Raw genomic sequence first — 53,273 nt, 5'->3', positions numbered from 1 at the left:
GGCAAGAAAACACCTGTTCTTTAAACCCGATTTTGTCTAACATTTGCTTCAAAAATACCATTTCGCCCCAAGGCGTAATCTCTTTATTGGTAAAGGATAACTCAAACTTCATACCGGCTTTGTGTCTATCGCTACGCATTAGAAATTATAAAATGCAAAGATAAGATTTTTTCTATCGCGGAATCTGGGTTAATGACGAGCTGAAAAACATCTGTCAGATAGAATACACACGTCATCGAAGTTTTGACAACTTCATTACAAATAGGTTATCGGCTTTGGTGGCTTACTCTTTCTTTTGAGAAGAAACCATCCATAAACCTCTATCAAGAGCTTATGGATAACTCAAGATGGATGACCGCTTAGATCGAACTCACCTTAACCGACATAAAAAGATAGCCAGGGAACGGTTCACCTCTGAAGAGGGGCTGATGTACCGCCTCCTTAGTCCGATAGAACCCGAATCGCTCTTCGGACAAACCAAATCAAACACAAGCTACAGCTGTTTCCGACATTTTGATAAAGACAAACCTGAAAAGGTGACCATGGACTTTGCCATCTTTGCCCTTGCTTTTAAGATACTCAAACGATACCGCAAAGGCCATCGTATGGGGCAAAATCCGTCCGAATAAATGTCCGAGAAGACAGAGCGACAAACGAAGAGTAAGGGTGGAATCAGTCTCCGATAATTTTTACCAGCACGCGCTTACGACGTTTGCCGTCGAACTCACCGTAGAAAATCTGCTCCCACGGCCCGAAGTCGAGCTTTCCTCCGGTCACGGCTACGACCACCTCCCGACCCATCACCGAACGTTTCAGATGAGCGTCGGCATTATCCTCGTATCCGTTATGCCGATATTGGCTATACGGTTTTTCGGGTGCAAGTTTCTCAAGCCACAGCTCCATATCATGATGCAGTCCGCTCTCGTCATCATTGATAAACACACTGGCCGTGATATGCATCGCATTGCAGAGCAGCAGTCCTTCGCGTATGCCGCTTTCGGCCAGACATTGCTCAATCTCGGATGTGATATTCACGAATGCCCGGCGCGTCGGTGTCTCAAACCATAATTCTTTTCTGTACGATTTCATGTTCTTTTTATTGGTTTATTGGTGATATAAAAGCCGAAGTCAATAAGATACGGTGACTTCAATTCCCGTTTCTTTATGTATGCGGTCGGCAATCGCATCAAGCTCGACCTTCGGGATCTTTTCGAGGGTACGTACCGGGGTCTCCCTGTCGATCGTATAAATCATCACTTTGTACGGACGAATTTGTTTCAGCGCATCAATCCATGCCGCCACCTCCTTATCGCTCGTATTGTCGATCACCACGCCATCGCGATGGCCGCGCAGGAACATCGTCTGAATGACGAGTCGTCCGTCGAAACGGCATAATTGGCGGACAAGTTTTTCGCAGGTGAAGTCGTTCCGGTCGGGATCGTCGATCTGCCGCATCCGTTCATCGTTCACGGAGTCAAGCTTCATGATGTTCTCGTCGATCTTCAGCAATGCGCTCATCACTTCCTCTTTATGCAACATGGTCGAGTTCGAAAGCACTGCCACTTTAGCCAGAGGGCAGAGCGCATCGCGAATGGCAAGCGTATCGTCGATAATCCCCGCGAACTCCGGGTGCATCGTCGGCTCTCCGTTACCGGAGAACGTGATCACATCGGGTCGCACACCTTCTTTAGCCATCTCCTGCAGCTTGGCCGTGAGCGCATTCCGCACGTCTTCACGTTTGGGAGCCGGTCTTTTTGCCGGGAAGTCCTCGTTCAGCCCGCATTCGCAGTAGATACAGTTGAATGAGCAACGCTTTCCGTCGAGAGGTGATACATTGATGCCCAGCGACACGCCCAAGCGGCGGCTGTGTACCGGGCCATATACGATCTGTTGAAATAATATCGTCGACAAATTTCTTTCTTTTAGGAGTTGTACATTGTGCAAATTTCAGGAATAGGAGCCATATACGCAAGTTTTTTCATCAGAATTTCCAGCGGATCATGGCATGAACATCGGTGCGGTTTCGGCCGTCGATCGTTTCAAGTCCCGAGCCGATATGCTCACCTTCAAAATAATGGGCCCACCCGATTTTAGCGGCTATAACAAAGCGATATCCGACCGAATAACGCAAGACAGTCGACAGGCGCATCCCTTTCCCGTAAAACGAAGTGCTATTGAAAGCGTAAAGCAGATTCTTTTCGTACGAATAGATACGGCTCTGATAATCATCTGTACGGAAGCAAGCGATAAACAAATCCGTTTGGAGAGGAAACCTTTGAGGCTTCCACCCGACGGTATTCGAAACCATCCATCCGTGACTTGTCGCTTTTGCTTCGGGAGTAAGAAGCGAGGCATCGATGGCGGCCTTCCACGACCATTCGGGAGTCGGATGGTACAACATCTGGGCACGCAGGCGATGATGACGCGTCGGGAGGATTTTTGTTTCGGGACTCCCCTTTACCGTATGATTGGACTCGCGTCGCCGGTAGCGATAACGTACATAAAAGTCCAGATGCTCCAGCTTCGAATAATCGATCTGCAACAGACAGTCGGTACCCGACGAAGGTGCATCGATCCCGAACTTCATCCACGGGAAACGATAAAAATCCGCATAGCCGGTTATTTTCCAAAAGCCAACGGGTGGCGTAAGCTCCCAGCCGATATATACGCCCTCCTCATTCTGTATATCGTTGCTTTGCGAAAACGCATGAGCGAAATAGGCTTGATAATCGGCAGCGTAGCGACGGTAGAGAATGATTCCTTTGACGGAGGAGGAAGGTGTCCATTGCAGTGCGTTCAGGGTCGCCCAGGCGCCATTGCGCGACAAAGCCGTTTCTCCGTACCCTTTCAGTGTATTTATGCGGAACATGTAGTCGACACTCGCATTCACGTTTCGGTTCCCGTGAAAAAGATAACGATTGTAAGGCTTCGCCGGAGGCTCGACCGTATGAGGTCCGAAGTTGTACGTAATGGCCGTCAGTCCGATATGAGAGCCGGACGCGGCATAACGTATGTTCGTTCCGATGGTTTGCATTGTTACCGCATGCCGTTTGCTACGTTCGCTCTCCGTACGGTGCAGGCCATCGGTCTTGAACGAGGTGATGATGGTGCTGTCGGTCGAAGCATCTGCTTTACGGCGCGAATAAAACACGTTGGCTGTCCAGTTTTTCCACACGAAAGAAGCTGCCACGCCACGAAAAAAATCGTGCTCGTTCGTCGAGTAATGGCGTCGGAAGCCGTTGCTGCGATAGCCGGACGAAGACAATACGGTGGTGCGTATGGGAATGAAATCATGGCTTAGCACCAACCCCTGGCCGAAAGAAGCTTTATAGTCACCCACCGCAAACGTGCTGAGCCATTTCTTCAGATCGTTCAACAGCAGATGAGCCGAATAGTAATCATATCCTTTGTGACGGGCATTCCCAAACGGCTCGCCGGCATCTTTCTCCGCCACGAACCCGGCCTGAATACGTTCGTCGAACGTATAAGAGTAACGCAGTGAATGGTAAAACGGCTCGCCGAGGTACACCCGGTTAGGGTAACGCTGCAATATGCTGTCGGGCTGTGGATGGTAGCCTTGCTTCTGCTCCAGCGTGCGACGATATTGGGCAATCCATTGATGCGAACCGTATTTCCACAGGTTACGAACATGGATGGCGCGTTGCGGCCGTGCGACCTCGCCGACGTACACGAAAGGTTCCATCAATTCGATGGTCGGATAGTCTAACGCCGCGATATTTTTCAGTTCGTAGACGGTCAGCAGCGCACCGTATTTCTGACGATAAGAAAGGATCGCCTCCACCTGTGTATCGGAAAGGAAAGGTAACCGTCGCAAAGACTCGACCGTAGCCGTATTCAGATCGATCGGATGTTCGGAAAGATAAGAAAGTTCGGAGTACAGCGATTCAAACCGCTCGCTGTCTTCCTCGTCTTCGGCCAGTTGCCGGATATATTCTTTCCATCGCTCGTTCGATCGCTCATCCTGACCATTGGCACAGAAGCAGGGAATCAGAAAAAAGATCAGCCCAATAATAAACCCTCGTTGTCCCATAGCCTGTCATATTCAGAATGAGAAAGAAAGTCCGAAACCGGAACCCGCACCCAGTACGGGATGATACCAAAAGGCCACATCGGCTGTCAGACCGACGAGCGTATAACTCACACCGGCCGACGGAAGGAACGGATGAGTGCTTATTCCGCTGCGAATCCGAAAATCGGTGAATGCTTCATATTCCATTCCTGCGGAAAAAGAAAACGGCGTCTCTTCGCAAGTCTTCACCCCGACGGTCAGCAGAACCTTTTCCGCCACCCAATAATTCATACCCAACAATACGCTTCGCATCACGAAATCCTTGCTGTTTGTCTCACGGTCTTCGAGCGAGACAGACGGGAAATTCATGACCGACACGGCAATCAGCCAATCGTCGGACGGATGGAAGGCCACTCCTACATCGACGGCTATCCGGGCCATATCACGCTCTAATAACTCCGACTGCAAGAGGATATATTGCAGGCTGACACCGAGCGACCAGAGACGACTCAGCTGCCTCGCCACCGAAAAGCGGAACATGCTCTCGCGGTATTCGTCATAACCGAACGAAGCCAGATGAGCGCCGAAAGGCAACAAGGCATTCGGATAGCACAGTCCGCCGTTGAGCGTACCCAGCTCTTTGATGCCATAACGGTTGAAATAATCGGCACGTATTTCGCGCTTCGGCATCAAGGCCAGCAACGACGGGTTCAACAAAGCCGAGAGGGTAACGCCTTGTCCTCCCATACCTGCGGTACGGGTATCGGACGGACGAAGCCGGTCGGTCGCTTCCGCAAAGCAGCAAACAGACCCCAAAACAATGATCAGCACCCCCTTTTTCATGATAAAATCCGTTTGATAACAACTCTATACAGCCTTTTTATAAAAACAATCAAGAGACGTAAATAGTTTAATTATGCAGGTGTTTTTTAGCTGTCAGTATTCAGCCGTCAGCCCCCTGCATTCCCCTTTTGAAGGAATAACATCCCCCTTTGCTTCGTTCTTTCCCCTTTGAAGGGATAACATCCCCCCTTCGCTGCGCTCTTTCCCCCCTTTGAAGGGGGGGAGGGGGGATGTCCCTCTGCGTTCGGTCTATTGTCATTCAGAGCGTTAGCGATGAATCTTCTCTTCTCTGGATGGGATTCCTCACTGTGTTCGGAATGACAAACTCGTTCCTTTGTGCCATCTGTGTTCGGAACCCAGCTTTTGCCCCACTGGGAAACCACCTTTTCAGCCACGGGGAAAGCGCATTCTCATCTATTGGGAAAGCACCTTTCCCAAAAAGCAGTTATTTGCGTCCGGATATCGTCTTTTGTCATTCAGAGCGTCAAGCGATGAATCATTCCTTTTCTGTACGAGATTCCTCACTGTGTTCGGAATGACAAAGAGACATCTCAATCCATATTCGTTCAGGCTTTCAGCCCTCCGTTGAGGGGGGCTGTTTTCCCAACGCTTCGCTCCACATAGGGCTGAATTAATACGCCCTTTCAGGGCTGTTTTCCAATAGTTAGTTGTTAATGGTTATTTTCCAGGTGCATGATTCGGCGTGTATCACGCATAACCATTAACAATTGACCATTAACCATTATTACCGCCCGCACGGGGCACAAGAGCTGAAAGCCCGATATCTTTCAGTATCATTCCGCAAAGGCTTGGTATCCATGTCTATACTTTATTCAGAGGACTGAAAGCCTGACATCACTTTTTATTTAACCAATATTTTCTCTACCGTATCACCTGCACGTACAAGGTAGATTCCTTTGGCTAACGGTTCGATATGTTCGCCAGGCCCGAGCGTCAGTATTTTCACTGCCATACCGTTTACATTGTAGATTTGCACGGTTTGTGGTGCAGGCAGGGTAAGATACAGGATACCGTGGGCGACGTAGATACGCAGGCCATCGACCCTTTTCTGATTGGCCACCTCTGCAATATACGCAAACTCTTTCCATACGGGAGTCGACTTGTAAGCCTGTACCTTGCCGGCAGGAACCTTCAGCGTAAGGCTCGAGAGGGCAACCTTCTTAAAAAGATTCTCCTCGACGATAAGCGGAACAGTCCACTGTGCCGTTACTTCTTTCAGTCCTGTACAATCGGCAAAGGCGTGACTGCCTATTTTCGTAATACTTGCCGAAAACGTGACGCTTGACAGCGCTTTACAAGAAGAGAAAGCGTAGCCTCCGATGGTGCTGATGCTGTTCGGCAGATGGATGCTTTGCAGGACTGTGCAACCCTCAAAGGCCCGGCTTCCGATTGTCTTTGAACCGGTTGGGAGCGTGACGCTTTGCAACGTTGTACAATTGGAAAAACTGTAGCTCCCGATATCGTGAACACCGGCAGGGACGTTAAAGGTTGTCTCCATCTTCCCTGCAGGATAGTAGATCAGCTTGGTCTTGGCTTTGTCATAGAGCACACCGTCTGCGGAAGCAAAATGCATATTGCCGGCATCTACATCGAAGGCAGTCAGGGCCGTGCAGTTGACAAATGCTTGGCTCCTGATCGTTTTTATCCCGGAAGGGAGTGCAATGTTTTTCAGTGCCGTACACTTGGAGAAGGCTTGGTAACCCAACTCAGTAACAGAGGCTGGCAGGGTGATACTTGTCAGTTTCGAGCATTCGGAGAAGGCCCTTTTTCCAACCGTCTTAACACCGTCTGCAACAGTTATCTTTTCGATTTCGGCACGGAAAGCCTTCCAGGGCTGATCATCTTTAGAGGCATAGTCCGGCATGACTCCCGTTCCGGTGACGGCAAGGGTTTTGGTGTCAGCATGGTAGTTCCACTGAAGCGGCCCGGTGGTACCGCTTGTCTGTGCTTGTGCACCGAGGGGCACTAATAAAAACCCCATCATCCATAAGGTAAAAATATTCGTTTTCATAGTTTTGTGTTTTTTGAAATCAGTTATTTATTCGCATCCGGTATTCGGCGTGCAGTCATCGACAAATAAACATTCATATTCATATAAAGAACAATTCAATACCCAAAAGGTTCTGAGCAGCTCAACAAATCAATTACTAAACGTCCGCAGGGCTTCCCTGACGTTTTGTCGTTTTTTACTGCAAGTTTGTACTTTTTTCAGAGATGCTTCTCTGACTTTTTCTGGGTTGCTTTTTCAAGAACAAAAATGCACTGTTTTATCGGAATGATGACGTTCTTTTTCTTCAGCCGATTTTCGGAGAGATTACACGGCAAGTCGGGTTTTTACAAGCTGACCTGAAGGATATACCCTTTCTTTTTCAAAGAGATGATGGAAATACTGTGATCGTCTTCAAGTATTCTTCTCAGATAGGTGATTTGAACATTCAGAGCCAATGAGTTTGCATGACTGTCATCCCCCCAGACGGTTTTGAGAATATGTTCACGTTCAACCGTCGTTCCCATATTCTGGGCTAACAGGAGAAGGATGTCGGTCTGTCTGGCGGTTAATACGTGTGAGACGCCCTGATACGAAACAGAAGAAAGATTGCTGTCGAACGATGTTTTTCCGATGATGAACTGTTTTTGAGTTTCCACCGCTCTATGTTCAAAACGCTCTTTGATTTTTGCGATAAGTTCTTCGGGATAGAAGGGTTTGGGGATGTAATCGTTCCCTTTGAGACTGAATCCTTTCAGTCTGTCATTCTTCTCTGTGCGGTCTGTCAGGAAAAAAATCAGCACTTTCTGATTCACCTCCCGTATTTTGCGGGCAAGTTCAAAGCCATTCATTTCCGGCATATTGATATCCAGCAGGATTAAATCGGGACGAACGGTTTGCAACAGTTCCCAACCTACGGCTCCATTGTTGGCGTAGGTTACACGATACTCTTCAACTTCCAGAAACTTTTTCAGAAGCATGGAATTTTTGATGTCATCGTCGACCAATAAAATGTGTATAGCATCTGTCATTGCGGTAGTTTAATGGTGAAAACGGTGCCGGCTCCTTCTTCGCTTTCCACTTCGATCGAACCTTTATGAGCTGTCACTAATTGTTTGACATAGGCCAGCCCCAGTCCCATGCCCGGGATATTCCTGTCTGTGATGGACGGGCTGCGAAAGAACTTGTCGAAGATGTATTTGCGGTCTGATTTTGAAATGCCGAAGCCATTGTCTTGAACAGAGATTGCGATGGATTCGTGGTTATTCTCGCAGTAGCCGATTTTTATTTCCACTTTTTTCCCCGAATATTTGATCGCATTCTCCAATAGATTGCTGATGATATGGCTGAAGTGCATTTTATCGGCTGTTACCGTCAATTTTGTGTCAGAAAGGAGATGGATGGCGGCTGTTTTTCCGCTCGGGATGCTGAGTTTTTCGATACAGTCGGTTATGGTACTCCGCAAGTCGAAAGCCGACAACGTGAGCGGTATTTCCGTTACATCGTTGAAGGTGAGGTCTCGTAACTTCGAGAAATAGGACGACAGGTTATTCAGTTCATGACGGGAATCTGCAAGAACAGCCTCTTTACTTTCTTTATCTTCCATCAATTTGTCGTTACACATAAAAGAGATACACATCTTTAAGGTCGATATGGGGCGTTTCAGTTCGTGGATCATAGTATGAATGAAGTCCTGCCGCAATTCTTCCACTTTGCGCTGTTTTTGTATCGTTGCAATCTGCGCCACAAGGCAACTGATGAGAAAAACGGAAAGAACGATCGATAAGAGTAATAAATTCATCATTTGGGATAGTACCGGAGATAATTCGACCGGTAACGTAATGTTCACCATCTCCTTTTCAAATATATCGTATGGGTATGATATGGTGATGTGCGGGTTGAACGTTGAGGTATGATTAAATCTCAGAGGCAACCAAACCATCGAATCAGCCCGTTCTATGTGGATATCTTTTGCCGTAATCCCTCTTTGACGGAGCAGAGAATCTACTCGTGCGATTTCGAACGGACTGCGAAAATCGATGATAAAGCGTTCCAATGCGTCATATTCGTTAGGATCTTTAGGATGATTGGTTATGTTGAAACGATAATGCGTGATGCCTTCTGTTTGGGCCGTTCGATACATACGGATGATGTTTTTGATGTCTTTCTCGGTGATATCCTTCCGTTCGGTTTTCTTTAAGTCAACCGCATAAATGTCGAATACGGTGCTTAAGATGCCAGCTTTTCCCGGTTCGGTCGATGCGGTTATTTTCGTATTGGTCAGGATGTTTATATCCGGTCTTTTCTTAAATTTCCTTACCTCCCGTTCTTCTTGCATCACCTCGAGAACCGTTTCATATAATTCGTTCTCGTGGGTTTCCAGTGTATATGAATAACGATGATAAAGCCAGTAGCTCTGCATCGTGCAGAATGCAAGGATGGCTCCTATCGTTAGCCCATGCAGTATTTTAATCCTCTTCTCCATACTGCAAAAATAAACTATTTCTCGTTTGGGAGAATCGATGAACAGGCAAATAGCGACTTCGGTAATAATTTAGTAATAATTGTCAATGTTGCAGTAAGGATTATTTTTCTTTCGCGAGAGCATCGCCCGTAGTTTTGCGGAAAAGTTAAATCAATAACAAAATGTATAGCGTATGAAAAAAATGGTATGGATGATGACGCTTAGCCTGAGTGCTATCGTCGCAGGTTATGCACAGAAGGTGCAGGTGATTCGCGTGGAGGGGGGGCAAATGTCGGCAAACTCCGTCGCATGGGCGGAACAAAAAGAGATGGGCAAGACGGTTATGGAATTTATGTTCGATTACAGGTATTTGCGTGATACAACCCGGATGTCGCCGGCTGTAACAGACCGTATGATCTTGCAGGTGGGGCAGGGGTTATCCAAGTTTTCCAGTTATCGCACCATGCAGGTCGATTCATTGATTCGGATGTCTACTGCCGACCAGATACAAGCAGACCCCGGACGCTATATCGGAGGGCAGACGTATTCGATCTATAAGAACTATCCGGCAGGCAAGTTCACGACGACGGACAAGATCGCTACGGACTGGTTTCTTATTGAAGAACCGGTTCCCGTGCAAGCATGGACGATGACGGAGGAGACCAAAGAGGTGCTTGGCTACAAGTGTAAAAGTGCAAGATGCGCATTCAGGGGCAGAGACTACATCGCTTATTATACCGATGAGATACCGGTAGCCGACGGCCCATGGAAGTTCGGCGGGCTTCCCGGCTTTATCATGGAAGTGCGAGATGCCAAGAGCCATTATTCCTTTGTTTGCGTGGGAATAAATTCCAAGTCCGATCGTCGTATCACGATGCCGGATGTACCTTATAACAAGACTTCGCGTGTGAAGTTTTATCAGACGAAATATACGTATGACATCAATCCGCTGGGGTATCTTGAAACGGTCAGCGGCATCAAGGTGAATGTAACGAATAACGGAGAAACGAGAACCGATCTGGCTAAGCCCCGCGGATTAACTTACGATTATATCGAAACAGACTGGCGGAAGGATTAAAGAATAGGCTTATGAGAATCATAACAGCGATATTTGCAGCATTCTTTAGCCTGTCTGTCGTTTATGGTCAGACGAAGGAAGTTCGTGGTGTGGTGCTCGATAAGGACGATCAATCTCCTGTTGCCGGGGTTATCGTACAGGTTAAAGACTCATCAGATCATCCATATCCATACACCATAACGAATGACCAGGGTGAATTTGGCATAAAATATCCTACGTCTGTCCCTGACTTGTTTTTAAGGTTTCAATGTATGAGTTATGCTTCTCAAACCATCAGGATCGGCGTGTCATCTTCGCCTATGACCGTATATCTCGTACCCCGGCCCACGCAACTCAACGATGTAACCGTCACGGCGCCGGACATAGAACAGCGAAGCGATACGCTGACTTACTATATGAGTAAGTATGCCACACCGGCAGATAAGAACCTTTCGGATGTCCTTAAACGCCTGCCGGGAATAAAGGTGGAAGAGAACGGGCAAATCAAATACCATGGTGAGCCGATCAATAAATTCTATATTGACGGTTCCGATTTTATGGACGGTCGTTACGGATTGGCAACCGAAAATATATCCCCTTCGGATGTGGCAAGTGTCGACGTTCTGGAGAATCATCAACCCGTTCAGGTGCTGAAGGGGCTGGAATTTTCTCAACGGGCAGGACTGAATATAAAGCTGAAGGAAGAAGCGCGCCATAAATGGATCGCCATACTTCACGGAGGGGCAGGGATGTCACCGTTTTTATACGATGCTTCCGCATTTGCCATGCGTATCGCCGGCAAGTGGCAGAATATGGAAACGGTTCGTATCAACCGTACCGGATGGAATCCGGCCTCACAAAGCCGGCGACAGATCGAAAGCAGCCTTTCGGGTAACGGGTATGCCGATCAGCTTTGGGACGATCCTGTCACAGCAGGGCGGTTGTCTTCGCCGATCGACGAGCAGAGAACCCGTGATAACTTCTCCATGCTTGCCCATACCTCGAACTCGTGGCGTACAGGTGAAGGCAGAGATGCAAAATTCAACCTGACATACGAGGGGGACAAGTTGGATTATCTGACGGCGTATGAAACGAATTATTTTGATGAAAAGATCCCGTCGTTCACTGAACGAAAGGCGATGCGGACGCAGACGCACCGTCTGGGCGGTCATTGGGCGTTGCAGGTCAATCGTCCCGCACTGTTTCTGAAAGACAATCTGTATCTCGATGCCGATTGGGATAAGGCGACTTCGACGATAGGCGGTACGCGTTCTCTTCTGCAAAATGCCGAAACGCCGTCTTTCCGTGCTGCGAATGATGTGCAGGTAGTAAAACGGATAAACAACCGTCTGCTCACGTTTTCGTCACGAAACAGCTATGTTTATAAACCTCAATCCTTGCATATAACGGCAGACAATTCCGCCATACAGCAGGTGACGACGGGAGATTTTCGTTCCGTTACGGAGGCTCGCTACGGTTGGCTGTTCAACCGATGGAAGGTATCCGCCCGCGGAGGAATAGATTTCAATCATCATAACATCGACGCAGATTTGCACGGAATAGCGCTTTCTTATCCCACACGGAACGAGATGGATTTCTCCTTGTTGAGTCCCTACCTCTCTCCGGACGTTTCGTATCGATCAAGCAGATGGTTGTTTACCTTATCTGTTCCTGTGAGCTATCATTTGCATCACATCAGAAATAAGCTGACTGATGAGAGTGGTACGGAACATTTTGCTTCCGTGGCTCCGGCATTTTCTCTCCGCCATCAAATCAGTGCGAAGATGGATATGGCGGCACAGTTCAAGTATTCCCTGAGCCCGCCTAAGGCAGATATGCATCTTCGGAATGTCATGATGAATGATTTTAGAAATTTAACTGTTCCCGAAGATGTTTCCGAATACAAAGAAGAACGTACCGCAACCTTAAACGTCAGATATCGGAATCCCATTACTTCGTTGTTTTTTCATGGGATGGGAAGACTGGATTGGAATCGTTATCCATCAATGAGGAGTCAATTATTTATGGGGGATTATATCCTTCACTCGTTCGTTCCGATAAAGAATGAGAGCCGAAATTTAGCGGTAAATGGAAGCATAAGCAAAGGATTGATGTCGGGTAAACTGACTTTAGGACTTGATGCCGGCCATGTACAGATTTGGACTACTTCCATGAAGCAGCATGTAGAATCGCCGTGTGTATTGACAAAGACTTTTGTGCAACCGTATCTGAAAGGCTTTTTTACCAATGGGTTGTCGATGGATTATCGTTTACTGTATACAAGGAATACGATGGATATTGAATTTTCCGGAAAGAGCGCTCATGATGTATGGAAGCAATATCTCGCTTTTACGATTATGCCTGACAAAGCCTGGCAAATCGGTATAGGGGGTGAACATTACTATACTCGATTCAGTTCGGGAAACTCAACGAATCTCGTATTGCTCGATGCGTCGGTAAGGTGGACCGTGTCAAAGCGTGCCGATTTCAGTTTGACGGGTATGAATCTTCTGAATCGAAGAGCATACCACTATGCGAACTATGGGTTGTTGAGCGAAACGGGTTACACGTATAACATACGTGGGCGGAGCATCATGGCAAGCGTTCAGGTCAGGCTGTAATCACTCAAGACCGTTTTCTTTAAGGCGGTCAGTTCTTTCTCTTCGCCGGACATTCCTCACACTTTTACAGATCATTGGAGGATGTATCGGAACGAGAAGCTCCGGCACACCCTCCGAATCTATTGCTCTTATTTGTCCGTATCCAGCTCGTAGCCCCACGACTTGCCTTTTTCGGTGGCGGGGAGTCCTTTCGTCATCCATACCGGAGCGGGATCGCCTTTGAGGTAGTGATCGAAGAACTGTTGCAGACGGATGGAGAGGTCTTTGCAGTTACGGCGTTCGCGGAGGTTGTGCGCCTCGTTGTTGTACTGGAGCATCCATACGGGTTTGCCCATACGCCGCAGCGTCATGAAATATTCGATTCCCTGATACCAGGGTACCGCGCCGTCTTTGTCATTGTGCATAATCAGCAGTGGTGTGTGCACTTTGTCGGCAAAGAACACCGGCGAGTTGGCAATATACAGATTCAATGAGTCCTGCATCGTCGCACCGATACGCGACTGTGTCTGCTCGTACTGGAACTGGCGACTGCGTCCCGTCTCCCAGCGGATGCCTCCGTATGCACTCGTCATGTTCGACACGGGCGCGCCTGCACCGGCTGCCTTAAACATATCGGTGCGCGTCACTAAATAAGAGACCTGATAGCCGCCCCAGCTCTGTCCCTGAATGGCCATGTTTTCTTTGTCTATCCACGCGTTCCGTGCCAGCGCCTCGGCTCCCGCGACGATGGCGTTGTAGGCGTCTTCGCCCGGATGACCGACCGTATAGTGAATATCGGGGACAAAAACCACATACCCTCGACTGACGAAAAAAGGAATATTGATGATAGAGCGGCTCGGAGCGGGAGTATAATAGCGGTAAAGCTCGTCGGAATGTTTTTCGTAGAAGTAAATCATGACCGGATATTTTTTCTGCGGATCGAAACCTTCGGGTTTGTACACGATGCCTTGCAGGGGGATACCGGCGAAGGATGTCCACGCGAACAGTTCGGCCGTGCCCCATCTGTAATCGCGCATCTGAGGATTGATGTCGGTCAGCTTGTCGGACGTTTTCCAGAAGTTTTTCGTAACATGCAAATCGTTTGCCGTATGGAAGTTGCCTTTCAGAAAAGCAAACACATCGGCTTCTTTGGCTTTCACTACGAACGGGAACGTATACGTGTCGATAAGACGTTTCTGCAACAGGTTCTGCCGGCCTGTTTTCAGCGTATAAAATCCGTTTTCTTTGCTGCGTTTGTCGAAGGCCGAGAGCAATAGCAGGTCGTTCGGAGCGAAGAAACGTTTTTCCGGGTCGGTACGTACGTAGCGCAACACGAGGGAGTCGCTCCGTCCTTTTCCGAGCGTAAAGTTTTCCGGTTTTTTGATGCCTTTCGGATCGATTTTCCAGATATCGAACGCATCGTTGAGCAGTACGTATTCGTCGTTTTCGCCCCATCCTACGAGTCCGTAAGGGTTAGGAAGAGAAGGCGTATCATGCTCTTCGTTCCAGAAATTCACGTCAATGTCTTTGGTCAGGTTTACCGTGGTACGGGCCTGATTATCGAAGGCGAACCAGTGACGTTGGGCGGCGTCCCACCAGATTGTATAATTTCCTTGCGACGAGAGTGCCGGACGGCCTCCCATGGCGCGTGCCACAGGTTGCAGACGGCCGGTTTCAAAGTCGTACGTCCACGCGTCGAACCGGGGCGATATGTCCCACTGTGTTTCGAGCCGGTAGGGTTTATCGGACGAGAGGAGGGCAAAGCGGCCGTTGCTTTCGTCGGCTATGTTACAGAAAGGCATCTCCTCGGTTGCTACGGAAAGGAAAGCATTCGGTTTTTTCGGGTCGATGATTCCTGTGTAGGTACGGCTCTGTTCGTGTCTTAGCTCTACAAGTTGCTGCGGCTGGATGAGCGGGTCTTTCCAATGCCAGATATCGAGTTTTGCCATTTCAAAGTCGACGATCGTCGTGTCTTTGGATGCCTGCTTTGGGGCTGCCCCGATCACAATCTGTTCGCCATTCTTACTGAAACGCGGGGTTGAAAACTCGTTGAAGATCCATCCTGCGGGCAGTCCCGCAACGTTCTTTCCGGCGATCACTACCGCCGAGTCGGCTCCTTTTTTGAAATAACGCACCTCGAATGCTTTCTGTTCGATCTTTGACGTATCTTTCGTGGCGAGATAAACGAGTTGTTCTCCTTGCTCGTCGAACGCAAACGATTTGTATTCGGCCTTCTCTTTCGAAATAGTTTGGCGTACATGATTCTTCAGATCAAAGAAAAGTACCTCGGGTGTTCGGGTCGTATCTTTTTTGTCCGGCTCGGAGTTCACGGCAAAAGCGTTCCCGAATTTATTGAATAGATGATCTTTGGCGTCGCGAATCGTATCTTCGTGCTGCGTAATCAGGTTGTGGAGAATCAGCAGGTCTTTCTCTTTTTTGTCTTTCTTGGCCGTATCTTTCGGCGCTGTAACGGTATAAGCAATATGACCGCTCATCTCTTCGGGCGCCTTGAATGCTTTCACACCCGCAATCTTCCGTACGGCCAACGTCCGGTTGTCTACAATAACGAGTGAGTCTTTCGGCCGGTCTTCTTCCTTTTTCTTTTTAATCCGCGCCTCGCGCCGTTCGGCAAAGGGAGCTTTTACAAGTCCTACCGTAAACATTCCGTCGGGCGAAACGACATACGTTTTGACCCGCTTGATCGTGAGCGTTCGGTTCTTTGGTAAATTCCTAACCCATAGGGTTGTATCACCTTCCTGCGGCTGGATCAGCGCTGTCAGGATTTTACCGTCCTTGCTGATGCGGATGTTCGAAAGACTTTTCCAGTCGTCGTAGACCGAATGATCAAGGGGCTTCTTTTGAGCATACGAGGCAGTTGCCAGAAGTAAAAACAGAAATGTAGTAAAAATACGTTGTTTCATAGTATACGTTGTTTTTAATGTTTGATTTTTGAGTTACAAAAATAGGTTATTTTTCGGAATACCAAAAACACATGTTATCCTGCCGCGGACGCTTCAGCACAACATGTAATGGCAGAAATCCCGATCATGAAGCCCTCCGATCCCGATCGCTAAGCCTGCGGAACATATCTGTTTACTTGTCGTTCAATTGGAACACAGTTGTGGGGCAAGTTAAAGGTACGTACCCCAAGGCTTAAAGGTACGTACCGGAATGTGTAAAGGTAAGAACTAATCGACTAATCGGTCGGTGGGTATGGGGATTTATTTAAATACGATTCCTCCATACGAGACGGAAATATTGACGGAAGCGTTCGGGTTATTGCTTTTACCCGCCGTACCGACGATACATCCTTTCTTCTTCAACGATACGTTGTGGAACGTAAGGTTGCCGGTGTCAATATTTCCGTAGTTTGTATAAAGAGCGGCTTTGAAGGCATGCTCTTCGGTCAGTCCGAGTTTTACATTACTGTATGCCGCGTCGACCCGGATTTCCGAAAAATCTTTCGCTACTTCGGAGATTTTTAGCCCTCCGTATCTCAACCGATCGGCCGTCAGGCGTTTGTTCAACTTGCCGATTCGCACATCGGTGTAGCCGGTTTCGATTTCGAAGTCGCTCACTGATTCGATCCGGTAGTTATCGTATTTCGAATCGGCTACAACTTGCTCGGCTTCGTCGATTTTGATCCCGGAGTATTTGCTCTCGATGGAAAGATTTTTGCATTTGTTCATCGTCGCTTTACCGTAACCGATGTCGATCGTCGCTTTATTGAGGGCGTTTGCGAAAAGATCTCCGTATTTCAATTCGACGGTGAGCGGCTGCACGAGGTTATCGAGGTAAATATTCCCGTATTTGTTCTCCAGCAGAGGAATGACGCTCTTAGGAGCGGTAACGATATAATGTACCGAACGCCCGCAGTTGTTGCAGTTGAGCGACTCAAACTTGGTCCGGGCCGAAACCTGATTGCCGCTGTGGGAAAAATCGACCGACACGCTCTCGGCATATTTACGGGCGGCCTCCTCGGTGCGTCCTTCGCCTCTGATCTCGATCTTGAACGTGATTTTGCGGTTCGTTCCTTCGATGATCCGAATGTTGCCGTATTTGTTTTCGATGGAAAGAACGGGATTGTCGCCGACGGTAAACTCCTTGACGATTTCTCTTTTATACTCTTTCCGCGCGGCGAAAGCTTCGGTTGCCAGCAAGGTGATGGCCAAAATAAACAGAATTTTCTTCATGATGTTTCTATTTGAGAGGTTATTAAATTCATTTGTATTTGCTGCAAAGCACTAATTCTGGACGAATAGATACTGACGATCAATGTAATCTTATTTTCATCGGGCATCTGGACTTCCGGTACCGGCTCCGTTTTCATCGTCTCTAACTCTTGGAGTACTTTAGAGCGTTCGCTTCCGTCCATTAAGGTAAGCATTTGTTTCGTTGTTTCCAGTTCGTTTTCAAACAGCATAGCATAATGGTTTTGCACATCGGCCGGCGAGTCTTCCGGTGAAATCGGCTCGGTTATCTCCGGTTGTGAAGTGAACAGCCAGAAGGCGGTCATCACGGCGGCAGCCGTTGTGAGAGCTCCGATAAGGACACGCAAGACGCGATTCCGTCCGTTGTTCGCTTTCGCTTCGTGCATTACGTGTGTATCCGTCTCGACTTCCGATATCGTTTCGGCATGCAACGCTTCGAGTCGTCGGGCAAAGCGTTCGCGGTGCCCGTCTTTCGGTTCGCCACTGGCAAAAATTTCGTGCGAATGCGTTTTGATCGTATGTTCTAATATGTTATTCTTTTTGTTCATATCCGTTGGGTCTGATTCAATAAGTTTCGTAACCGAGACAGTCCCCGCGTGTACTGTACGCGCACGGTGGAGGGGTTAAGTTGTAGCCTTTCGGCGATATCGGCGAAGTTCATATCGCCGAACAGACGCAGGCTGAGGATACTTCGGTAACCGACAGGTAAGCGTCCGATGCCGGTACGTATTTCATCGATGTCGGGCTGCTCATCGGCCGGCTCGTCTTCGTCGGCCGGTTCCGACACCTGCTCTTCGTTGATTGAAGTGTAAAAGTTCTTCTGCTTTCGTACGGTGTCGATGGCCGCATTTGTTGCGATCCGTCGCAGGATACGTTCCATCGCCTGCGGATCGTCGTTGAGCAGTTCGGGACGGACGAAGATTTTCAGCAAAGTGTCCTGCATGATCTCTTCGGCTTCGTCGCGATTGCCGACAACAGCTGCGGCACTCTGATAAACCGGACGGAAGAAGCGGTCGTAGAAAGCCATCTGTGCCTGTTGCTCGCATCTTCGCACACCATCGACGAGGTTTTTATATTCGTTATCCATTCGTTTGACTGTTCATCCCTATAACGAGGCAAAGGGCGATTTGCTACAACGAAGGTAGAAAAAATACGGTATTTCGCATTTGACCGTATCGTGTTTCGTCCTGCAAAGAGCGGCAGGACATGCCGATATGGGCAAACCGATTTGCCGTACCGGGATTTGGCAAATCTTATCATGTTTCATATTTTTGTGTTTCGGTAGAAAAATAAACGACACGGACAATGATAGAACAAGATTACATCCTGAAGATCTTACAGGAGTTCTTCGAGGCCATCGCCAAAGTGGTGCGGCGCAGTGATGATGATGACGATGCTGCTACGGCTGACATGCAGGCGCGTTATGATACTATCTACGAGCAGTTTTTCCGTTGTCCGGCACATCATTTCTATGAAATCGAAAAAGAAGACCTGCTTAACGACCTGTGGACGGAAAACAGTGAACAGAAAGCGTTAGCCAAAATGCGCATGCTCTCGGAATTGCTCTATCGTGACGCACTGATCAAAAAAGAGGTCTCCCTGCGCTACGACCTGTTGGAGAAAGCATTGCTCCTGCTCGAATTTTTGCAACAGAACAGCAAAACCTATTCGTGGGATCAGGAGAACAAAATGGCTTATATTCGTACTCTGCTCGAAGAATACGGATAGTTTCCGACCTTATGTGAGGTCTTCTTTTCGTGATCAGCCGTTCATCGACAAGAGTTCTTCCAATATGTCCCGGCTGTTGCTCAGGCAAGGTACTTTGTGCTGTCCTCCCAATTTGCCGCGTTTCTTGAGCCAGTCGTAAAACAAATGTTCGCGGGCGGGAATTACTTCGAGGGGTTGCAGGGAGATTTCCTTGTAACGTTTCGCGGCATAGTCGGAATTAAGCGCCTGCAAAGCATCATCCAACACGGTGGCGAATGTTTCGATGGAGGGCGGCGGTGTCTCAAACTCAACCACCCACTGATGGCGTCCTTTTGCCTTGTCGAGCAGGAACAAGGGGGCGGCTGTATACGCCCTCACTACGGCGCCTGTTTCTTCGCAAGCTTTTCGGATGCCTTTCTCGGTATTGTCCGCCATCAACTCTTCGCCGAAAGCATTGATAAAAAAACGGGTACGTCCCGTGATCACGAATTTGTGCGGGAAGGTAGACGTGAAACGTACCGTGTCGCCGATGCGGTAGCGCCACAGTCCGCCGGCTGTGGTGATGATCATCGCATAATTCACGCCGGTCTCGACCGCTTCGAGCGGGATAGCGATCCCATCGTCCGGACGACCGGACTCGCCTGTGGGGATAAATTCGTAGAACACCCCGTAGTCGAGCATCAGGAGCATGCTTTTGTCCGACGGGTCGTCCTGTAACCCGAAGAATCCTTCCGAAGCGTTGTACGTCTCCATATAGTGCATTCGGTCCGACGGTATCAGTCGTTCGTACTGTGTGCGGTACGGTTCGAACCCGACCCCGCCGTGGAAAAAGACTTCGAGGTTCGGCCATACTTCGGGCAGTGTCTGTTTGCCTGCTCGCTGCAAAACGGCTTTGATCAGCACAAGCATCCATGACGGAATACCGGAAAGACTGACTACATCCTTCTTCCATGTATTTTCCACAATCGCCTCGATCTTTTTTTCCCATTCGTCCATTAGAATGATCTCTTTGCGCGGCACACGTATCAGGTTGACGAGTGGATTCAGGTTTTGCAGCAGCACGGCCGAGAGGTCGCCGCAATGTGCCCGCCTGTTCAGAGGCGACGGGCTGTGACTGCCGCCAAGGATCAACCCTTTCTTCGAAAAAAAACGGGTGTCGGGGCAGTTACGCAGGTACAACGCGACGGTGTCGAAGCCTCCCGCATAATGGCAGCGGCGCAGGATGTCGGGCGTGACGGGGATGTATTTACTGCGGTCGTTCGTTGTGCCGCTGCTTTGGGCGTACCATCGCACGGTCGAGGGCCACAGCACGTCTTTCTCTCCGTTAATCATCCGTTCGATGAACGGGTGGAGGTTCTCATAATCCTGAAGCGGGACACGCTCGCGAAAGGTGTCGTATCCCGAGATCTCCGCGAAAGCATAACGCTTCCCCCAAGCGGTGTTGCGTGCCTCGCTGAGCAGGTAACGCAACTGCTGCCGCTGGATATCGACAGCTCGCTTTCCGAACGATTCGATTACACGCTGTCGTCGTGCAAAAAGAGGAGAGATGATTTTTGTCCGTATGTCCATTTTCATTTGCGTCGGGAAACCATCCCGCAAAAATAATCCTTTTTTCCAGATTTTGCTTTCCGCCCGCTTCGGGATCACCATGCTACTTCGACCGCAACGGGATAGAGCCGGTGAGGATCGAAGAATCGGGCGCAACTGTTTATTAAATGTTTCAGGTCGGGTGTGGCGGCGCCTTTGAATACTTGCTCGCCGTTTGCCGTTACGGTTATTTCGCGGTTCAGGTCGACCAGCTCGTTGCACAGATAGAGTATCAGCCTCCCGTTACGCGAAGGGGTATAATGTTTCTTGAACTTCATTTCGATGCCCCAGTGCGGATCGGTCTCAACCGTCTCATAGGTTACATCGTCGATTTGCAGGGCGATCGTGTTGTCCGTAATATTCATTTCATAGCGTTTCCGTCCGGCGTTATCTGTCCGTTCGGGAAGGTAGAGGTTGTAAAAGCCTTGACGGTGCCGGCCGTCCATCTCGTAGTCTTCCCACGTTACATGCTTCGGATGCGGGTTTCGTACATGCTGTTTTAGCCACGGAGTCGTAGGACCGTAGTCGATGCTGTGTCCTTTGCCGGGAATCAGTTCGATGCGATGCATGAAATGTTCAGGATCTTGCGTGTGGAGTTGTCGGAAAGCCTCTTGCACATACGATGTCAGCGTATTCCGGTAGAACCCCTTGTCGTCCGCGCCTGTGAGTAAGGAAAACGCTATGTTACGACAGTTCTCGGGCGGAGCGTTTTTGAGCGGTTCTCCTCCCGCCATCGGTCCGGCACCGGCCAGATAGTCAGCGTAGAACGATGCGAGCCGCTGACTGCCGTATCCCCCTTCGGAGATACCGAAGATATACATCCGGTCGGGATCGATCTGCCCCGATACGAGTGCCTGTCTCAGCAGCTTCTCCCATGCGAACTGCTTGGCTTTTTGCCACCAGCGATAATATTCGCCCTCATTCGGTATCTGAGGGATGAAATAGGCCGAAGGAGCATCGTCGAACCGGGTGCAAAGGGTCAGCCCTGTTGCCCATTCCTGATGCTTATCGCCCGAACCGTGCAAATACAGGTAGAGCGGAAAACCTTCCTTGGGCTTATTGTTCCCTTTTGTTCCCCAATAGTAGGGCATGACGGCATCACGTTCCAGACTTTCGGGTAATACCCAGCGCCCCGACGACGTTTCCGACAAAGGCTTCAAGTCGATTAGTTTTTCTTCGGCAAAGGCTCCGTTAGCTGCTTTCCATATCTCCCACACCCATTGACGCTGTTGCTCGATCTCCCACAGGTTCAAAGCCTTCTCTCCTGCGAAAGTTGCTGTTTTACTTGCCAGACAGTCGGTAAAGAAAGCGAATACCGCCTTGTCGGAGACCCTGTCTGTATTGTGCTTTTCCGGCACTGTTGCTGCAGAGCAGGAGCACCATGCAACGCTTAACAACAGACCGCATACCCGTATGATTCTCATCTATTCTTGTGTTTTAAATTCCGGATGCAAAAATAAGCGATTCAACGGAAATAACCGCATGCGGTTCCGAAACAAAAGAGAAACAGTTTCAACTCTTATGTTTCTTGAGTGGCGTTCAATAGGAATTGTCTGCCAAAGTCAGTTTGCAAAATCGAGCTATAAATCCACTACGAACTTACATAAAAACAGTTTTTTTTGTAAGTTTGTCCGGCAATAACATAAACAAATACGAAAAAATGAAGACATTGGGTAATCTAATCTGGTTGATTTGCGGAGGCCTTCTTTCAGCCATCGAATATCTGCTTGCGAGCCTCCTGATGATGATCACGATTGTCGGTATTCCTTTTGGATTGCAAACGCTTAAGCTGGCCGGACTGATGTTGTGGCCGTTCGGGCGACGGGTGGTCGATCATGGCGGATCGAGCGGTTGTCTGTCGGTCATCATGAATATCCTCTGGCTTTTTCTCGGCGGGTTAGGTATTTGCCTGACTCATCTTTTTTTCGGCATTCTACTTTGCCTTACTCTGATTGGTATTCCTTTCGGGAAGCAGCATTTTAAACTGGCCGGACTGGCATTGACCCCGTTCGGCAAGCATGTGGTATGATTCTGCATTATTCGATCAACCGGTATCGGGCGCGTGCCGTTTCGCGCGAACAGGCATTGAAATGCCACCACTCACTTTTAATGGTGCGAAAGCCGGCCTCTTTCATCACCCGACGTAACAGTCGGCGATTTGCCAACTCTCTCCGGGTGATTTTACCCGTCTGCACAAGCGCTTCTTCTTTGTCGGTATGGGCTTCTGCTCCGAAAAAATCGTAAGGCGTACCCATCGGCAGCGGTTTCCCCGAGGCATCGACAAGGGTCAGGTCGACGGCCATGCCGTAGTTGTGCAAGCCGCCTCCCTTGGCCGGATTAGACACGTAATACGTTTTGTTTGTGCCGCGCACCAGATTCCACATGATGCGTTGTACCGACATCGGACGGGCAGCATCATATACAAGTAGCGCATAACCCGGTTTCTCGCGTTGCAGGATGCGTTGCGCACGGTGGAGCTTCTGTGCCGCATCGGGGTGCAGCCATGCTTTGGTCATTCCCTGATAGACGCTGCGACCCATGAAATTATCGGATGTAGCATATTTGAGCTGTACGCGGATGTCCGGAGCTTCTTCGCATACATCAATGTATCCTGCCGCTTTCAGTCGGGCATCCAAAGATTGTGCATACAGGCTTTCCGGGGGTAACAGGGCAGATGTTATCCATATAATGCACAGAAGAAAAGTGCGTATATACGTCATGATGACCGGATCGGTTTATTCCGGCAGAGCGATCTGTTCTACCGTGTCGATGGTTTGTTTCAGGAAGAGGGAGGCGGCGCTCATAAACCGTCCGGCCGACTCGGTGGTCTGAAACCGGCATTGTGTTCCTCTGCTCAGTCGTGCATCCATTTCGGGATGACGCCTCAGGTAATCCTTCAGGCTTGCGGCCACCTGCTCGCCTTGGGGAAAGAGCGTGATGCCGGCCGGCAGATACCGGCGTATCTTATCGATCAGCAACGGGTAGTGCGTGCAGCCGAGAATGATCGTGTCGATCCGGTCGTCCTTTGCCAGCAGACGGTCGATATGCTGCTTGACGAAGTAATCCGCGCCGGGTGAATCGAACTCGTTGTTTTCGACTAACGGCACCCACATGGGACATGCTTCGCCGACGACCGTGACGGACGGGAACAGCTTGGCCAGCTCTAACGTGTACGACTGCGAAGCAATTGTTCCGGCCGTTCCCAATACCCCGATATGCTTGGTCCGGCTGAGGCTGTCTACGACCTCTACTGTCGGGCGGATGACGCCGAGCACGCGCCGTGTCGGGTCATCCCAGCGGGGCAGGTCGCGCTGCTGAATCGTTCGCAGCGCCTTGGCCGACGCCGTGTTGCATGCCAGAATAACGAGCGGACAACCCTCGTCGAACAAGTGCCTTACGGCTTCGCGCGTAAACTGATAAACGACTTCGAACGAGCGCGTGCCGTATGGTGTTCGCGCATTATCGCCCAGATAGATATAGTCGTAGTCGGGAAGCTCCTGCCGGATCTTCTCGAAGATGGTCAGGCCGCCGTAACCCGAATCGAAAATGCCGATTGCCTTCATCATTCTTACAAAAAAAGGATGCCGTTCGCACCTGTGGCGAAGGCATCCTTCCTTTCCATCTTATGATATATTAACCTTAAAACGTTATTTAATGCCGAGTTTGGCTTTCACAAAATCAGTCGCATCGATCGCATTGTTGCCTTTGTAAAGCAATACCTGCGGATTCAGGATGTAGGTATATCCTTTTTCATCGCCCACCGCTTTGATGGCATCCTGCATCTTCTGCTGGATCGGAGCATACAGTTCCTGCTGTTTCTTCTGCATTTCCTGCTGAGCCACCGGAACGAAGTTCTGAATACGGGTCTCCAGATCCTGAATTTCCTGTTGACGACGCAACTTAATATTTTCCGTCAACGAATCCTGCTGCGACATATATTCCGAATACTTCTTCGTGTATTCGTCCTGCATCGTCTTAAATTCCTTTTCATACTGTTCGTTGAGCGTTGCCAATTGTTTTTCGACTGCAGAAACTTCCGGCATGATATTGAAAATGTCGGCCGTGTTCACAATCGCGATTTTGTCTTGTGCGAATACTCCTAACGGAAGGAGCATAAAAATCAGCACTACTAACTTCTTCATTTCTCTATGATCTTTATAAAATTAAATATTTCGTTTTTATCTAAAAGCGTCCAAAGATACGGATTTATTTCGAATATCCCAATTTCATCAATACTTCGTTACTGATGTCTATTTTGGGCGAAGCGAAGATGACGCTACCGGCCGAAGCGCGGTCAACGACCATCTGGTAGCCTTTGTCCGAAGCGATTTCTTTGACTGCATTGTAAATCTCGTCCTGTATTGGTTTCATCAGGCTCTCGCGTTTCTTATACAGCTCGCCATCGGCTCCGAAATATTTCCGTTTCAGCTCCTGCGCCTGCTGTTCTTTTTTCACGATCTCTTCCTCGCGCTTCGTCTTCATCTCGGCCGAGAGAAAAACCAGATCGCTCTGGTAAGTCTTGTACATGTTTTGAGCTTCCTGCTGAATGGCTTCGATTTCATTCTGCCATTTCTTTGAAAGCTGCGACAACTGTTCGTTCGTCATTTCATACGCCGGAATATTTTTGAGGATATATTCCATATCGACGAGTGCGAACTTCTGCGCCATCGATGCTACCGAGCATAACAGCACCATGCTTATGAGCAAAATACTTTTTCTTTTCATAATCCTTATCCTTAAAAATGATCTGTTCCTATTGACTCTAAAATTTGTGGATGGTTTGATTCGTCCTCTCTAAATTACGTTAAAACTCCTGTCCTAAGATAAAGTGGAAATGACTTCCGCCGGCTTTATGATAACCGTAAGGCTTGTCGAATCCGTAAGCCCAGTCGATACCCATCATTCCGATCATCGGGAGGAAGATACGCACACCGACACCGGCCGAACGTTTTAGATCGAACGGATGAAAATCTTTCACCGTTTTCCACGCATTTCCGGCTTCCACAAATGCCAGTCCGTAAATCGTGGACGACGGTTCCAGAATAAACGGATAACGCAACTCCATCGACAGACGCGAATAAGCGTAGCCTTCGGGTACCTTTTCATTCTGCCCGGCCAACGACATGTTGTCGTATCCGCGCAGAGCGACCATCTCCGTCGCATAATAGCTGGAATAGCCGGTCATCCCGTCGCCACCGACCTGAAACGTTTCAAACGGCGAAATCTTGTTCTTGTTAAAATAACCCAGAAAACCGTATTCCACACGCGACATCAGGACGGGTGTACGCTTCGGACCGTTGTTTTGCGGCAGCGGAGCGAGCGGGAAGAAGACCTTGCCTTGGAATTTCCATTTGTGATATTCGATGAGTTTATGCTTCTCTGCAGGATCAGTGATCTTCGCATAGTCTTTGCCGTCGAAAAGCGAATAAGGCGGAGTCGCCGATACAGAAGCCACGAACTGCGAACCGTAACGCGTGTACAATGGATTATCCACAGAGCTGCGTTGCAGGCTCAAGTCTACACTGACTTTGTGGCAAACACCATCCTTGATCAGGAAATAACGATCCCAGTTTTTCAGGCTGTATAACTGGTAATTCAACGTCAGCATCGTGTAGAAGTAATCGTCGGGCCAGTTCAAACGTTTTCCAAACCCGAAATTCACTCCGATCATTTGCATGTATTTATCGGGGTCGTAAGCCGATTCGTAAAAACCGGATCCTCCATTGCCATAATATCCCGAACGGCCTCCGTAATAGCCGCCCATATAAGGATTAAACCTCGACAGGCGATCATTGAGGTAGCGACTGTTGAAGTCGGTAATCTTCGAATAATAGGCGCTTGCCGAGAACGTGTTGGGACGTTTGCCTCCGAACCACGGGTCGAGGAAAGAAATACTGTATGACTGGAAGTACTTTCCGCTTGTCTGCCCGCTGATGGTGAATGTCTGCCCTTCGCCTTGCGGGATGATGCCGCGATAGGTTCCCGGATGGAACAGATTTTTCATCGAGAAGTTATTGAATTTCAAACTCAGCCTTCCCAAGAGCCCTGTCGGACCCCATCCGGCTGAAAATTCGACCTGATCATTGGCTTTTGAGGTCAGGTTATAACGGATATCTACCGTTCCGTTATCAGGGTTAGGAATCGGCTCGGGATTCATATTTTCCGGATCGAAGTGTCCTGTCTGTGCAATCTCACGCGCCGAGCGAATTAAGTCCTCGCGACTGAAAAGCTGTCCGGGTTTCGTTCGCAATTCGCGGCGAATGTTGTTCTCATACAGGCGGTCGTTACCGTTGATGATGATCTTGTTGATCGTTGCCTGCGGTCCTTCCTGAATACGGATCTCAAGCGAGATCGAGTCGTTATCGACTTCTACTTCCACCGGGTCGGCATAGAAGAAGAGATATCCGTTATTGTAATATACGTTTGAAACGGCATCGTCGTCGGACTGCAGGCGCTCCTGCAATTTTTTCTGGTTGTAGACATCGCCGGCCTTCATGTTCAGCAGGGTAGCTAATTGTTCGGTCGGATATTTCGTATTCCCTACGAACTGGATATCTTTCAGGTAATACTTATGCCCTTCGTCAATCGTCAGATAGATGCTTATGTGTTTATCGCTGATGGTTACGATACTGTCTGATACGATGGTCGCATCGCGGTAACCGAATTCGTTATACTTGTCGATGAGGTTCTTTTTATCGTTCTCATACTCTTCACTCGTGAATTTTTTTGTGCTGAAGAGTTCTAACCAACTAAGCCGAAAACGCTTGGAGAGATTGAATTTCTCGTTTGTCTTTTTCATTGCCTTCTTCAGCGTGAAATCCGACAGTGCCTCGTTGCCGATGAGATGAATCTCCTCTATTTTGGTTTTTTGGTTTTTGTCGATATTGACTTCGAGTATGACTTCGCCTTCTTTCGACACGTCGTTGCGCTGCACCATGTCGACCTCAATGTTCTTAAAGCCTTTGGCATCGAAGTATTTCTTGATAAGGGTCTCCGCACGGTCTAAGACATTCGGCGTAATTTGATGTCCTTTACGCAAGCCGAGCTTTACTTCCAAGTCTTCACGCTCGCTTTTCTTCACGCCGTTATAATGAATTTCGGAGATACGCGGCCGTTGTTTCAGACGAATCTCCAACCATACTTTGCCATCCTCAATACGGGAGGCCAGAATTTTGACATCCGAGAACAGCCCGTGTTTCCAAAAGCGCTTAACGGCACTCGTTATTTCATCGCCCGGAATCGATACCTCATCCCCGACAGACAAACCGGAGAAGCCGATCAGCACGAAGTCGTCGTAGTTTCTTGCGCCCGTCACCTGAATGCCGGCAATCGTATAACGTTTCGGGGTGAGAGAATAAGAGACGTCAGGCACTTCGCCCTTTGATACGGTGTCTTTTGCCTCCGACGGAATCAGATCCGACAGTACGGTGCCGTTTATTTGCGCCGTACCTCCCCAAACCGTCATGCCCAACAGGGCTGTCATTATCAAGCGTATTTTTTTATGCATACACATGGTTCGTTATGATTGATTTAATTGATCACTTGTCTTGCCGAAGCGCCGCTCGCGCTGCTGGTAAGACCGGATGGCCTGATACAATTCTTCTTCTCTGAAATCAGGCCAGTATATATCGGTAAAATAAAGTTCGGCATACGATAGCTGCCACAGCAGGAAATTGCTGATGCGCTGTTCACCTCCGGTGCGAATCAACAAATCCGGATCGGGGATGTCGCGTGTAGTCAGACGGCTTGCAAAAAGCTCTTCCGTTACCTCTTCGGCGCGGAGTTGTCCGCAGGCGGCTTCTTCGGTCAGTGCTTTTACAGCGTGCAGAATCTCCCAACGCGACGAATAGCTTAAGGCCAACACTAAGGTGGTACCCGTGTTGACCGACGTTTGGCGCAGACACTCGTCGAGTGTTGTCCGTACCTCGTGGGGCAAACGATCTAGGTCGCCGATAGCCATCAGGCGCACGTTATTTTTCATCAAGTCCGGCGTCTCCCGGTGAATGGCTGCGACCATCAGTCCCATCAGCGCGTGTACCTCTGCTTCGGGACGGTTCCAGTTTTCCGTAGAGAACGTGTAGACTGTCAGGTACCGTAGCCCGAGGGTTGTCGCTGCTTCCACCACCTTACGCACGGAGACGACCCCTTCGCGGTGGCCTTCGCTTCGGTCTTTCCCGCGCTCTTTCGCCCACCGGCCGTTCCCGTCCATAATAATTGCCACGTGTTGTGGCAAGCGGTCTCTGTCGATCTGTTCTATCACTGACATCTTTTTCTTTCCGTCTAATGTTTCGATAATCCCATCAATGCATCAATGCCTTTGGCACTGTTGCATTTCCGGTTGCGTGGACCGAAATCCCACGTTAAGAACAGTGTCATGAGTGTATACCAGTCCTGATTCTTCATCACACTGCTCTCTATTTTGTAAGGAGCATTTAGCTCCTTGTTATCTAATCCGTCGCCGAACAACTTGCGGACGGAAATCTCCATTCCGACGTTGACCCGGTTCTTTAGTTTATATTTCACTCCTGCACCGATCGGGATATTCAGGCTGGCAAATGTCCCGCCATCACCCGGAGCGACTGTCCCACCCATCCCGAACAGCAGATAAGGTGCGATCCGTTTCGTATTTAAGTACGGAAACTTATCGCTGTAAGGGAAAAAATTGAACTCGAACTGTCCTCCCAGATCGAAGACGTTTCGTGTAAACGAAGTCTGTAATCCGTTGGGAAATACATTATCGAGTCCGTTCGTGCTGCCCGATAACTGCGCCCAGGTCAAATTCCCTTTGAAGGCGATCCGAAAGTTCGCGTTATACCGGAACATCATTCCGATCGACGGATTGAGCCCTTTCAGCACCATATTCTTATTGGCATCGCCCATATAAAACGCACCGCCGCCCATCCCTCCGATTTCGTATTTGTATTCTTGTGCATACAGTACCGCTACCGGAACGGTGAGCAGAAAAACGGTCAGCCAGCGTCGAAAAAAAGTGATTGACATTTCTTTTGTTATTACAGTCATTACCTTTCTTTCTAACGTGAGAAACCGTACAAAATTATTTCCCGTACCTCATTCCTTGAACCCTAAACGGTTTATACGTCCGCGCCACAACTCATCGAGTACAGCGCGATCATGCTTTTCTTTTCCGCCGAAAAGCAGCATGTAGTTATCTTTGTCTACCAGTAACGAAGCATAGCCTCGCGGTTGGAAGGTTTCGGGCAGTACAATCAGCTTATCGACCAGTGTCCATGACAGTCCTCTGTTTGCCGAGCGATAGATTTTCCGGGAGGCTGTTTTCGAAGCTTTGAAACCGCCGATCAGATAAAGTTGATTGTCGTAGAAGGAAACGGCAGCGCCTTCACACGGCTCTATACCTGCTGTGGTGGAGTGATTCAGGCTTACCCATCTCAGTCCGTCGGTAGTCTCCCACGAGAGATTACTTAATTCGCCGTTTCGTTTTTTTCCGGCGATAACGAGCAGGTGACGGTAGAAAACCGCCTCGTAACCCACTGTCCCGAATCCTTCGATCGGAAACGCTTCCGGCACCGTTTCTCCGGTCGTCCACTTCCCTTTGGCATTCATGGACGCAAAGTGCCATGAGTCACCGTTCTTTACGATGGCGGCCAGCGCCGAAGGACGTGATGACTGTGTCACCGAATCGACGACGCCCAGCAAAACCTTTATTTCAGGGGCTCCGCTGACCATTGACCAGTCCGTGCCGTTATCCGAGCGGTACAGCAATCCGTCTGAAGCAGGTGCGTAAAGAACTTCTCCGTAAATAGTTATTTGACTTAAGACAAGCGTCTTTCCGGAAAGACCGTTGAGTGAGGAGGCGATCCATGTTTTGGCGTCATCCGACTGATAGAGTAGATCATTTCCGGCTTTGCGTACAAACATCCGGTATTTGCCTTTCCACTCCAATACGCGCTGCTCTTCTCTTTCCGTGTCCAGCAGTTTTTCTGTTCGAAACCATGTCATCGAGTCCGGTTTTTGCTGATGGATATTCAATTTGGCCGTATACGTTTTTACGGATTTGCCGTTGTAGGAATAGACATCAAAACGGATAGGTTTCGAAAGGTCGAGCGAATCGGAACCGTTCCAGTTCTTTCTTTCCTTCGTCGTTTCCTGATATACTTCGACGGCCGAAGGAGACGGTCCGTCATACTTTACATTGCAAATGATTTTGCGGTTGATGACGGTTCCGTAAGGCATGGAGTCCCGGTTGTATATCTCACCGTTGAGCTGGTCAATGGTAAAGACGACCTGTGCCAAGCCGCGAATGGAGTCGTTTTTCAACGAAAAAGAAGCGATCTGGCAGTTGTCCTGCACCCATTCGAGCCCTTCGAGTTCTTTATTATTCAAGCAAGAAGACAACAAAAGAGCCGCCATGCCTGCGGCTATTCCTGATTGTAACCTGTTCTTTTTCATTGACACAATTATTATGCTGTAAAATTAGAGCACAAAAGTAGAAATTTTTTTCCTTTGCGGCCTACATCGGGTCGGTTTTATAGAATTTTAGTGTCCCTCTCAGGGATTTGTTTAGAAATGCTTATGCATGAATGTTGCAAGCGTATGTCCTGCGTCTCTGCCGGAACGAATCGGTTGTTCTCCTTCCCATACGGCGTCGTTTGCCGTTCGGATATCGGCAGCTTTTACACCGCTTCCGAGCACGGCGGGCGTCGTTTCGATTCGCGCTTCGTCCCACAGGCCCGACTCCATAAAACGACGGTGCAGCAAGGCGCCCCCTTCGACGAGCAGCGACTGAATCCGCTTCTCATGGAGCGACTGCAATATTTGCGGGATGATTGGTATCGTAAGATCGAGCGGCAGATACTCGGTTTGTCCTTCTACGCCGCTTTTCTTTGCATTATATACGAGGGTGCGTATAGTTCCGTCGAACAGCGTGGCCGAGGTCGGGACGCGTAAGGAACGGTCTGACAAGACGCGGACGGGATGCTTTCCCGCCCAATGGCGTACAGTCAGTGAAGGATTGTCGAGATAGGCTGTACGGGTACCAACCATAATGGCGTCGACCTCGGAGCGAAGTTTATGTACCATGCGTACCGTAGTCGCACACGACAGACGCGCGGCCGGCATCGAAGCATCCGTTCGGATGCGGTCGAGAAAACCGTCGGCGCTTTGCGCCCATTTTAAGATGATATAAGGGCGTCGATGAGTCTGAGCTGTCATAAAAAAACGGTTCAGGTAAAGGGCTTCCTTTTCCAGCACCCCTGTTTTTACATCTATCCCTGCATCTTTCAGCCTCCGCACGCCTCGTCCCGAAACGGCCGGGAACGGATCGATGCAGGCGATGACCACGCGGGGAATCCGTTTGCGGATAATCAGTTCGGTGCAAGGCAGTGTTTTGCCGTGATGTGAGCAAGGCTCCAGATTGACGTAGAGCGTAGAGTCTTTCAGCAACGTCTCGTCGCGAACCGAAGCGATCGCATGTACTTCAGCGTGGGCACCGCCAAACTGCCGATGATACCCTTCGCCGATGATGCGTCCGCGATGCACCACCACCGCGCCGACCATCGGGTTCGGTGCTACCATGCCTGCTCCGGCGGCTGCCAGCGTCAGGCAGCGTGCCATGTATTTCTCGTCTGTATCCATCGGATGTGTCAAAAATTCCGTACTTTTGTCATCTGTTTGATATGGTTATGCAAGCAACAACGGCCTACATCCGGGAGACCCTCAGAGGAACGTATTCAGCGGAAGAGATTCGGAATCTTACCCGCTGGATTTTCGAACATGTCTGTGGTCTGACGTTGGCCCGGCAAATCCTGTGCAAAGATAAGCAAATTACCGAGACGGAGAAAGGAGCCATCCGGCGAGTGGTGGAGCGTCTGTCTAGCTCGGAGCCGATACAGTATATTCTCGGAGAGTGCGAGTTTCACGGGCTTCGGTTCGAGGTGACTCCCTCGGTACTGATTCCCCGTCCCGAGACGAGCGAGCTGGTGGAACTTATCGTTCGTCGTCACGCCGAAACAGGGCTGAAGGTGCTCGATATCGGTACCGGAAGCGGATGTATCGCCGTCTCGCTGGCCAAGATGCTGCATGGGGCAACGGTTACGGCCATCGATATTAGTAATGATGCACTGGTTGTTGCCCGACGCAATGCTGAAGCCCATGAAGCCGATGTCCGGTTTCTGCAGGCCGATATCTTGTCCGAATCGTCTTTGGATAAAATGTTCCGGTCGGTGGTATTCGACGTGATTGTCAGCAATCCGCCATATATAACGGAGCGTGAGAAAGCCGGTATGGAAGCCAATGTACTCAAGTACGAGCCCACGCAGGCGTTGTTTGTTTCCGCCGACGATCCGTTGTGTTTCTACCGGCATATCGCAGCGCGGGGGAGAAAATGGCTGTCGGAAGGCGGACGATTGTATTTCGAGATCAATGCGGCTTACGGAAAGGAGCTTGTGTCGCTGTTGAAGGAAATGGATTACCTTGATGCAGAGCTTGTCCGCGACATATCCGGCAAAGAACGGTTCATACAATGTTCAAAAAACTGAGGGGGATGGAAGCGAAGCACGAAGCCGAAATGTTGCACCGCGTCGCGGCCTATTGTTCCACGGCCGAACGCTGCATTCACGATGTGCGTAAGAAGATGGCGAGTGCCGGTCTTTCGCCCGAAAGCGAGGAGCGTATCATCGCCCGTCTGATCGAAGAGAAATTTATCGACGAAGCCCGTTTCTGCCGCAGTTTCGTCAACGATAAACTCCGCTTTAACGAATGGGGGAGGATCAAAACGAGCTATGAATTGAGGCGGAAAGGTATTGCGCAGAGTGTGATAGACGAGGCACTGGGGCAGATTGATAAAGACGATTATCGGCGTATCTTGACGGATTTGCTCCGACGTAAGAAACGTACAGTGCGAAGCGTATCGGACACGGACTTGTTTGTAAAACTCTGCCGTTTCGCGGCGAACAAGGGATACGAACAATCGCTCGTTATTCAATGTGTCAGAGAGTTATGTCAAGGGGGAGCTTTCGATGACGACGATCTGGAATGATTTGCTGAATCTGTTTGATCCGCGCCTCTGTCAGCTCTGTAAAAAAACGTTGCTGCCGGAAGAGCGAGAGCTCTGTCTGCATTGCCTGTGCGACCTCCCGCGAACATATTATCATCGGCGCGATGATCATCCTCTTCTTCCGATTTTTGCCGGTATCTCTTCGTTTCGACATGTGACAGCCTTTCTTTTCTACAGAGAGGGAGGCTGCGTGCAGTCCTTGATTCACTCGTTCAAATACAGAGGTAATAAACAATTAGCCGAGAGATTAGGACGGATGGCCGCTCTGGAGTTGAAGGCCGACGGCTTCTTCCACGACGTGGATGTGTGTGTGCCTGTCCCTCTTCACCGGCGGAAACAACGGACGAGAGGATACAATCAGGCGGAATGGATCGCACGTGGTCTGGCGGAGGTGTATCATTACCCTGTCGATACTCAAACGCTTGTTCGTGCAGTCGATACCGATACCCAAACGCATAAGTCGGCTTACGAGCGGCGTATGAACGTAGCCGAAGCCTTTCGTCTTTCTCGGCCGGAACAATTCGCCGACAAGCATGTGTTGCTTGTCGACGATGTTCTCACTACGGGCGCTACCCTGCTTTCGTGTATCGACTGCCTGATGCGAATACCCCGTATCAGTATCAGTGTTTTTACACTGGCCTTTACTATGTAGGCAGATCAGTAACCTAAAAGGTTACTCATGTCCTCCTCATTTCCTTTTTTACCTGTTACGAATGAAAATTTTATACGATTCTTTACGGATCTTCACCGCATACGCTCCCGGAGGCAGTGCTTCGACGTGTTCACCGGCCCGTAGGAGCAAGACGTGTATTCTCAGCGCGTCTAAGCTGAAAATGTACACCGTTTCGGGATACGGTAAGACGATTCGGACGGCTCCCGGAACAGCGTAAACTTGCGGAGTGAGCATTTCGGAGTTGCCTGTCGTTTCGTCCGTAACGGTTATTTGGCAGGTCGCAGTCAGACCTCCGTCGACCGTTTTAGCACTAATCGTGGCTACTCCTGCGGCTATGGCTGTCACACGACCGTTGTTCACTTCGGCGATACCGGGCGCACTGCTGCTCCACGTCACGCTTTTGTTGGTTGCGTTGGCCGGCTCTACGATGGCTTTGAGCATTGTCGTTTCACCTTTCAGGAGTTTCACGCTCTGTTTATCGAGCGTCAGCTTACTCACTTTTATGTTTGTCGGTCGAGCCTTTTGGGTGCATGTTACCGTTTGGGTTAGTCCTTCCGCGGTAATCGTTACTTTGCCTGTTCGAGGGTTCTTCTCCGACGGATTCGGTGAAGCGGTCACCGTGATTGATCCGCTGCCTGTTCCGGATGTGGCCGAAAGAGTAAGCCATGTGACCGATGAAGACGCTTTCCATGACCGGTTGCTCGTAATCTTTATCTTCTGCTTGTCTTTGTCCGGTCGAAGGCTGATGTTCGCCGGCGATACGGAAAGTTTGGCGGGCTCCGTAACGGTCACGGTACACGTGGCTTGCTTCGTGGGGTCTGCCTTCGATTTTACGCTGATGACAGCTACTCCTGCCGTTTTTGCAGTCAATCGCCCCGTGGCATCAACCGTAACAATGGCCGGCTTGTCGCTGCTCCACGTCACGTCTTTGTTGGTTGCGTTGGCCGGCTCTATGGTGGCTTTGAGCGTTGTCGTTTCACCTTTCGGAAGTTTCACGTTCTGTTTGTCGAGCGTTAGCTTACTCACTTTTATATCTGTCGGGCGAGCCTTTTGGGTGCATGTTACCGTTTGGGTTAGTCCTTCCGCGGTAATCGTCACCTTGCCTGTGCGAGGGTTCTTCTCCGACGGATTCGGTGCAGCCGTCACCGTGATTGATCCGCTGCCTGTTCCGGATGTGGCCGAAAGGGTAAGCCATGCGGCCGACGAAGACGCCTTCCATGATCGGTTGCTCGTGATAGTTACCGTCTGCTCGTCTTTATCCGGTTGAAGGCTGATGTTCGTGGGCGATACGGAGAGTTGGGCGGGCTCCGTAACCGTCACGGTGCACGTGGCTTGCTTCGTGGGGTCTGCCTTCGATTTTACGCTGATGACAGCTACTCCTGCCGTTTTTGCAGTCAATCGCCCCGTGGCATCAACCGTAACAATGGCCGGCTTGTCGCTGCTCCACGTCACGTCTTTGTTGGTTGCGTTGGCCGGCTCTATGGTGGCTTTGAGCGTTGTCGTTTCACCTTTCGGAAGTTTCACGTTCTGTTTGTCGAGCGTTAGCTTACTCACTTTTATATCTGTCGGGCGAGCCTTTTGGGTGCATGTTACCGTTTGGGTTAGTCCTTCCGCGGTAATCGTCACCTTGCCTGTGCGAGGGTTCTTCTCCGACGGATTCGGTGCAGCCGTCACCGTGATTGATCCGCTGCCTGTTCCGGATGTGGCCGAAAGGGTAAGCCATGCGGCCGACGAAGACGCCTTCCATGATCGGTTGCTCGTGATAGTTACCGTCTGCTCGTCTTTATCCGGTTGAAGGCTGATGTTCGTGGGCGATACGGAGAGTTGGGCGGGCTCCGTAACCGTCACGGTGCACGTGGCTTGCTTCGTGGGGTCTGCCTTCGATTTTACGCTGATGACAGCTACTCCTGCCGTTTTTGCAGTCAATCGCCCCGTGGCATCAACCGTAACAATGGCCGGCTTGTCGCTGCTCCACGTCACGTCTTTGTTGGTTGCGTTGGCCGGCTCTACGGTGGCTTTGAGTGTTGCCGTTTCACTTTTTGAGAGTTTCAGGGTCTGTTTGTCGAGTGTCAGCTTACTCACAGGAACGACTGCGGGAGGCGTCTGGCCGTTGATTGTTTTCCACTCACTCAAGTTTTTGTGTAAGAAGGTTGCCAAATCGGTTGATTTTTCCGGGATCAGCAGCACCTCGAACGTCGCTTTCGTACCGGCCGGAATGGTGCACTCAAAGCCGACCTGCACCGATCCCGGCATGGGCAAATCATAGGGTTTACCTGTCGCGGTGCTCCACTGTTTCATCTTTATGTCTGCCGAACTGCTGACTTTCATCGTCAACTTTTTCCCCGTGATTTTCCGGTTTTTCTCGAGCGACTTAGTGGGGTTAAGCGTGGCTGAACGTTCGGCCAACTGGACATCGCAATAGGAGAGCATCTTCCACCGGATAGTGGTGGGCTTACCGTTGTCTAAGGTCTCAATCTCATCACGGATCACGACATACTTCCCGTCCTTGAGAGCTACGCCTCGCACGCCTTTTTTCACCTCTCCGTTATAGGCGTCGGTCAGGTCAGAGATGGCGTACATGAACTCCTCGCGGTCGCTGTATTCATCGATTTTGGCATACCCTTTATGCTTCTGAAGCTGTCCGTTGACGGTAATCACATTGTGCGAATGGTTGTTGTAGCGAAACACAATCCAGCGTTGCGTATTGGGGTCTTTGGACTGGGTGTTTATTCCCAGCGAATCCGTCAGCCAATAATTGTGTGTGCCCGGGTCGGATGCCCATCGATAACCATCGGCTTCCATGATGAACGACCCGACGTCCATGTGGCCGTGTATCTCGAATGGGGTTCCGGCCTTAAAGCCGAGGTAGATGGCATCCCGACCCTTCCATGAGCTACGCATCATGGCGATTGGATTGGATCCTTGCCCCATCCAGAACTTCTCCTTCGGCTCGGTGATCTGATCCAGCGGTATGTCCTTCGCCCAAATCATAATGGCAGGCAGTTCGCGCAGGTTTTGGTAGCCGTAGAACGTGGGGTGCTCGAGGAAGATTTTCTCAGACCAGAGGACGGACAGGTTGCCTATTTTCTTGGCCAACCAAAACATAGACGGGTTGATGATGATCCATTCGTTCTGATCGGCCCAGTTGAAGTTGCTGCGGATGGGCGTAATCGAATGTTTGGCAAAGTCGGCCGACCGCAGCACACCGGGCATGGACAAGAGACCCCGGTCAGTGCCTCCCAGTTTTTCGATCGCGCTAAGGAAAAACACGTTATACGTCATGCCGTAGTTCCAGTACCCGTAGCCCTCGGGGAAGATGCCGTCGGGGGCCAACGTTTTCAGCGCGACGGGCAGGGAGGTGAAAGCTTGTTCGATCAACTTTTGCGACAGCTCGGGGAAGTCCTCATACACGGCGATGGCGCCTATGCCTAAGCTGGAGTTACAGACTTGGTTGGCGTTGCCACCCACTTTGCGCCACCAGTTGTAGCGGTTGTCTTCCAGTGCGTGCCGCATGCCTTTTTCGGCGATCGCCTCCCGGATCAGCTTGCGGGAACTCTCCGAGAGCTCATCGTAGAGCCAGTCGTAACCGAAGGCAACGCCCATTGTCATCTCGGCTCCATCGAGGCAGTGCTGCGGGTTCCAGTCGGAGAAGCGGCAGACGGACAGCATGTCTCTTTCCACCTTTCGGGCGTAGCGTTTATCGCCCGTCATGCGGTAGGCGTACGAGAGGTAGAAGGCGCGCTTCCACATCTCTCTCGATACTTTCAGCATGTTCGCGCCTTGTAGTTTTCGCTCCAGGTCGGGGCCTTGCAGCAGGACGTCGCACTCCCGGAGGATCAGGTTGTGCATCTTCTGCCATTCCGGATGGCTCGCAATCATCTGTTTGATGCCCTCTTCCTCACCTTTGAAAAGCAACAGACGCGGATGAGGATGGTTCAGCAATGGGATTTCGGCAGAAGCGGTCGGTGAGGCGTGACTGCGCATGGCAGTAAGGGATCCGATACACAGGATCCACAGCAAAACGCGGGTAATGTTCTTTTTCATAGCTTGTCGGTCGGGCTATTGGCAGCCCCTTTTTTTAATATTAAACACATTTGGAGATTTTGCAGAGACTTCTTCTGAAATATTATCTGAAAATTGCGCTTATGATGTTTTAAGGAGAGGGGGATATCCATATATTTCTTCAGACATTCCCCTCCGTGTATTTCCTTGTCCTGTCGACCTGTGTTGCGTTTGTAAGAGGACAAATAAACGTTTATTCTTCGCCGAGGAACGGGTATCCGTAGGTTATCGGCGGCACGAAAGTCTCCTTGATACAACGCGGATTCGTCCAGCGGATCAGGTTCAACGGGCCTCCGGCCTTGTCGTTCGTTCCCGAAGCGCGTGATCCGCCGAACGGTTGCTGAGCGATGACTGCCCCGGTAGGCTTGTCGTTGATGTAGAAGTTACCAGCGGCGTAACGCAGTTTATGGAACGCTTTGTCGATGGCGTAACGATCGCGTGAGAAGATCGAGCCGGTCAGCCCGTAAGGCGATGTGCGATCGCACAGTTCGAGCGTTTCTTCGTATGCATGATCCTCGTACACGTAGATCGTAATGACAGGTCCAAAAATTTCTTCCGTCATCGTTTTGAACGCCGGATTCGTCGTCAGGATAACGGTCGGTTCCACAAAATAGCCGACCGACTTGTCGCCTTTTCCTCCGAAAAGAATTTCGGCATCCGGCGCTTGTCGGGCATATTCGATATATCCCATGATGTTGTCGAACGATGCTTCATCGATCACGGCATTGACGAAGTTCGTGAAGTCCTGCACATCTCCCATCTTGATCTCTTTCAGCATGTCGCCCACACGTTCTTTGACTTCTTTCCACAGCGAGACGGGGATATATGCACGCGATCCGGCCGAACATTTCTGTCCCTGATATTCGAACGCTCCGCGTACGATGGCCGCAGCTACGTCGTCGGCCGGTGCCGAGGGATGCGCGAAGATAAAGTTTTTACCGCCCGTTTCGCCGACGATCCGCGGATACGATTTGTATGCGCCGAGGTTTTCGCCGATCTGACGCCAGATGGTATTGAATGTCGCCGTAGACCCTGTGAAGTGGAAGCCTGCGAAGTCGGGATGCGAAACGATGACCTTGCCGATGACACTTCCCTGACCGGGAATAAAGTTAACTACGCCATCGGGCAATCCGGCTTCACGGAAGACTTTCATCAGAAGATAGTTCGAATGAATGGCCGTGGTCGACGGTTTCCAGACCGCCACGTTACCCATCATGGCCGGAGCCATGTTCAGGTTCGACGCGATGGAGGTAAAGTTAAATGGGGTCAGCGAGAAAACAAAGCCTTCGAGTGCACGGTATTCCATGCGGTTCAGGATGCCCGCATCCGAATAAGGCTGTCCGACATAGACTTGTCCGGCATAGAATGCGCTGTAACGCAGGAAGTCGATCAGCTCGCACGGGGCATCGATCTCAGCTTGAAAAGGATTCTTACTTTGTCCCAGCATCACGGATGCGTTCAACAGATAGCGGTATTTTGTTGCAAAGAGTTCGGCTACCCGCAGCATGACCGAGGCACGTTCTACCCAGGGAAGCTCCGACCATTCGCGATGCGCTTTCATCGCAGCATCGACAGCCATCTTCACTTCTTTCTCGCCGGCCTTGTGGTATGTGGCCAGTACGTGGCGGTGATCATGCGGCATGACCACCTTGCCGGTGTCTCCCGTTCGTATCTCTTTTCCGCCAATAATCAAAGGAATATCCCATTCTTCGGTGCTTAGCTGCTTTAGAGCTGCTTTCAACGCTGTTTTTTCGCTTGTGCCGGGGGCGTATGTTTTTACCGGCTCATTGCCCGGGTTCGGAAACCTGAAAATCGCATTATCCATACTTGTGTGTTTTATGTGTTTTAATTCTGCTTTAGATTCGTTCCAGTACTTTTTCGATCAGTTGAACCAGACTCGTTTTATAGTCTGTGTTCATGTTTTTGTCTACCCGTCCGGCGATGATGCAGCAAACCGTCAAGGCACGATGTCCCATCAAGGCCGACAGCCCGGCTAATGCCGAACTTTCCATCTCGAAGTTGGTGATGTGTTGCCCTTCGAAGTCGAAGGCCTCGATTTTTCGGTTTAGCTCCGGGTCGGTTAGAGAGAGGCGTAGCGAGCGTCCCTGCGCACCGTAGAAACCGTTTGCCGCAATGGTGATGCCGCGTTGAATATCATTATGCGTAATCTGTTCGAGCAGCGAAGGATCGGCCGGCACGACGTAAGGATGCAACCCGTCGATCGTCCAGTCGAGTTGCCGAAGCAACTCCTTCTCGAATATCGTGTCGCGTATCTGTTCGGTGCCATCGTAGAAATAGATGACTCCGTCGAAGCCGATTGCGCGACCGGCAGCAACATACGTGCCGACAGGTACTGACGGTTGCAGCCCGCCGCTCGTTCCGATACGCACCATGGTCAGTTGCCGGAAGTCGGGCTTGACCGTGCGTGTCGCCAGATCGATATTGGCTAATGCATCGAGCTCGTTCAGGACGATGTCGATATTGTCTCCCCCGATGCCGTGCGAAACGATGGTGACGCGTTTACCGCGATACCGGCCGGTGATGGTGTGAAATTCGCGACTTTGGACGTCGCACTCCTTCTCGTCGAGATATTCTCCGATCATTGTTACGCGTGCCGGATCACCGACCAAGATGATTCGGTCGGCCAACTGTTCAGGTCGCAGATGCAGATGGAAAATACTTCCATCGTCGTTGATGATAAGTTCCGATGGCGGAATCATGGTTGTCTTCATACGAATTTCTCCTTATTTCTTTAATGTATTGTTTTCGGCATTACGTGCCTTTTTCTCCCACTCTTTCACTTGTTGGTGTAACTCGTCAAGCCTTTCTTCGTTTTTCAGGATCACCGGTTTTAGTTTGGTTCGAGTGTCTCCGTCCCCCTTAGCGTAAGCGCTATAATCGTTGGTCAGCCGTTCTTCGAGTGCTCCGATTTGTTTCTTCAGTCCTACCGCTTTTTCGTAAAAGGCTCTGGCATCGGCACTGCGAATCTCACCCCATGTAGAATAGACGGTACGGTCGTTCACGATAAACTCGATCTCTTTTTCCGCTTTTTTTTCGCGAGAGGTGCTTTCTGTTTTGGCCGATGTGATGAGGGTTGTATAGTTGCGGCCGTCGGCCCATGTCTCTTTAATCGATCTCAATGCGGCCAAGCGACGGAGTTTTTCCGCATTAATCCCTTCCGGTATCCGTTTCCGCGATTCGTCCGGGATAAACAGGTAGAGGCAAACCTTTCCTTCGGGCTGGTTTCGATCGGAAGCGAACCAACCTATTCCTTTGGCTTCGTCGATGACCATCATGTAATCGTTGGCCGGCGAATTAAACGGCATGCTTAGTTGTTCGGGCGAGAGGTAACTGTTTCCATCGATGCTGTAACGTGTGATAAACAAGTCGTATCCTCCGATCGAACCGTTCCCTTTCGATGCAAAGTAGAGCGTACGTCCGTCGCCCAGCACGAACGGGTAATTGTTGTCGGCCGAATCGTTCGGGAGGATCGGCTTCTCGTCCGCCCAGTCATCCATCAGTTTAGACTGTGTAAAAAGGGCGAATGTTCCGTTCTTTTTGCGGCCGTAGTAAGCCTGGTCACCTTTCGGACTGACGTACACAGGCGATGCGTTTTCGCCTGAAGCAGGAAACACGTTCTCGTAAGGTCGTATCTCGCCATTGTCTTCGTGCAGGAAATAGGTTGAGAGCAGATCTTCCTTATCGACGACCATACTGTCAATTATCTGCACGAGCTCAGTATTATTCCTCATGCGAAGCATCCGTTCGGTCCCTTCCAGAAGCGCTTCGTATGGTTCCGTGTCGGTTTTCTTTTTCGCCAGCAAGGCAATATAGTCTTCCCACATCGGTACTGCCTCATCGAAGCGATACGTGTCGGTGTAGAGAAGGGCAAGATACCGGTACGACTCGGCAGCTTTTCGCTTGTTGGCAACGAGCAGATGTTTTTCGGCCGTATCGAGGTCGCCCGTTTCATAGCAACATACGCCGTACCATAGATTGTAGGAGGAATTATTGGGCGACTGGGTCACCAGCCGTTCGAAGGCGGGTTTGGCCTCCTCGTAATGCCCTTCGTTATACAGTTTTTTGGCTTGATCGAGGCTTTGAGCATTCGCTCCCAACGCGATGCCGGCAAACACGATCAGTCGGGCTATTTTCCCGGTTAATGATTTCATACGAAAATAAGTTGCAAAATTGTTCGATTCCCCAAAGATAGCCATAAATTTTTATCTGCTGCTATTCCCGGGCGAATTTTCATCCCTCACAGTCCGTTTTCGGCGAGGAAAGCAAAGATATCTTTCGTATCATTGGGGTGAAACCATCGGATGGATTCGTCGCGCTTGAACCACGTCATCTGTTTGCGAGCGTATACGCGGGTGTTACGTTTGATTTTGGCGACGGCCTCATCGAGTGAGCAGAGACCATTGAGGTAAGCGAACAATTCTTTATATCCGACGGTATTCAGTGAGTTTAAGGCTCTATGCGGGTAGACTCGTCGCACCTCGTCCAGAAGGCCGTTGGCCATCATCTGGTCGACTCGCCGGTTGATCCGCTCAAATAACTCCTCGCGGGGGCGCATCAACCCGATTTTCAGGATACGGAAAGGACGTTCTTTAACCGTGTTTGTACGGAAGGAAGAGTAAGGTTGCCCCGTCATGCGGCAAATCTCGACGGCATGGAGCACGCGTCGATGATTCTTTCGGTCTACCTCGTCGTAATGCAGAGGATCGGATTGTTTCAGTTCGTCGAGCAGAGGAGCCAGCCCGCCTTGTTCATACTCGTTCCATACGGCTTTGCGGATATCCGGTGTGACGGTCGGTATGTCGTCGATTCCCTTGCATACGGCATCGATGTACATCATCGATCCGCCCGTCATCAGCACGGCGCGATGTTGTTTAAACAGTGTTTGCAGAAGTGACAGCGTATCTTCTTCAAAGCGGCTGGCGCTGTAATAGTCTGTCAGTTCAAGTAAGCCTACCAGGTGGTGTGTCACGGCAGCACGTTCGTCTGCGGTAGGTGCTGCCGTTCCGATGACGAGGTCTTTATAGAGTTGGCGCGAGTCGGCCGATAAGACGGCCGACCCCATGCGTCGTGCGATGTCCAGACTGAGCGCCGTCTTACCGACACCGGTAGGGCCGAGTAAGACGACGAGCGTATTCATTGTTTAATAGCGTTCGTCGTAGAGGTTACCCATCGACTCTTCATCAAATCCTTCGGTGTCGGTCGTACTCAGTTCGTCGTCATTAAACTCCGCATCGCCATAAAATTCTTCGCCCAGATCGAGATTTTTCTCGATGCTTTTCTCCAGTTCATCGGGCGAGAGGATCTGCACGGGCGGTTTGCCCACAGCCAACGAGCAGACGGCTTCTTTGAGGCTCTGTCCGGTGATGATTTCGCTAAGTTCCATGAAGAAAGCCCGCTCCGTCATATAATCGAAGACATACAGCAGTTTCTGGTGTTCGTCTTCAAGCAGTTCTTCGAGCAGCGTATCTTCCATCAGGTAGGTATCTACTTCGGCCGGAGCTCCCATATCGATCAGGGTGATTTCATTTTTCTTGCTCCAGTCGTCGTCGCAGATAAAGAACGAGCACATCTCGTCTTTTCTGAATTTCACGGCGTCTGCGATCGCATGGTGTAAGTCGAGGAAAGTCGCTTCCGAGCTAATCTTTATTTCGCGTCTGAAGTCATTGGCCTCGTCCGACAGTAATAAAAAACGGTATACCATAATATGCTTAATAACTTTTTATTCGTCAATAGAACCTCTCACGATACCGCGTTTGGATGACTTGATAAAGTTGAGAATCAGGTCGCGTTCCTTGCTCGGTTCGTATTCTGTTTCGATGGCCAGCAGGGCATCGGTATTGTTCAGTCCGCGCGTATATAACGTTCGGTAGATATCCTGAATCAGGAAGACCTGCTGGTTGGTGAAGCCGCGCCGACGAAGCCCGACAATGTTGATGCCACAATATGCGATCGGGTCGCGCCCGATAAGCGTATAGGGCGGAATATCTTTGCCTACGCGCGAGCCTCCCTGTATCATTACGTGTTGTGAGATACGGGTAAACTGGTGGACGAGTACGCTGCCACTGAGTATGGCGAAGTCGTCAATCTCCACTTCGCCGGCGATCTGTGACGCGTTCCCGATGATGATGTTATTTTTCAGTTCGCAATCGTGCGCAATGTGCGAGTAAGCCATCAACAGACAGTTGCTTCCGACCACCGTTTTACCTTTTGAGGCCGTGCCTCTGTTGACGGTCACGCATTCGCGCACGGTAGTATGGTCTCCGATTTCGGCAGTCGTCTTTTCTCCGGCAAATTTCAGGTCTTGCGGAATCCCTGAGATCACGGCACCCGGGAATATTTTACATCCTTTCCCGATGCGTGAACCTTCGAGTATCACGGCGTGCGGGTAGATATGACAATCATCTCCGATGACTACGTCTTTTTCGATAAAGGCGAACGGTTCGACGGTTACATTCTGCCCTATTTGGGCTTCGGGATGTACAACGGCTAAGGGAGAATGCATGATTTATTTGTTTTTAATAATTTGAGCCATAAACTCGGCTTCGCAAACGACCTTTTCGCCCACGAAGACGTAACCTTTCATCGTTGAAACACCTCGACGTATCGGCGCCAGCAGCTGGAGGCGGAAGATGAGCGTGTCTCCCGGCACGACTTTCTGGCGGAATTTCACACCGTCGATTTTCATAAAATACGTAGAGTAGCGTTCCGGTTCATCGACGGAGTTCAACACGAGCAGCCCTCCGGTTTGCGCCATGGCTTCGACCAGCAGAACACCCGGCATGACCGGTTCCTGAGGGAAATGCCCTTGGAAGAACGGTTCGTTGACGGTCGCATTTTTGATCCCTACGATATGGTCTCCTCCGATTTCGATGATCTTATCGACCAGCAGGAACGGGTAGCGATGGGGAAGTAACTCGCGGATACGGTTGATGTCCATCAAAGGTTCGCTGTTAGGGTCGTAGATCGGAGCTTGCACGCTGTTGAGCTTAATATCTTTGCGAATCAGTTGAGCCAGCTGATTATTGATTTTATGTCCGGGACGAGTGGCGATGATATGTCCTTTGATCGGTTTTCCGATAAGAGCTATATCGCCGATCACGTCGATCAGTTTGTGTCGTGCCGGTTCGTTTTCGCTGGTCAGGGGTTTGTTGTTGATGTAGCCCAACTCCTGCACATCTTTACGGGGCAGTCCCAGCTCGTCGGCCATGCGGTCTAATTCTTCCTGAGGCATTTTCTGATCGTAAATTACGATGGCGTTATCGAGGTCGCCTCCTTTAATCAGGCCATTCTGGAAAAGCATGTTGATTTCGCGCACGAAAACGAACGTGCGTGAAGCAGCCAGCTCGTCGGCGAAGCAGTTGAGGTCTGTCAGTGAGGCATACTGGTTGGAGAGTACGGGTGAATCGAAGTTGATCAGCACGTTGACGCTGAACTTGTCGTCGGGAAGGATGAGGAGAGACGCGCCTGTCGCTTCATCTTTCACTTCGATTTTGCGGCGTACGACGTAATAATCGCGCGGAGCATTCTGTTCGGTCAGCCCGACGTTCTTGATGCCTTCGGAGAAGGGGAGCGCGCTGCCGTCGAGAATGGGAAATTCGGGCGCGTCGACTTCGATCAGGCAGTTATCGACTTCCCATGCGTAGAGGGCAGCCATCGCATGCTCGATAGTGCTGACCTGTACATTGTTTTTACCAATGACCGTGCCCCGTTGTGTATGGATCACGTTCTCGGCTAATGCATCAAGGACGGGCTGTCCTTCGAGGTCAGTACGTTTGATCTTGTATCCGTGATTTTCGGGGGCAGGCTTGAACGTGATATGGATGTCCAATCCCGTGTGAAGTCCTTTTCCCTGCAAGGAAAATTCGGACGCGAGTGTCTTTTGCTTGTGCATCGTATTATCTGTTTATTGTTTTTTCTGTTTCAGTTCGTCTATTTCTTTCTTCAGCCGGTTCAATTCGACGTACATCTCCGGCAATTTGCGGTAGATGATACCGGAACGGAAGAAGTTTTTGAGAGGTATGGCAGGCGAACCCATGACGCGCGAATGAGCTTCGATATGACTGATGATACCGGACTGTGCACCGATTTGCGTGTCGTCGCCGATATTGATATGTCCGCCGAGACCCACTTGTCCGCCAATCATGCACCGGCTGCCTACCTTCGTAGAACCGGAGATGCCTACTTGAGCCGCCATGACAGTGTTTTCGCCGACTTGGACGTTGTGCGCGATCTGGACGAGGTTGTCGAGCTTAACACCTTTACGGATAACGGTCGAATTCATCACCGCGCGATCGATGGTCGTATTGGCACCCACTTCTACATCGTCTTCAAGCACGACATTACCGAGTTGCGGAATCTTTTTATACTCGCCGTTTTCGGGGGCAAACCCGAATCCGTCGGAACCGATGACGGCCCCGGCGTGGAGAATACAGTTCTTGCCGATGACGCAGCCGTCGTAAATCGTGACGTGGGGATATACAATCGTATGATCGCCGATCGTCACATGGTCACCGATATAAGCGTGCGGGAAGATACGGCATCCCTCGCCGATGGTAGTATTTTCGCCGATGTAGGCAAACTCTCCCACATAGCCATCTTTCCCGACACTGGCCGAGGCGGCGATAAAAGCCGAGGCGGCGGTACCCTTTTTCGGTTCGTTCCGCTGTTCTACCACATTGAGCAAGGCAGCCAGCGCGGCATACGCATTGGGTACTCTGATGAGCGTCGCCGCTACGGGTGCCGAGGGGCTGAAATCATTGTTAACCAGAACGAGGCTGGCTTGGGTGCCGTAGATATAATGTTCGTATTTGGGGTTGGCCAGAAAGGTGAGTGTACCCGGCTGTCCTTCTTCGATCTTTGAGAAATTATGTACCTTCACGGCCGGATCTCCCTCTATCGTCCCGTTTAGAAAATCAGCTATTTGTTGAGCCGTAAACTCCATTCGCTTTATTTGTTCTTTATGTAAATTAAAGTCCACAAAGATACTAAAAAATTGAAACTGCCTATATTTTGCGCTGAATAATTACGTTTTCGCGACGGATATTTTCTGTCGTTACGGGCTGGGGCATACGGTATGTGTGCATGCTTTGCGGAAGCATACGATGTATGGAGCATTACGGGTCTAAGAAAAGCTCGACGGCATGGTCGTAATCGAGGTATTCTTCCGCGCCTTCGTCATCGTTATATCCGGGACGGTAGAGGTAACACTTTCTTTCTTTGATATCGTAAGAGAAAAAGCCGAGGGTCTCGATTCTGGGGGCATCGTCGCTGTCGAGAAAGAGACGTGCGCTGTACGTTGAACTTTCACCGTCGTCCGGTGTACTGTCGAACATGATGCGTACATGCATTCCGGGATAATCTTTTTTCGCATTGCGATACATTTGGGTCGAGAAGAGAAGGCACGAAACGATGTCTTCCTCACTCTCGGGTTTGGCCATGAACGAAAATTCTTTCACTACACGGGACTTGAGGCGTTTGTTCGTGACGTCGTCACTCTCACAGTAGATGTTCCATTCGTCCGATTCGTCTTTGCGGAAGTAAAGCAGGCCTTGTACGACGCTCTCTTTACCGTCCTGAAGCGTTATTTTGGAGAACGACGAACGGTAAATCGCGTCGGTCAGGCGTTCTACCTTGATGTCGCCGTCGATGCGTTGCGTGAATCCGGGATGATTCTTCAGATACCCTTTTTTCAGCCTGACGGCTCTTGAGGGTGAGATCATCGTCCCGTAAAGATGGAGATGATATGCGTAGAGCGGCTCCAGTTCGGCCAGTCGGGCGGCTGTATGCGCGTCGTTCCAGGCGTGTGTCAGGGCGCGGAGCTGTTCTTCCGTATCATGCTGCCCCCGCATCGAAAGAGTAGGCAGCATGAACGCGATGAGCAAAAGGAATATTCGATGTTTCATGGATGTTGTGTATGTTGGATGAATCAATTCGGTTATGTGAACTTTTCGCGTGTCGCCTTACAGGTATTCGTCCAGATAGCGGGCCATTTGCTCCTGCACGGCTTGTGCTTCACGACGGGCGGCTTCGGCAAACGCTTCCGTCCGGTCCGCGTACAAAATAGCGCGAGAGGAGTTCACGATCAGTCCGCAGGTCTTGTTCATTCCGTAACGGCATACTTCTTCGAGCGAACCGCCCTGCGCGCCTACGCCCGGAACGAGCAGGAAGTGATTCGGGGCGATGCGGCGAATGTCTTCAAACATCCGTCCCTGTGTGGCTCCGACAACGTACATCATTTGTTCGTCGTTGCCCCATTGCTGCGACTTGCGCAAGACGCGCTCGAAGAGCTTTTCCCCGCAAGCGTCGTCCGTCAGTTGGAAATCGTGCGATCCTTTGTTCGACGTGAGGGCAAGCAGAATGACCCATTTGCCTGCGTAGCCGAGAAAAGGCGTAACACTGTCTTCGCCCATATACGGGGCGATGGTCAGCGCGTCTACCTCCGTTTCTTCAAAAAATGTACGGGCATACATGGCCGATGTATTTCCGATATCTCCCCGCTTGGCATCGGCAATGATGAATTGATCGGGGTAATGCTCGCGCACGTAGCGCACCGTTTTTTCAAACGCCATCCAGCCATTCACCCCGTAGCATTCGTAAAAAGCCAGATTGGGTTTATAAGCGATGCAGTACGGCGCCGTGGCATCGATAATGGCTTTGTTGAAGGCAAAGATCGGATCGTCTTCTTTCAACAGATGCGGAGGGATTTTTTGTAGATCCGTATCCAGCCCGACACAAAGAAAAGACGCCTTGCGCCGGATATTCTCAAATAATGTTTGTTTGGTCATAATCATTTTTGTCAGTTTATTCAATTTATATTCGGTTTGATGAGTGGAGAAACGGTTCTACAGCTCGCTGTCTTTTATCCGTTCGGCATTTTCGGCAACGATGAGGCGGTCGATGCAGTCCTGTATATCCCCGTTCATAAAAGCGGCGAGGTTGTAAATCGTATAATTGATGCGATGGTCGGTGATGCGCCCTTGCGGGAAATTGTAGGTGCGGATTTTGGCAGACCGGTCACCTGTGGAAACCATCGTCTTGCGACGCGAGGCAATGTCGTCGATATACTTCTGATGCTCCTTGTCGTAAATGAAGGAGCGCAGACGGGCGAGGGCGCGCTCCTTATTCTTCGGCTGGTCGCGCGTCTCGGTACATTCGATGTGGATTTCTTCCACGATACCGGTCAACGGGTTCTTCCAGTTGTAGTTCAGACGCACGCCGGACTCCACCTTGTTGACGTTCTGTCCACCCGCGCCACTGCTGCGGAACGTGTCCCAGCGGATTTCTCCTTCGTTAATCTCGACATCGAACTCATCGGCTTCGGGGAGCACGGCTACCGTGGCGGCCGATGTATGCACCCGTCCCTGCGTCTCGGTCTGAGGTACGCGCTGTACGCGATGCACGCCCGATTCGTACTTGAGGACGCCGTATACCCCGTCGCCGGTGACGGTGAAGATGATTTCCTTAAAGCCGCCCGACGTCCCTTCGTTGCAGCTCGATACGGCAATTGTCCAGCCTTTCGTCTCGCAGTATTTCGAGTACATCCTGAACAGATCGCCGGCAAACAACGCCGCTTCATCGCCTCCTGTGCCGCCGCGAATCTCCACAATCGCGTTTTTCGCGTCTTCCGGATCGGCGGGAACGAGCATCAACTTGATTTTCTCCTCACACCGGGGGATTTTTTCTTCACATTCGGTCATTTCTTCACGTGCCATCTCCTTCAGGTCGGGATCGCTCTCGCTCATCAGGATGCGTTTGCTTTCGTCAAGGTTGCCCAACAGGTTTTCGTACTCCTTTTTGGCCGCGATAAGGTCTTCCAGACTTTTGTATTCTTTCGTCAAACGAACGAAACGCTTCTGGTCGGCGATGACTTCCGGGTCGGTAATCAGCGTAGAAACTTCGTCGAAGCGTCCGGTAAGGCCTTCGAGTTTTTGAAGCAGGGAATGATGATCTGTCATCTAAATAAAAGGTATAATGATGATGAAAAATGAAACGTGACGGAGGCCCTTACTTTAATATGTAAACTCGCCGAACTCGCTTCGGATGATTAACTCTTTCTTTTCTCCCGGCTCGACGCGTCCTATCACCTGCGCGTCGATGCCGAACGATTTGGATATGGCAATCACCTCGTCCGCTCTTTCGGGTGCGAGGTAAATCTCCAGTCGATGGCCCATGTTGAACACTTTATACATCTCCGCCCAGTCTGTTCCGCTCTGTTCACGGATGAGGCGGAACAGCGGTGGCACGGGAAAGAGGTTATCTTTAACGACGCGTACCTGATCCACAAAATGCAGGATCTTTGTCTGCGCACCGCCCGAGCAGTGTACCATGCCGTGTATCTCACCACGCATCGTATCGAGCAGCTTTTTCACTACCGGCGCATACGTGCGGGTGGGAGAGAGCACCAACTTTCCGGCATCGAGGGGTACGCCGTCTATGGTATCGGTCAGCGTCATGCCGCCCGAGTAGACCAGTTCGCGAGGTACCGCCGCGTCGTAACTTTCGGGGTATTTTTCGGCCAGATAGCGGGCAAAGACATCGTGCCGCGCGCTCGTCAGACCGTTGCTCCCCATCCCTCCGTTGTACACCTTCTCATACGTGGCTTGTCCGAACGATGCCAGCCCGACGATCACATCGCCGGGACATATACGCGCATTATCAATCACATCGCTGCGGCGCATGCGGCAGGTAACTGTGCTGTCGACGATGATCGTACGCACCAAATCGCCGACATCGGCCGTTTCACCACCGGTGGCATAGACGCCTACACCCATATCGCGCAGCTCGTCCAGCAGCTCGTCCGTGCCGTTGATAATGGCTGAGACCACTTCTCCGGGGATAAGCATTTTATTTCTGCCGATCGTGCTTGATACAAGGATATTGTCGATCGCGCCTACGCAGAGCAGGTCGTCGATATTCATGATCAGCGCGTCTTGTGCGACACCTTTCCACACGGAGAGATCGCCCGTCTCTTTCCAATAGAGATAAGCCAGTGACGACTTGGTTCCGGCGCCGTCGGCGTGCATAATGTTGCAATACTCCGGATCTCCCCCCAATATATCGGGGATAATCTTGCAAAAGGCTTTCGGATAAAGTCCTTTGTCGATGTGTTTAATGGCGTTGTGTACATCTTCTTTCGATGCGCTTACGCCGCGTTGCATGTATCGTTGGTCGTTCATCGTTTATGTTGTTTTTTAGAAGTCGATGTCTGTTTTTTTGCACTTGAGGCCGTTTTTTTTGTGGCTACCACGGGCTTGGCGTGCGTTCCTTTTTTGGTCGTGCTCCGAACTTTCGAGACCGTAGTACCGGATGCGGGACGGGCTGCCGGCTGTTTCAGGATCACGGGCGGATCGGTTTCTTTCGCCGTATCGAAGTAATACAGCCCGTATTTTTCAATTAGCCCGATCAATTTGACGGCGTAGTGCGGATCGGTCGCGTAGCCACATTTCTTCAAACCGTGTGCCCATGATTTATAGTCCGTTGTCCTTAACCGGAAGAGTGGCTTATAATGATCTCGTCCGGTGAGAAAAAGAGAATGATCTTCGAACGATTCTTCTACTCTCACATATTTTCGAAACGCCTCCTGTTTCAGGTCGTCGTCCTTGCAGATACAAGGCCCTTTCCAGTTCTTACACTTAATTCCAAAATGGTTGTTGCCCGCCAGAGCCAAATAGCTCTGCCCTGCGCCCGATTCCAACACTCCCTGCGCCAAAATAATGCTGGCAGGGATATTGTGCTTGCGCTGCTGCCGGATAGCCGTCTTGTAATAAGTCCGGATATACTCTTCGCAGACCGACGGGTTGAGTTTCTCCGGCAGTGGTGAAAGCAGCGTGCCGGTCATGCAGCGTGCCGGCCCTGCGACAAGAATTCCTATTAAAAAGGTGTAATAATATGTGCGAAAGCGATGTAGCATTGGTTCGTTATCTGAGTTTAAGCGTTTCTCCTTCTGCCGGAACATAATCCGGGTCTTTGTAATTAAGTTTGTAAAGACTCTTCACGCGTATGCCGTAATATTGCGAAATGCTGTGCATCGATTCGCCAATCTGTACCTGATGAAAAAGGTTCGGCATTTCGGCCTTCTTCTTTTTCTTTTCCAAATAGATGATGTCGCCTTGGCGGAGCGGAAAATCTTCTGGGACTTCGTTATATCGTGCCAGATCTTTTGTCTTGAATCCCAAATCATCAGCGATTTGAGAGAACGAATCGTCATATCGTGCGATGGTATAAATCAACCCGTATGTCTTGTAAATATTTCGGGGGAGCAATCGTTTTCCATCGTTAGCAGGGGAGGTTTTCTTTTGTGGCGATTCCTTTTCGAGTTTCTTCTTCGATGCTTTCTTCTTCGACGACGACGAGGCTTTATTTCCGCTTTTCCCGCCCATGTCGTAAAGATACAGTTCGTAATCTTCGATCAGTTTGATGAGTTTGTTGGCGTATGCCCGATCGGTGGCGTACCCGCACTGTTGAAGTCCTTTAGCCCATCCCCGGTAGTCTTTTTTATTCAGCGTAAACAGTTTGGCATAGCGTGAACCTTCGGACAGGAAACGGGAATGATCTTCGTAAGAATCCGTGACCGATCTATATTTGCGGAAGCATTCGTTTCTTAAATCGTCGTCGTGATACGTCTTTTTACCTTTCCAGTCTCTATGACATTTGATCCCGAAGTGATTATTCGCCTCTATAGCCAGCTTTCCCCGACCTGCACCCGACTCGATAATCGCCTGAGCCAGCTTGATACTGGCTGGAATATTGTATTTCTTCTCTTGCTCAGCCGCCAGATGATTGTACTGATCAATGTACTGTTCGTACGATGCGATCTTACGCTGCCCTGAGGCCTGCCAAATAACCGTAAGCCCAGTCAACAATACGAGTACCTGTCGGGTATATTTGTTCATAGTCAATATACTTTCTTCGGAATTAAGGATGCAAATTTAGATAAAATCCTCGAGATTTTACACCGGGCAGATAAAAACACCAGGCC

The 53,273-nt window shown here is 50.2% G+C and carries 45 protein-coding genes and 2 pseudogenes; 9 read left to right on the top strand and 38 right to left on the bottom strand.

Annotated elements, in window-relative coordinates; translation table 11 throughout:
* Positions 1 to 139, bottom strand: a pseudogene (locus ACTTKA_RS06810) (IS1380 family transposase); the annotation flags it as partial.
* A gap of 49 nt (positions 140 to 188) precedes the next feature.
* On the opposite strand from ACTTKA_RS06810, the pseudogene ACTTKA_RS06805 reads away from it, so the two are divergent.
* Positions 189 to 363 (top strand): annotated as a pseudogene (locus tag ACTTKA_RS06805) (IS982 family transposase); the annotation flags it as partial.
* On the top strand, positions 348 to 629 hold the full coding sequence (locus ACTTKA_RS06800; RefSeq protein WP_442724444.1) for a transposase: 282 nt from the start codon (positions 348 to 350) through the stop codon (positions 627 to 629). The pseudogene ACTTKA_RS06805 and the gene ACTTKA_RS06800, both read left to right, overlap by 16 nt.
* A gap of 43 nt (positions 630 to 672) precedes the next feature.
* On the opposite strand, the gene ACTTKA_RS06795 is transcribed toward ACTTKA_RS06800, so the two are convergent.
* The 7 genes from ACTTKA_RS06795 to ACTTKA_RS06765 form a co-directional block, all read right to left on the bottom strand.
* Entirely contained in the window at positions 673 to 1,089 is a 417-nt protein-coding gene (locus tag ACTTKA_RS06795) for a secondary thiamine-phosphate synthase enzyme YjbQ (RefSeq protein ID WP_303182732.1), read from the bottom strand.
* Between the two features lie 39 nt (positions 1,090 to 1,128).
* Positions 1,129 to 1,911, bottom strand: a complete 783-nt coding sequence (locus ACTTKA_RS06790) for a radical SAM protein (protein ID WP_442724443.1) — start codon at positions 1,909 to 1,911, stop codon at positions 1,129 to 1,131.
* 70 nt (positions 1,912 to 1,981) lie between these two features.
* Positions 1,982 to 4,051 (bottom strand): helix-hairpin-helix domain-containing protein, encoded by a 2,070-nt coding sequence (locus tag ACTTKA_RS06785; protein WP_442724442.1) that lies wholly within the window; start codon positions 4,049 to 4,051, stop codon positions 1,982 to 1,984.
* A 12-nt stretch (positions 4,052 to 4,063) separates the two neighbouring features.
* A complete protein-coding gene (locus ACTTKA_RS06780; RefSeq protein WP_442724441.1) occupies positions 4,064 to 4,873 on the bottom strand; it encodes a hypothetical protein in 810 nt (269 codons plus the stop codon).
* 862 nt (positions 4,874 to 5,735) lie between these two features.
* Positions 5,736 to 6,905 (bottom strand): leucine-rich repeat domain-containing protein, encoded by a 1,170-nt coding sequence (locus ACTTKA_RS06775; RefSeq protein ID WP_442724440.1) that lies wholly within the window; start codon positions 6,903 to 6,905, stop codon positions 5,736 to 5,738.
* A gap of 323 nt (positions 6,906 to 7,228) precedes the next feature.
* Entirely contained in the window at positions 7,229 to 7,912 is a 684-nt protein-coding gene (locus ACTTKA_RS06770) for a response regulator transcription factor (RefSeq protein WP_014224321.1), read from the bottom strand.
* Positions 7,909 to 9,366: a sensor histidine kinase gene (locus tag ACTTKA_RS06765; protein ID WP_442724439.1), complete on the bottom strand. Its 1,458-nt coding sequence runs from the start codon at positions 9,364 to 9,366 to the stop codon at positions 7,909 to 7,911. The genes ACTTKA_RS06770 and ACTTKA_RS06765 overlap by 4 nt, the downstream gene beginning before the upstream one ends.
* Before the next feature lie 172 nt (positions 9,367 to 9,538).
* Between ACTTKA_RS06765 and ACTTKA_RS06760 the strand changes: the two genes are divergently transcribed.
* Positions 9,539 to 10,423 carry a GLPGLI family protein gene (locus ACTTKA_RS06760; protein ID WP_442724438.1) on the top strand — a complete coding sequence of 295 codons (885 nt, stop codon included), beginning with the start codon at positions 9,539 to 9,541 and terminating at the stop codon, positions 10,421 to 10,423.
* A gap of 11 nt (positions 10,424 to 10,434) precedes the next feature.
* Positions 10,435 to 13,023: a carboxypeptidase-like regulatory domain-containing protein gene (locus ACTTKA_RS06755; RefSeq protein WP_442724437.1), complete on the top strand. Its 2,589-nt coding sequence runs from the start codon at positions 10,435 to 10,437 to the stop codon at positions 13,021 to 13,023.
* Between the two features lie 128 nt (positions 13,024 to 13,151).
* Here ACTTKA_RS06755 and ACTTKA_RS06750 read toward each other — a convergent pair whose 3' ends face one another.
* The 4 genes from ACTTKA_RS06750 to ACTTKA_RS06735 form a co-directional block, all read right to left on the bottom strand.
* Positions 13,152 to 15,923, bottom strand: coding sequence for an alpha/beta hydrolase family protein (locus ACTTKA_RS06750; protein ID WP_442724436.1), 2,772 nt, complete (start codon positions 15,921 to 15,923; stop codon positions 13,152 to 13,154).
* Between the two features lie 300 nt (positions 15,924 to 16,223).
* Complete coding sequence (locus ACTTKA_RS06745; protein WP_442724435.1) at positions 16,224 to 17,195, bottom strand: DUF4097 family beta strand repeat-containing protein; 972 nt, start codon at positions 17,193 to 17,195, stop codon at positions 16,224 to 16,226.
* The gene (locus ACTTKA_RS06740; protein ID WP_442714203.1) at positions 17,192 to 17,761 is read right to left on the bottom strand and encodes a hypothetical protein; all 570 of its coding nucleotides are present in this window, start codon (positions 17,759 to 17,761) and stop codon (positions 17,192 to 17,194) included. The genes ACTTKA_RS06745 and ACTTKA_RS06740 overlap by 4 nt, the downstream gene beginning before the upstream one ends.
* Complete coding sequence (locus ACTTKA_RS06735) at positions 17,758 to 18,300, bottom strand: RNA polymerase sigma factor (RefSeq protein WP_442724434.1); 543 nt, start codon at positions 18,298 to 18,300, stop codon at positions 17,758 to 17,760. The genes ACTTKA_RS06740 and ACTTKA_RS06735 overlap by 4 nt, the downstream gene beginning before the upstream one ends.
* A gap of 218 nt (positions 18,301 to 18,518) precedes the next feature.
* Here ACTTKA_RS06735 and ACTTKA_RS06730 point away from each other — a divergent pair, with 218 nt between their 5' ends.
* Positions 18,519 to 18,941, top strand: coding sequence for a hypothetical protein (locus ACTTKA_RS06730; RefSeq protein WP_442724433.1), 423 nt, complete (start codon positions 18,519 to 18,521; stop codon positions 18,939 to 18,941).
* 33 nt (positions 18,942 to 18,974) lie between these two features.
* Here the strand turns inward: ACTTKA_RS06730 and ACTTKA_RS06725 are convergent, their stop codons facing one another.
* Together ACTTKA_RS06725 and ACTTKA_RS06720 are read right to left on the bottom strand one after the other, a co-directional pair.
* A complete protein-coding gene (locus ACTTKA_RS06725; protein ID WP_442724432.1) occupies positions 18,975 to 20,489 on the bottom strand; it encodes a GH3 auxin-responsive promoter family protein in 1,515 nt (504 codons plus the stop codon).
* A 74-nt stretch (positions 20,490 to 20,563) separates the two neighbouring features.
* On the bottom strand, positions 20,564 to 21,931 hold the full coding sequence (locus ACTTKA_RS06720) for a hypothetical protein (RefSeq protein WP_442724431.1): 1,368 nt from the start codon (positions 21,929 to 21,931) through the stop codon (positions 20,564 to 20,566).
* Positions 21,932 to 22,167: 236 nt separating this feature from the next.
* On the opposite strand from ACTTKA_RS06720, the gene ACTTKA_RS06715 reads away from it, so the two are divergent.
* A complete protein-coding gene (locus ACTTKA_RS06715; RefSeq protein ID WP_442724430.1) occupies positions 22,168 to 22,536 on the top strand; it encodes a YccF domain-containing protein in 369 nt (122 codons plus the stop codon).
* A 7-nt stretch (positions 22,537 to 22,543) separates the two neighbouring features.
* Here the strand turns inward: ACTTKA_RS06715 and ACTTKA_RS06710 are convergent, their stop codons facing one another.
* The 9 genes from ACTTKA_RS06710 to ribD all read right to left on the bottom strand — a co-directional run bounded on the left by ACTTKA_RS06710 (position 22,544) and on the right by ribD (position 32,120).
* Entirely contained in the window at positions 22,544 to 23,227 is a 684-nt protein-coding gene (locus tag ACTTKA_RS06710) for a M15 family metallopeptidase (RefSeq protein ID WP_442724429.1), read from the bottom strand.
* 15 nt (positions 23,228 to 23,242) lie between these two features.
* A complete protein-coding gene (gene murI / locus ACTTKA_RS06705; protein WP_442714404.1) occupies positions 23,243 to 24,073 on the bottom strand; it encodes a glutamate racemase in 831 nt (276 codons plus the stop codon).
* Positions 24,074 to 24,154: 81 nt separating this feature from the next.
* On the bottom strand, positions 24,155 to 24,649 hold the full coding sequence (locus tag ACTTKA_RS06700) for an OmpH family outer membrane protein (protein WP_442714405.1): 495 nt from the start codon (positions 24,647 to 24,649) through the stop codon (positions 24,155 to 24,157).
* A 64-nt stretch (positions 24,650 to 24,713) separates the two neighbouring features.
* The gene (locus ACTTKA_RS06695; RefSeq protein WP_442724428.1) at positions 24,714 to 25,232 is read right to left on the bottom strand and encodes an OmpH family outer membrane protein; all 519 of its coding nucleotides are present in this window, start codon (positions 25,230 to 25,232) and stop codon (positions 24,714 to 24,716) included.
* Positions 25,233 to 25,311: 79 nt separating this feature from the next.
* Positions 25,312 to 27,972 carry an outer membrane protein assembly factor BamA gene (bamA, locus tag ACTTKA_RS06690; RefSeq protein WP_442724445.1) on the bottom strand — a complete coding sequence of 887 codons (2,661 nt, stop codon included), beginning with the start codon at positions 27,970 to 27,972 and terminating at the stop codon, positions 25,312 to 25,314.
* A gap of 54 nt (positions 27,973 to 28,026) precedes the next feature.
* Positions 28,027 to 28,773, bottom strand: coding sequence for an isoprenyl transferase (locus ACTTKA_RS06685; protein ID WP_442724427.1), 747 nt, complete (start codon positions 28,771 to 28,773; stop codon positions 28,027 to 28,029).
* A gap of 14 nt (positions 28,774 to 28,787) precedes the next feature.
* Entirely contained in the window at positions 28,788 to 29,507 is a 720-nt protein-coding gene (locus ACTTKA_RS06680; RefSeq protein WP_442724426.1) for a DUF6089 family protein, read from the bottom strand.
* 69 nt (positions 29,508 to 29,576) lie between these two features.
* Positions 29,577 to 30,935, bottom strand: coding sequence for a DUF6242 domain-containing protein (locus ACTTKA_RS06675; protein WP_442724425.1), 1,359 nt, complete (start codon positions 30,933 to 30,935; stop codon positions 29,577 to 29,579).
* Positions 30,936 to 31,046: 111 nt separating this feature from the next.
* The gene (ribD, locus tag ACTTKA_RS06670; protein ID WP_442724424.1) at positions 31,047 to 32,120 is read right to left on the bottom strand and encodes a bifunctional diaminohydroxyphosphoribosylaminopyrimidine deaminase/5-amino-6-(5-phosphoribosylamino)uracil reductase RibD; all 1,074 of its coding nucleotides are present in this window, start codon (positions 32,118 to 32,120) and stop codon (positions 31,047 to 31,049) included.
* A gap of 47 nt (positions 32,121 to 32,167) precedes the next feature.
* Here ribD and prmC point away from each other — a divergent pair, with 47 nt between their 5' ends.
* From prmC to ACTTKA_RS06655, 3 genes are read left to right on the top strand one after another with little or no spacing between them, the layout of a single operon-like run.
* The gene (gene prmC, locus ACTTKA_RS06665) at positions 32,168 to 33,022 is read left to right on the top strand and encodes a peptide chain release factor N(5)-glutamine methyltransferase (RefSeq protein ID WP_442724423.1); all 855 of its coding nucleotides are present in this window, start codon (positions 32,168 to 32,170) and stop codon (positions 33,020 to 33,022) included.
* Positions 33,023 to 33,027: 5 nt separating this feature from the next.
* The gene (locus tag ACTTKA_RS06660) at positions 33,028 to 33,522 is read left to right on the top strand and encodes a regulatory protein RecX (RefSeq protein WP_442724422.1); all 495 of its coding nucleotides are present in this window, start codon (positions 33,028 to 33,030) and stop codon (positions 33,520 to 33,522) included.
* Positions 33,503 to 34,192, top strand: coding sequence for a ComF family protein (locus ACTTKA_RS06655; protein ID WP_442724421.1), 690 nt, complete (start codon positions 33,503 to 33,505; stop codon positions 34,190 to 34,192). The genes ACTTKA_RS06660 and ACTTKA_RS06655 overlap by 20 nt, the downstream gene beginning before the upstream one ends.
* A 48-nt stretch (positions 34,193 to 34,240) precedes the next feature.
* Here the strand turns inward: ACTTKA_RS06655 and ACTTKA_RS06650 are convergent, their stop codons facing one another.
* The 15 genes from ACTTKA_RS06650 to ACTTKA_RS06580 form a co-directional block, all read right to left on the bottom strand.
* The gene (locus ACTTKA_RS06650) at positions 34,241 to 38,257 is read right to left on the bottom strand and encodes an Ig-like domain-containing protein (RefSeq protein ID WP_442724420.1); all 4,017 of its coding nucleotides are present in this window, start codon (positions 38,255 to 38,257) and stop codon (positions 34,241 to 34,243) included.
* A gap of 211 nt (positions 38,258 to 38,468) precedes the next feature.
* Complete coding sequence (gene pruA / locus ACTTKA_RS06645) at positions 38,469 to 40,100, bottom strand: L-glutamate gamma-semialdehyde dehydrogenase (protein WP_442724419.1); 1,632 nt, start codon at positions 40,098 to 40,100, stop codon at positions 38,469 to 38,471.
* A gap of 31 nt (positions 40,101 to 40,131) precedes the next feature.
* A complete protein-coding gene (locus ACTTKA_RS06640; RefSeq protein ID WP_442724418.1) occupies positions 40,132 to 41,007 on the bottom strand; it encodes a nucleoside phosphorylase in 876 nt (291 codons plus the stop codon).
* Between the two features lie 12 nt (positions 41,008 to 41,019).
* Positions 41,020 to 42,447 carry a tetratricopeptide repeat protein gene (locus ACTTKA_RS06635; RefSeq protein ID WP_442724417.1) on the bottom strand — a complete coding sequence of 476 codons (1,428 nt, stop codon included), beginning with the start codon at positions 42,445 to 42,447 and terminating at the stop codon, positions 41,020 to 41,022.
* Between the two features lie 86 nt (positions 42,448 to 42,533).
* Entirely contained in the window at positions 42,534 to 43,433 is a 900-nt protein-coding gene (gene miaA / locus ACTTKA_RS06630) for a tRNA (adenosine(37)-N6)-dimethylallyltransferase MiaA (protein ID WP_442724416.1), read from the bottom strand.
* 3 nt (positions 43,434 to 43,436) lie between these two features.
* A complete protein-coding gene (locus ACTTKA_RS06625; protein WP_442714419.1) occupies positions 43,437 to 43,997 on the bottom strand; it encodes an IS1096 element passenger TnpR family protein in 561 nt (186 codons plus the stop codon).
* Positions 43,998 to 44,015: 18 nt separating this feature from the next.
* Positions 44,016 to 44,798, bottom strand: a complete 783-nt coding sequence (gene lpxA / locus ACTTKA_RS06620; protein ID WP_442714420.1) for an acyl-ACP--UDP-N-acetylglucosamine O-acyltransferase — start codon at positions 44,796 to 44,798, stop codon at positions 44,016 to 44,018.
* Positions 44,799 to 44,801: 3 nt separating this feature from the next.
* Positions 44,802 to 46,187 (bottom strand): bifunctional UDP-3-O-[3-hydroxymyristoyl] N-acetylglucosamine deacetylase/3-hydroxyacyl-ACP dehydratase, encoded by a 1,386-nt coding sequence (locus ACTTKA_RS06615; RefSeq protein ID WP_442724415.1) that lies wholly within the window; start codon positions 46,185 to 46,187, stop codon positions 44,802 to 44,804.
* Between the two features lie 12 nt (positions 46,188 to 46,199).
* Positions 46,200 to 47,237 carry a UDP-3-O-(3-hydroxymyristoyl)glucosamine N-acyltransferase gene (gene lpxD, locus ACTTKA_RS06610; RefSeq protein WP_314749297.1) on the bottom strand — a complete coding sequence of 346 codons (1,038 nt, stop codon included), beginning with the start codon at positions 47,235 to 47,237 and terminating at the stop codon, positions 46,200 to 46,202.
* A 172-nt stretch (positions 47,238 to 47,409) separates the two neighbouring features.
* Positions 47,410 to 48,198 carry a hypothetical protein gene (locus ACTTKA_RS06605; protein WP_442724414.1) on the bottom strand — a complete coding sequence of 263 codons (789 nt, stop codon included), beginning with the start codon at positions 48,196 to 48,198 and terminating at the stop codon, positions 47,410 to 47,412.
* A 57-nt stretch (positions 48,199 to 48,255) separates the two neighbouring features.
* Positions 48,256 to 49,080: an orotidine-5'-phosphate decarboxylase gene (gene pyrF / locus ACTTKA_RS06600; protein ID WP_442724413.1), complete on the bottom strand. Its 825-nt coding sequence runs from the start codon at positions 49,078 to 49,080 to the stop codon at positions 48,256 to 48,258.
* Positions 49,081 to 49,137: 57 nt separating this feature from the next.
* Positions 49,138 to 50,250, bottom strand: a complete 1,113-nt coding sequence (gene prfA, locus ACTTKA_RS06595) for a peptide chain release factor 1 (RefSeq protein ID WP_314749300.1) — start codon at positions 50,248 to 50,250, stop codon at positions 49,138 to 49,140.
* Between the two features lie 54 nt (positions 50,251 to 50,304).
* Positions 50,305 to 51,471 carry an AIR synthase-related protein gene (locus ACTTKA_RS06590; RefSeq protein ID WP_442724412.1) on the bottom strand — a complete coding sequence of 389 codons (1,167 nt, stop codon included), beginning with the start codon at positions 51,469 to 51,471 and terminating at the stop codon, positions 50,305 to 50,307.
* Positions 51,468 to 52,205: a glycoside hydrolase family 73 protein gene (locus tag ACTTKA_RS06585; protein WP_442724411.1), complete on the bottom strand. Its 738-nt coding sequence runs from the start codon at positions 52,203 to 52,205 to the stop codon at positions 51,468 to 51,470. Before ACTTKA_RS06585 ends, ACTTKA_RS06590 begins: the two co-directional genes overlap by 4 nt.
* A gap of 7 nt (positions 52,206 to 52,212) precedes the next feature.
* Positions 52,213 to 53,187, bottom strand: a complete 975-nt coding sequence (locus ACTTKA_RS06580) for a glucosaminidase domain-containing protein (protein WP_442724410.1) — start codon at positions 53,185 to 53,187, stop codon at positions 52,213 to 52,215.
* Between the last annotated feature and the right edge of the window lie 86 nt (positions 53,188 to 53,273).

It is taken from the genome of Tannerella sp., assembly GCF_052170195.1.
GTDB lineage: Bacteria > Bacteroidota > Bacteroidia > Bacteroidales > Tannerellaceae > Tannerella.
This window is presented reverse-complemented; position numbering and strand designations above follow the sequence as displayed.

What these genes read in the sequence shown, in the direction of transcription:
- ACTTKA_RS06800 (WP_442724444.1), top strand. Translation starts at nt 348, where the DNA reads ATGGATGACCGCTTAGATCGAACTCACCTTAACCGACATAAAAAGATA.
- ACTTKA_RS06795 (WP_303182732.1), bottom strand. Translation starts at nt 1,089, where the DNA reads ATGAAATCGTACAGAAAAGAATTATGGTTTGAGACACCGACGCGCCGG.
- ACTTKA_RS06785 (WP_442724442.1), bottom strand. Translation starts at nt 4,051, where the DNA reads ATGGGACAACGAGGGTTTATTATTGGGCTGATCTTTTTTCTGATTCCC.
- ACTTKA_RS06780 (WP_442724441.1), bottom strand. Translation starts at nt 4,873, where the DNA reads ATGAAAAAGGGGGTGCTGATCATTGTTTTGGGGTCTGTTTGCTGCTTT.
- ACTTKA_RS06775 (WP_442724440.1), bottom strand. Translation starts at nt 6,905, where the DNA reads ATGAAAACGAATATTTTTACCTTATGGATGATGGGGTTTTTATTAGTG.
- ACTTKA_RS06770 (WP_014224321.1), bottom strand. Translation starts at nt 7,912, where the DNA reads ATGACAGATGCTATACACATTTTATTGGTCGACGATGACATCAAAAAT.
- ACTTKA_RS06765 (WP_442724439.1), bottom strand. Translation starts at nt 9,366, where the DNA reads ATGGAGAAGAGGATTAAAATACTGCATGGGCTAACGATAGGAGCCATC.
- ACTTKA_RS06760 (WP_442724438.1), top strand. Translation starts at nt 9,539, where the DNA reads ATGAAAAAAATGGTATGGATGATGACGCTTAGCCTGAGTGCTATCGTC.
- ACTTKA_RS06755 (WP_442724437.1), top strand. Translation starts at nt 10,435, where the DNA reads ATGAGAATCATAACAGCGATATTTGCAGCATTCTTTAGCCTGTCTGTC.
- ACTTKA_RS06750 (WP_442724436.1), bottom strand. Translation starts at nt 15,923, where the DNA reads ATGAAACAACGTATTTTTACTACATTTCTGTTTTTACTTCTGGCAACT.
- ACTTKA_RS06745 (WP_442724435.1), bottom strand. Translation starts at nt 17,195, where the DNA reads ATGAAGAAAATTCTGTTTATTTTGGCCATCACCTTGCTGGCAACCGAA.
- ACTTKA_RS06740 (WP_442714203.1), bottom strand. Translation starts at nt 17,761, where the DNA reads ATGAACAAAAAGAATAACATATTAGAACATACGATCAAAACGCATTCG.
- ACTTKA_RS06735 (WP_442724434.1), bottom strand. Translation starts at nt 18,300, where the DNA reads ATGGATAACGAATATAAAAACCTCGTCGATGGTGTGCGAAGATGCGAG.
- ACTTKA_RS06730 (WP_442724433.1), top strand. Translation starts at nt 18,519, where the DNA reads ATGATAGAACAAGATTACATCCTGAAGATCTTACAGGAGTTCTTCGAG.
- ACTTKA_RS06725 (WP_442724432.1), bottom strand. Translation starts at nt 20,489, where the DNA reads ATGGACATACGGACAAAAATCATCTCTCCTCTTTTTGCACGACGACAG.
- ACTTKA_RS06720 (WP_442724431.1), bottom strand. Translation starts at nt 21,931, where the DNA reads ATGAGAATCATACGGGTATGCGGTCTGTTGTTAAGCGTTGCATGGTGC.
- ACTTKA_RS06715 (WP_442724430.1), top strand. Translation starts at nt 22,168, where the DNA reads ATGAAGACATTGGGTAATCTAATCTGGTTGATTTGCGGAGGCCTTCTT.
- ACTTKA_RS06710 (WP_442724429.1), bottom strand. Translation starts at nt 23,227, where the DNA reads ATGACGTATATACGCACTTTTCTTCTGTGCATTATATGGATAACATCT.
- murI (WP_442714404.1), bottom strand. Translation starts at nt 24,073, where the DNA reads ATGATGAAGGCAATCGGCATTTTCGATTCGGGTTACGGCGGCCTGACC.
- ACTTKA_RS06700 (WP_442714405.1), bottom strand. Translation starts at nt 24,649, where the DNA reads ATGAAGAAGTTAGTAGTGCTGATTTTTATGCTCCTTCCGTTAGGAGTA.
- ACTTKA_RS06695 (WP_442724428.1), bottom strand. Translation starts at nt 25,232, where the DNA reads ATGAAAAGAAAAAGTATTTTGCTCATAAGCATGGTGCTGTTATGCTCG.
- bamA (WP_442724445.1), bottom strand. Translation starts at nt 27,972, where the DNA reads ATGACGGTTTGGGGAGGTACGGCGCAAATAAACGGCACCGTACTGTCG.
- ACTTKA_RS06685 (WP_442724427.1), bottom strand. Translation starts at nt 28,773, where the DNA reads ATGTCAGTGATAGAACAGATCGACAGAGACCGCTTGCCACAACACGTG.
- ACTTKA_RS06680 (WP_442724426.1), bottom strand. Translation starts at nt 29,507, where the DNA reads ATGTCAATCACTTTTTTTCGACGCTGGCTGACCGTTTTTCTGCTCACC.
- ACTTKA_RS06675 (WP_442724425.1), bottom strand. Translation starts at nt 30,935, where the DNA reads ATGAAAAAGAACAGGTTACAATCAGGAATAGCCGCAGGCATGGCGGCT.
- ribD (WP_442724424.1), bottom strand. Translation starts at nt 32,120, where the DNA reads ATGGATACAGACGAGAAATACATGGCACGCTGCCTGACGCTGGCAGCC.
- prmC (WP_442724423.1), top strand. Translation starts at nt 32,168, where the DNA reads ATGCAAGCAACAACGGCCTACATCCGGGAGACCCTCAGAGGAACGTAT.
- ACTTKA_RS06660 (WP_442724422.1), top strand. Translation starts at nt 33,028, where the DNA reads ATGGAAGCGAAGCACGAAGCCGAAATGTTGCACCGCGTCGCGGCCTAT.
- ACTTKA_RS06655 (WP_442724421.1), top strand. Translation starts at nt 33,503, where the DNA reads ATGACGACGATCTGGAATGATTTGCTGAATCTGTTTGATCCGCGCCTC.
- ACTTKA_RS06650 (WP_442724420.1), bottom strand. Translation starts at nt 38,257, where the DNA reads ATGAAAAAGAACATTACCCGCGTTTTGCTGTGGATCCTGTGTATCGGA.
- pruA (WP_442724419.1), bottom strand. Translation starts at nt 40,100, where the DNA reads ATGGATAATGCGATTTTCAGGTTTCCGAACCCGGGCAATGAGCCGGTA.
- ACTTKA_RS06640 (WP_442724418.1), bottom strand. Translation starts at nt 41,007, where the DNA reads ATGAAGACAACCATGATTCCGCCATCGGAACTTATCATCAACGACGAT.
- ACTTKA_RS06635 (WP_442724417.1), bottom strand. Translation starts at nt 42,447, where the DNA reads ATGAAATCATTAACCGGGAAAATAGCCCGACTGATCGTGTTTGCCGGC.
- miaA (WP_442724416.1), bottom strand. Translation starts at nt 43,433, where the DNA reads ATGAATACGCTCGTCGTCTTACTCGGCCCTACCGGTGTCGGTAAGACG.
- ACTTKA_RS06625 (WP_442714419.1), bottom strand. Translation starts at nt 43,997, where the DNA reads ATGGTATACCGTTTTTTATTACTGTCGGACGAGGCCAATGACTTCAGA.
- lpxA (WP_442714420.1), bottom strand. Translation starts at nt 44,798, where the DNA reads ATGCATTCTCCCTTAGCCGTTGTACATCCCGAAGCCCAAATAGGGCAG.
- ACTTKA_RS06615 (WP_442724415.1), bottom strand. Translation starts at nt 46,187, where the DNA reads ATGCACAAGCAAAAGACACTCGCGTCCGAATTTTCCTTGCAGGGAAAA.
- lpxD (WP_314749297.1), bottom strand. Translation starts at nt 47,237, where the DNA reads ATGGAGTTTACGGCTCAACAAATAGCTGATTTTCTAAACGGGACGATA.
- ACTTKA_RS06605 (WP_442724414.1), bottom strand. Translation starts at nt 48,198, where the DNA reads ATGAAACATCGAATATTCCTTTTGCTCATCGCGTTCATGCTGCCTACT.
- pyrF (WP_442724413.1), bottom strand. Translation starts at nt 49,080, where the DNA reads ATGACCAAACAAACATTATTTGAGAATATCCGGCGCAAGGCGTCTTTT.
- prfA (WP_314749300.1), bottom strand. Translation starts at nt 50,250, where the DNA reads ATGACAGATCATCATTCCCTGCTTCAAAAACTCGAAGGCCTTACCGGA.
- ACTTKA_RS06590 (WP_442724412.1), bottom strand. Translation starts at nt 51,471, where the DNA reads ATGAACGACCAACGATACATGCAACGCGGCGTAAGCGCATCGAAAGAA.
- ACTTKA_RS06585 (WP_442724411.1), bottom strand. Translation starts at nt 52,205, where the DNA reads ATGCTACATCGCTTTCGCACATATTATTACACCTTTTTAATAGGAATT.
- ACTTKA_RS06580 (WP_442724410.1), bottom strand. Translation starts at nt 53,187, where the DNA reads ATGAACAAATATACCCGACAGGTACTCGTATTGTTGACTGGGCTTACG.